The sequence below is a fragment of the Streptomyces canus genome (assembly GCF_030815415.1).
Taxonomy (GTDB): Bacteria; Actinomycetota; Actinomycetes; order Streptomycetales; family Streptomycetaceae; genus Streptomyces; species Streptomyces canus_F.
Window position 1 is genome coordinate 3,760,560 of record NZ_JAUSWW010000001.1, and the last position, 55,879, is coordinate 3,816,438.

Annotated in this window: 55 protein-coding genes (2 of these 55 only partly in view); 20 read left to right on the forward strand and 35 right to left on the reverse strand. The window is 69.4% G+C overall.

What is annotated here, in order from left to right; all coding sequences use genetic code 11:
- Positions 1–749, forward strand: the 3' portion of a protein-coding gene (locus QF037_RS17180) for a magnesium and cobalt transport protein CorA (protein WP_307026200.1). The gene continues 370 nt to the left of window position 1, outside the view; the window shows 749 of its 1,119 coding nt (coding positions 371–1,119); its start codon lies off the left edge, out of view; its stop codon occupies positions 747–749.
- 37 nt (positions 750–786) lie between these two features.
- Positions 787–1,299 carry a hypothetical protein gene (locus QF037_RS17185; protein WP_307026202.1) on the forward strand — a complete coding sequence of 171 codons (513 nt, stop codon included), beginning with the start codon at positions 787–789 and terminating at the stop codon, positions 1,297–1,299.
- On the opposite strand, the gene QF037_RS17190 is transcribed toward QF037_RS17185, so the two are convergent.
- Entirely contained in the window at positions 1,300–2,055 is a 756-nt protein-coding gene (locus QF037_RS17190) for a hypothetical protein (RefSeq protein ID WP_307026204.1), read from the reverse strand.
- A gap of 175 nt (positions 2,056–2,230) precedes the next feature.
- Here QF037_RS17190 and QF037_RS17195 point away from each other — a divergent pair, with 175 nt between their 5' ends.
- The 3 genes from QF037_RS17195 to QF037_RS17205 are packed head-to-tail and all read left to right on the forward strand — an operon-like array spanning position 2,231 to position 5,265.
- Positions 2,231–3,514: a magnesium transporter MgtE N-terminal domain-containing protein gene (locus QF037_RS17195; protein WP_307026206.1), complete on the forward strand. Its 1,284-nt coding sequence runs from the start codon at positions 2,231–2,233 to the stop codon at positions 3,512–3,514.
- The gene (locus QF037_RS17200) at positions 3,504–4,088 is read left to right on the forward strand and encodes a DUF1003 domain-containing protein (RefSeq protein ID WP_307026208.1); all 585 of its coding nucleotides are present in this window, start codon (positions 3,504–3,506) and stop codon (positions 4,086–4,088) included. Before QF037_RS17195 ends, QF037_RS17200 begins: the two co-directional genes overlap by 11 nt.
- A 43-nt stretch (positions 4,089–4,131) precedes the next feature.
- The gene (locus tag QF037_RS17205) at positions 4,132–5,265 is read left to right on the forward strand and encodes an Mrp/NBP35 family ATP-binding protein (protein ID WP_307026211.1); all 1,134 of its coding nucleotides are present in this window, start codon (positions 4,132–4,134) and stop codon (positions 5,263–5,265) included.
- Positions 5,266–5,324: 59 nt separating this feature from the next.
- Here the strand turns inward: QF037_RS17205 and QF037_RS17210 are convergent, their stop codons facing one another.
- From QF037_RS17210 to sigE, 5 genes are all read right to left on the reverse strand, one after another.
- The gene (locus tag QF037_RS17210) at positions 5,325–5,981 is read right to left on the reverse strand and encodes a hypothetical protein (protein ID WP_307026213.1); all 657 of its coding nucleotides are present in this window, start codon (positions 5,979–5,981) and stop codon (positions 5,325–5,327) included.
- Between the two features lie 261 nt (positions 5,982–6,242).
- Positions 6,243–6,683, reverse strand: a complete 441-nt coding sequence (locus QF037_RS17215; protein WP_307026215.1) for a sec-independent translocase — start codon at positions 6,681–6,683, stop codon at positions 6,243–6,245.
- Positions 6,684–6,853: 170 nt separating this feature from the next.
- On the reverse strand, positions 6,854–8,689 hold the full coding sequence (locus QF037_RS17220; RefSeq protein WP_307026217.1) for a trypsin-like peptidase domain-containing protein: 1,836 nt from the start codon (positions 8,687–8,689) through the stop codon (positions 6,854–6,856).
- A gap of 155 nt (positions 8,690–8,844) precedes the next feature.
- The gene (locus QF037_RS17225) at positions 8,845–9,780 is read right to left on the reverse strand and encodes an anti-sigma factor family protein (protein WP_307026218.1); all 936 of its coding nucleotides are present in this window, start codon (positions 9,778–9,780) and stop codon (positions 8,845–8,847) included.
- A complete protein-coding gene (gene sigE / locus QF037_RS17230; protein WP_046260588.1) occupies positions 9,777–10,472 on the reverse strand; it encodes an RNA polymerase sigma factor SigE in 696 nt (231 codons plus the stop codon). Before sigE ends, QF037_RS17225 begins: the two co-directional genes overlap by 4 nt.
- A 301-nt stretch (positions 10,473–10,773) precedes the next feature.
- On the opposite strand from sigE, the gene QF037_RS17235 reads away from it, so the two are divergent.
- The gene (locus QF037_RS17235) at positions 10,774–11,406 is read left to right on the forward strand and encodes an O-methyltransferase (RefSeq protein WP_307037206.1); all 633 of its coding nucleotides are present in this window, start codon (positions 10,774–10,776) and stop codon (positions 11,404–11,406) included.
- An 87-nt stretch (positions 11,407–11,493) separates the two neighbouring features.
- Here the strand turns inward: QF037_RS17235 and QF037_RS17240 are convergent, their stop codons facing one another.
- Positions 11,494–11,661, reverse strand: coding sequence for a DUF3117 domain-containing protein (locus tag QF037_RS17240; protein WP_003966491.1), 168 nt, complete (start codon positions 11,659–11,661; stop codon positions 11,494–11,496).
- A 362-nt stretch (positions 11,662–12,023) separates the two neighbouring features.
- Here QF037_RS17240 and QF037_RS17245 point away from each other — a divergent pair, with 362 nt between their 5' ends.
- Positions 12,024–12,815: an enoyl-CoA hydratase/isomerase family protein gene (locus QF037_RS17245; RefSeq protein WP_307026220.1), complete on the forward strand. Its 792-nt coding sequence runs from the start codon at positions 12,024–12,026 to the stop codon at positions 12,813–12,815.
- 3 nt (positions 12,816–12,818) lie between these two features.
- Here the strand turns inward: QF037_RS17245 and QF037_RS17250 are convergent, their stop codons facing one another.
- Complete coding sequence (locus tag QF037_RS17250) at positions 12,819–13,400, reverse strand: DNA-3-methyladenine glycosylase I (protein ID WP_307026221.1); 582 nt, start codon at positions 13,398–13,400, stop codon at positions 12,819–12,821.
- Entirely contained in the window at positions 13,397–13,765 is a 369-nt protein-coding gene (locus QF037_RS17255) for a DivIVA domain-containing protein (RefSeq protein WP_307037208.1), read from the reverse strand. The genes QF037_RS17250 and QF037_RS17255 overlap by 4 nt, the downstream gene beginning before the upstream one ends.
- Positions 13,766–13,913: 148 nt before the next feature.
- Here QF037_RS17255 and folP point away from each other — a divergent pair, with 148 nt between their 5' ends.
- A complete protein-coding gene (gene folP, locus QF037_RS17260; protein WP_307037210.1) occupies positions 13,914–14,774 on the forward strand; it encodes a dihydropteroate synthase in 861 nt (286 codons plus the stop codon).
- 136 nt (positions 14,775–14,910) lie between these two features.
- On the opposite strand, the gene QF037_RS17265 is transcribed toward folP, so the two are convergent.
- Together QF037_RS17265 and dapE are read right to left on the reverse strand one after the other, a co-directional pair.
- Positions 14,911–15,669: an LOG family protein gene (locus tag QF037_RS17265; RefSeq protein WP_307026223.1), complete on the reverse strand. Its 759-nt coding sequence runs from the start codon at positions 15,667–15,669 to the stop codon at positions 14,911–14,913.
- A gap of 98 nt (positions 15,670–15,767) precedes the next feature.
- Entirely contained in the window at positions 15,768–16,847 is a 1,080-nt protein-coding gene (gene dapE, locus QF037_RS17270) for a succinyl-diaminopimelate desuccinylase (RefSeq protein ID WP_307026225.1), read from the reverse strand.
- An 84-nt stretch (positions 16,848–16,931) separates the two neighbouring features.
- On the opposite strand from dapE, the gene QF037_RS17275 reads away from it, so the two are divergent.
- Positions 16,932–17,894, forward strand: a complete 963-nt coding sequence (locus QF037_RS17275; protein WP_307026226.1) for a heavy metal transporter — start codon at positions 16,932–16,934, stop codon at positions 17,892–17,894.
- Positions 17,895–18,202: 308 nt separating this feature from the next.
- The gene (locus QF037_RS17280; protein WP_307026228.1) at positions 18,203–18,649 is read left to right on the forward strand and encodes an ATP-binding protein; all 447 of its coding nucleotides are present in this window, start codon (positions 18,203–18,205) and stop codon (positions 18,647–18,649) included.
- 67 nt (positions 18,650–18,716) lie between these two features.
- Here QF037_RS17280 and QF037_RS17285 read toward each other — a convergent pair whose 3' ends face one another.
- Both QF037_RS17285 and fdxA read right to left on the reverse strand, forming a co-directional pair.
- Positions 18,717–19,811 carry a bifunctional succinyldiaminopimelate transaminase/glutamate-prephenate aminotransferase gene (locus QF037_RS17285; RefSeq protein ID WP_307026230.1) on the reverse strand — a complete coding sequence of 365 codons (1,095 nt, stop codon included), beginning with the start codon at positions 19,809–19,811 and terminating at the stop codon, positions 18,717–18,719.
- A gap of 116 nt (positions 19,812–19,927) precedes the next feature.
- The gene (gene fdxA / locus QF037_RS17290; protein ID WP_006346810.1) at positions 19,928–20,248 is read right to left on the reverse strand and encodes a ferredoxin; all 321 of its coding nucleotides are present in this window, start codon (positions 20,246–20,248) and stop codon (positions 19,928–19,930) included.
- 140 nt (positions 20,249–20,388) lie between these two features.
- On the opposite strand from fdxA, the gene QF037_RS17295 reads away from it, so the two are divergent.
- Both QF037_RS17295 and QF037_RS17300 read left to right on the forward strand, forming a co-directional pair.
- Positions 20,389–21,417 (forward strand): GNAT family N-acetyltransferase, encoded by a 1,029-nt coding sequence (locus tag QF037_RS17295; protein ID WP_307026234.1) that lies wholly within the window; start codon positions 20,389–20,391, stop codon positions 21,415–21,417.
- Between the two features lie 17 nt (positions 21,418–21,434).
- Entirely contained in the window at positions 21,435–22,286 is an 852-nt protein-coding gene (locus QF037_RS17300; protein WP_307026236.1) for a transglutaminase-like domain-containing protein, read from the forward strand.
- A gap of 90 nt (positions 22,287–22,376) precedes the next feature.
- Here QF037_RS17300 and QF037_RS17305 read toward each other — a convergent pair whose 3' ends face one another.
- The 8 genes from QF037_RS17305 to QF037_RS17340 form a co-directional block, all read right to left on the reverse strand.
- Positions 22,377–22,991, reverse strand: coding sequence for a response regulator transcription factor (locus QF037_RS17305; RefSeq protein WP_307026238.1), 615 nt, complete (start codon positions 22,989–22,991; stop codon positions 22,377–22,379).
- Positions 22,988–24,178 (reverse strand): sensor histidine kinase, encoded by a 1,191-nt coding sequence (locus tag QF037_RS17310; protein ID WP_307037213.1) that lies wholly within the window; start codon positions 24,176–24,178, stop codon positions 22,988–22,990. The genes QF037_RS17305 and QF037_RS17310 overlap by 4 nt, the downstream gene beginning before the upstream one ends.
- A gap of 5 nt (positions 24,179–24,183) precedes the next feature.
- Positions 24,184–24,924, reverse strand: coding sequence for an ABC transporter permease (locus QF037_RS17315; protein ID WP_307026240.1), 741 nt, complete (start codon positions 24,922–24,924; stop codon positions 24,184–24,186).
- Positions 24,921–25,826, reverse strand: coding sequence for an ABC transporter ATP-binding protein (locus QF037_RS17320; protein ID WP_307026242.1), 906 nt, complete (start codon positions 25,824–25,826; stop codon positions 24,921–24,923). The genes QF037_RS17315 and QF037_RS17320 overlap by 4 nt, the downstream gene beginning before the upstream one ends.
- Positions 25,827–25,964: 138 nt before the next feature.
- Positions 25,965–28,529 carry a hypothetical protein gene (locus tag QF037_RS17325; RefSeq protein WP_444972115.1) on the reverse strand — a complete coding sequence of 855 codons (2,565 nt, stop codon included), beginning with the start codon at positions 28,527–28,529 and terminating at the stop codon, positions 25,965–25,967.
- A gap of 160 nt (positions 28,530–28,689) precedes the next feature.
- The gene (locus QF037_RS17330; RefSeq protein ID WP_307026246.1) at positions 28,690–29,100 is read right to left on the reverse strand and encodes a DUF6113 family protein; all 411 of its coding nucleotides are present in this window, start codon (positions 29,098–29,100) and stop codon (positions 28,690–28,692) included.
- Complete coding sequence (gene mshB / locus QF037_RS17335; RefSeq protein WP_307026248.1) at positions 29,097–29,957, reverse strand: N-acetyl-1-D-myo-inositol-2-amino-2-deoxy-alpha-D-glucopyranoside deacetylase; 861 nt, start codon at positions 29,955–29,957, stop codon at positions 29,097–29,099. The genes QF037_RS17330 and mshB overlap by 4 nt, the downstream gene beginning before the upstream one ends.
- A 63-nt stretch (positions 29,958–30,020) precedes the next feature.
- Positions 30,021–30,683, reverse strand: coding sequence for a hypothetical protein (locus QF037_RS17340; RefSeq protein WP_307026250.1), 663 nt, complete (start codon positions 30,681–30,683; stop codon positions 30,021–30,023).
- A gap of 337 nt (positions 30,684–31,020) precedes the next feature.
- Between QF037_RS17340 and QF037_RS17345 the strand changes: the two genes are divergently transcribed.
- On the forward strand, positions 31,021–31,488 hold the full coding sequence (locus tag QF037_RS17345; protein WP_307026252.1) for a hypothetical protein: 468 nt from the start codon (positions 31,021–31,023) through the stop codon (positions 31,486–31,488).
- A 49-nt stretch (positions 31,489–31,537) separates the two neighbouring features.
- Here QF037_RS17345 and QF037_RS17350 read toward each other — a convergent pair whose 3' ends face one another.
- From QF037_RS17350 to QF037_RS17370, 5 genes are all read right to left on the reverse strand, one after another.
- Entirely contained in the window at positions 31,538–32,923 is a 1,386-nt protein-coding gene (locus QF037_RS17350; RefSeq protein ID WP_307026255.1) for a NucA/NucB deoxyribonuclease domain-containing protein, read from the reverse strand.
- Positions 32,924–33,131: 208 nt separating this feature from the next.
- Positions 33,132–33,389 (reverse strand): hypothetical protein, encoded by a 258-nt coding sequence (locus tag QF037_RS17355; RefSeq protein ID WP_307026256.1) that lies wholly within the window; start codon positions 33,387–33,389, stop codon positions 33,132–33,134.
- Positions 33,386–33,733 carry a hypothetical protein gene (locus tag QF037_RS17360; RefSeq protein ID WP_307026258.1) on the reverse strand — a complete coding sequence of 116 codons (348 nt, stop codon included), beginning with the start codon at positions 33,731–33,733 and terminating at the stop codon, positions 33,386–33,388. Before QF037_RS17360 ends, QF037_RS17355 begins: the two co-directional genes overlap by 4 nt.
- 67 nt (positions 33,734–33,800) lie before the next feature.
- Complete coding sequence (locus QF037_RS17365) at positions 33,801–34,772, reverse strand: type I restriction endonuclease (protein WP_307026260.1); 972 nt, start codon at positions 34,770–34,772, stop codon at positions 33,801–33,803.
- Positions 34,773–35,150: 378 nt separating this feature from the next.
- Positions 35,151–35,345, reverse strand: coding sequence for a hypothetical protein (locus QF037_RS17370; protein WP_266888429.1), 195 nt, complete (start codon positions 35,343–35,345; stop codon positions 35,151–35,153).
- A gap of 176 nt (positions 35,346–35,521) precedes the next feature.
- Here QF037_RS17370 and QF037_RS17375 point away from each other — a divergent pair, with 176 nt between their 5' ends.
- The gene (locus tag QF037_RS17375) at positions 35,522–37,678 is read left to right on the forward strand and encodes a S9 family peptidase (RefSeq protein WP_307026264.1); all 2,157 of its coding nucleotides are present in this window, start codon (positions 35,522–35,524) and stop codon (positions 37,676–37,678) included.
- Positions 37,679–37,806: 128 nt separating this feature from the next.
- Here QF037_RS17375 and QF037_RS17380 read toward each other — a convergent pair whose 3' ends face one another.
- The 5 genes from QF037_RS17380 to QF037_RS17400 all read right to left on the reverse strand — a co-directional run bounded on the left by QF037_RS17380 (position 37,807) and on the right by QF037_RS17400 (position 43,900).
- Positions 37,807–38,859, reverse strand: coding sequence for an ABC transporter ATP-binding protein (locus QF037_RS17380; RefSeq protein WP_307026266.1), 1,053 nt, complete (start codon positions 38,857–38,859; stop codon positions 37,807–37,809).
- Entirely contained in the window at positions 38,852–39,826 is a 975-nt protein-coding gene (locus tag QF037_RS17385; RefSeq protein ID WP_307026268.1) for an ABC transporter ATP-binding protein, read from the reverse strand. The genes QF037_RS17380 and QF037_RS17385 overlap by 8 nt, the downstream gene beginning before the upstream one ends.
- Before the next feature lie 533 nt (positions 39,827–40,359).
- The gene (locus QF037_RS17390) at positions 40,360–41,337 is read right to left on the reverse strand and encodes an ABC transporter permease (protein ID WP_266888437.1); all 978 of its coding nucleotides are present in this window, start codon (positions 41,335–41,337) and stop codon (positions 40,360–40,362) included.
- The gene (locus tag QF037_RS17395; RefSeq protein WP_307026271.1) at positions 41,330–42,253 is read right to left on the reverse strand and encodes an ABC transporter permease; all 924 of its coding nucleotides are present in this window, start codon (positions 42,251–42,253) and stop codon (positions 41,330–41,332) included. The genes QF037_RS17390 and QF037_RS17395 overlap by 8 nt, the downstream gene beginning before the upstream one ends.
- A gap of 6 nt (positions 42,254–42,259) precedes the next feature.
- Positions 42,260–43,900: a peptide ABC transporter substrate-binding protein gene (locus tag QF037_RS17400; RefSeq protein ID WP_307026272.1), complete on the reverse strand. Its 1,641-nt coding sequence runs from the start codon at positions 43,898–43,900 to the stop codon at positions 42,260–42,262.
- 448 nt (positions 43,901–44,348) lie between these two features.
- Here QF037_RS17400 and QF037_RS17405 point away from each other — a divergent pair, with 448 nt between their 5' ends.
- The 6 genes from QF037_RS17405 (at position 44,349) to QF037_RS17430 (ending at position 51,320) form a co-directional block, all read left to right on the forward strand.
- A complete protein-coding gene (locus QF037_RS17405; protein WP_307026274.1) occupies positions 44,349–45,377 on the forward strand; it encodes an ABC transporter permease in 1,029 nt (342 codons plus the stop codon).
- Between the two features lie 80 nt (positions 45,378–45,457).
- Positions 45,458–47,236, forward strand: coding sequence for an ABC transporter substrate-binding protein (locus tag QF037_RS17410; RefSeq protein ID WP_307026276.1), 1,779 nt, complete (start codon positions 45,458–45,460; stop codon positions 47,234–47,236).
- Positions 47,237–47,318: 82 nt separating this feature from the next.
- Positions 47,319–48,299, forward strand: coding sequence for an ABC transporter permease (locus tag QF037_RS17415; protein ID WP_307026277.1), 981 nt, complete (start codon positions 47,319–47,321; stop codon positions 48,297–48,299).
- Between the two features lie 9 nt (positions 48,300–48,308).
- Entirely contained in the window at positions 48,309–49,334 is a 1,026-nt protein-coding gene (locus QF037_RS17420; RefSeq protein WP_307026279.1) for an ABC transporter ATP-binding protein, read from the forward strand.
- Between the two features lie 23 nt (positions 49,335–49,357).
- Positions 49,358–50,404, forward strand: coding sequence for an ABC transporter ATP-binding protein (locus QF037_RS17425; protein ID WP_307026281.1), 1,047 nt, complete (start codon positions 49,358–49,360; stop codon positions 50,402–50,404).
- Positions 50,405–50,579: 175 nt separating this feature from the next.
- Positions 50,580–51,320, forward strand: a complete 741-nt coding sequence (locus QF037_RS17430) for a class I SAM-dependent methyltransferase (protein WP_307026283.1) — start codon at positions 50,580–50,582, stop codon at positions 51,318–51,320.
- Positions 51,321–51,393: 73 nt separating this feature from the next.
- Here QF037_RS17430 and QF037_RS17435 read toward each other — a convergent pair whose 3' ends face one another.
- From QF037_RS17435 to QF037_RS17450, 4 genes are all read right to left on the reverse strand, one after another.
- Positions 51,394–52,515: an ABC transporter ATP-binding protein gene (locus QF037_RS17435; protein ID WP_307026285.1), complete on the reverse strand. Its 1,122-nt coding sequence runs from the start codon at positions 52,513–52,515 to the stop codon at positions 51,394–51,396.
- Positions 52,516–52,526: 11 nt separating this feature from the next.
- Positions 52,527–53,588: an ABC transporter ATP-binding protein gene (locus QF037_RS17440; RefSeq protein WP_307026288.1), complete on the reverse strand. Its 1,062-nt coding sequence runs from the start codon at positions 53,586–53,588 to the stop codon at positions 52,527–52,529.
- A 10-nt stretch (positions 53,589–53,598) separates the two neighbouring features.
- The gene (locus tag QF037_RS17445) at positions 53,599–54,579 is read right to left on the reverse strand and encodes an ABC transporter permease (protein ID WP_307026290.1); all 981 of its coding nucleotides are present in this window, start codon (positions 54,577–54,579) and stop codon (positions 53,599–53,601) included.
- An 87-nt stretch (positions 54,580–54,666) separates the two neighbouring features.
- Positions 54,667–55,879 carry the 3' portion of an ABC transporter substrate-binding protein gene (locus QF037_RS17450; protein WP_307026292.1) on the reverse strand. Its footprint extends 596 nt past the window's final position, so 1,213 of the gene's 1,809 nt are visible here — the last part of the coding sequence; its start codon lies off the right edge, out of view; it ends in the stop codon at positions 54,667–54,669.

The following is a 55,879-nucleotide window of genomic DNA, read 5'->3' on the forward strand; positions in this document are numbered from 1 at the left end:
TCCACTACGTCGAGCACGACGAGCTCACCGCCAACAGCGAGATCGTCGAGACCGGCGAGGTCATGTGCTTCACCGGACGGGACTTCTTCATCACCGTCCGGCACGGCGGACAGGGTTCGCTGCGGGCGCTGCGCCACCGTCTCCAGGACGACCCCGAGCTGCTCGCCAAGGGCCCTTCGGCGGTGCTGCACGCGATCGCCGACCATGTCGTCGACGGGTACATCGCGGTCGCCGACGCGGTGCAGGACGACATCGACGAGGTCGAGACGGAGGTGTTCTCGCCGGGGCGCAAGGGCTCGCCGCGCGGCACGGACGCCGGCCGGATCTACCAACTCAAGCGTGAGGTCCTGGAGTTCAAGCGGGCCGTCTCGCCGCTCCTGCGCCCCATGCAGCTGCTGAGCGAGCGGCCGATGCGGCTCATCGACCCCGACATCCACAAGTACTTCCGGGACGTCGCCGACCACCTCGCCCGGGTCCAGGAGCAGGTCATCGGCTTCGACGAGCTGCTCAACTCGATCCTCCAGGCCAACCTCGCCCAGGCGTCCGTCGCGCAGAACGAGGACATGCGGAAGATCACCTCGTGGGCGGCCATCATCGCCGTACCGACGATGGTGTGCGGTGTGTACGGCATGAACTTCGAGCACATGCCCGAGCTGCACTGGCGGTACGGCTATCCCGTGATCATGATGATCACCGGTGTCATCTGCCTCGGCATCCATCGCACGTTGAAGCGCAACGGCTGGCTGTGACCCGGTCCCGGTGAGCCCGCCTGGATAGGCTGGGCGCATGACAAGTGAGCTGCTCGACCAGGCCCTCGTCGAGGAGGCCACGAAGAAGTCCGGCCTTGTCTGGGTCAGGGGTCCCGAGGGTCCGGCCCGGGCGCTCTGGCACGTGTGGCACGAGGGTGCGGCGTGTCTGGTCGGCGACGGGCCGGGCGAGCAGCCGCTGCCGGGGCTCACCGACGGGACCGAGGCCGAGGTGACCGTCCGCAGCAAGGACAAGGGCGGGCGGCTGGTGGCCTGGACGGCGAAGGTCATCGAGCTGTCCGCCGGGTCCGAGGCCTGGGACGCGGCTGTCGCCGAACTCAAGGGCAAGCGGCTCAACGCGCCCGACGGCGAGGCGATGACGGGGCGCTGGGCGCGCGAGTGCCGGGTGCTGCGACTCGAGCCGACGGGGTCGACGCTGCCGTTGCCGGACGGGGATCTGGCCGAGGCGCCGGTTCCCACGACGGCCACGACCCGGCAGCCGATCCCCGCCGGGCTTCCCAAGCTGCTGCTGAAGCGGCGCAAGCGGAAGTAGTCAGGACGTCGGCAGCTGCTTGCCGTAGTCCACCGTCTCGTCCTTCTCAGGCTCCTTCAGGCTGAAGGGCTTGCCCCAGCCCGAGAAGGTCAGCGTGCCCGCGCCGCCCGCGCGCTCCAGGCGGAGCGGATACGGCTCGCCCTCCAGGGAGACGTCCAGCTTGCCGCCGGCGCCGTCGCCGCCGGTGATGCGGATGGTGCGGGTGCCGGACTGTTCGTGGTGGCCGTCGGTGGACAGTTCCCCGTGCAGGGTCAGCAGGCCCGCCAGGAGGACGTCCTTGTCGGTGAAGCCGCTGAACTTCTTGTACGAGGGGTCTCCCTGCGGCACCTTCACGAACTTGTCGTCGAGTTTGTCGGCGGCGGCCGTGTCCGTGCCGGAGTCGCCCTTGCCGTCCTGCTGACCCCAGAAGCCCGCGTCGGCCTTGAGATAGAGCTGCTCGCCGATCCGCAGCAGCCCGAAGGTCGCGCCCTCGGAGGTGACCGAGCCCGAACCGCCGTCGGACTTGAGACGCATGTCGAGTTTGTAAGTGCGCCCGCTGGTGACCACGTTCCCTGAGAGACGCACCGTGTCGGCGGACTCGGCGGCCGCCTTGGTCTTCGTCTGGATCTGGGCGGCCGGCAGCTTGCCGACCCCGTTGGTGCCCGCGTCGGGGTCGTCACCACCGCACCCGGTCAGGCCCGTTCCCGTCACGACCAGGGCGCACATCGCGCCGAGCAGTCCGGTCCGGCGGGTGCGGCCCTGGGGAATCGCAGTCACAGGTGGGGCTGCCTTTCTGACGAGGGTCCATCGGAGGCGTACCGCAGGGTACCGGGGCCCCGCGGGCCCGACGGAGCCAGTCCGTCCGGACCGCCCCACCAGGGCGTACCGCATCGGGACGGGCTAGCCTGAAGCCCGTCGCAGCGGGCAATCGGCGTGAAAAGGAGGCGCAGGCATGGCAGGGGGTGTCCCCAGGATCTTCGTCTCGCACCTCGCCGGAGTCGCCGTCTTCGATCCGAACGGCGACCAGGTGGGCCGGGTGCGCGACCTGGTCGTCATGCTGCGCGTCGGACGGAGACCACCGAGAGTGCTCGGCCTCGTCGTCGAACTGTCGACCCGGCGCCGCATCTTCCTGCCCATGACCCGCGTGACCAGCATCGAGTCCGGCCAGGTCATCACCACCGGGGTGCTCAACGTCCGCCGCTTCGAGCAGCGGCCCACCGAGCGCCTGGTCTTCGGCGAACTCCTGGACCGGCGCGTGACGCTCGTCGAGGCCAAGGAGGAGGTCACCGTCCTCGACGTGTCCGTGCAGCAATTGCCGGCCCGCCGGGACTGGGAGATCGACCGCGTCTTCGTCCGCAAGGGCGGCAAGGGCGGTGCCTTCCGCCGCAAGGGCGAGACGCTGACCGTCGAGTGGTCCGCCGTCACCGGCTTCTCCCTGGAGGAGCACGGACAGGGCGCCGAGAGCCTCCTCGCCACCTTCGAGCAGCTCCGCCCCGCCGACCTGGCGAACGTCCTGCACCATCTCTCCCCCAAGCGCCGCGCGGAGGTCGCCGCGGCCCTCGACGACGACCGGCTGGCCGACGTACTCGAAGAGCTCCCCGAGGACGACCAGATCGAGATCCTCGGCAAGCTCAAGGAGGAGCGGGCCGCGGACGTCCTGGAGGCCATGGACCCGGACGACGCGGCCGACCTGCTCTCCGAGCTCCCCGAGGAGGACCAGGAGCGGCTGCTGAGCCTGATGGAGCCCGCCGACGCGGCCGACATGCGGCGCCTGATGTCGTACGAGGAGCACACGGCCGGCGGTCTGATGACGACCGAGCCGATCGTCCTGCGGCCGGACGCCACCGTCGCCGACGCCCTCGCCCGGGTCCGCAACGCCGACCTGTCGCCCGCCCTCGCCGCCCAGGTGTACGTCTGCCGCCCGCCCGACGAGACGCCGACGGGCAAGTACCTCGGCACGGTCCACTTCCAGCGCCTGCTGCGGGACCCGCCGTACACCCTGGTCAGCGCGATCATCGACGACGACCTCCAGCCCCTGGACCCGGACGCCGCGCTGCCGGTCGTCGCCGGGTTCTTCGCGACGTACGACATGGTGGCGGCGCCCGTCGTGGACGACTCCGGGTCGCTGCTGGGCGCGGTGACCGTGGACGACGTACTGGACCACATGCTGCCGGAGGACTGGCGTGAGACCGAGTTCCACCTCGACGAGGACGAGGTGACTCCGCATGGCTCCTGAGCGTGAGACGGGCCGCGAGCGCACCCCCGCGGGCGCCACCGCCGCCACGCGCCCGCGTGCCCGCCTGGACCAGCCCCGGCCGCCCCGGCGGCGCCTGCTGCCCGAGTGGGACCCGGAGGCCTTCGGACGGCTCTCGGAGCGCATCGCGCGGTTCCTCGGCACCGGGCGGTTCATCGTCTGGATGACGATCGTCATCATCGTGTGGGTGCTGTGGAACATCTTCGCGCCGGGCGACCTGAAGTTCGACCACTATCCCTTCATCTTCCTGACCCTGATGCTGTCCCTCCAGGCCTCCTACGCGGCCCCGCTGATCCTGCTCGCGCAGAACCGGCAGGACGACCGCGACCGGGTCAACCTCGAACAGGACCGTAAGTCGAACGAGCGGTCGATCGCGGACACCGAGTACCTGACCCGCGAGATCGCCGCCCTGCGGATCGGCCTCGGCGAGGTCGCCACCCGGGACTGGATCCGCTCCGAGCTGCAGGACCTGGTGAAGGAAATGGAGGAGCGACGGGACGGCCACGTCGTATTCCCGGCAGAACGGTCTGCGGGACGTGACGTAGAAGACCGCTGACGGGCATCCCGGGGGCACGCCACCGAGCCGTACCATCGTCCTTATGGCTAGCGAAGACGCGGTGCGCGAGGCACTGGCGACGGTGAACGACCCCGAGATCAACCGACCCATCACCGAACTGGGAATGGTCAAGTCGGTGGACATCGGCGCGGACGGAGCGGTCGCGGTCGCCGTCTACCTGACCGTGTCCGGCTGCCCCATGCGCGAGACGATCACCCAGCGTGTGACCGACGCGGTCGCGGCGGTCGAGGGCGTCACCGGTGTGGACGTCACGCTCGACGTCATGAGCGACGAACAGCGCAAGGAGCTGGCGACGGCCCTGCGCGGAGGCCAGACCGAGCGCGAGGTCCCCTTCGCCAAGCCGGGCTCGCTCACGCGCGTGTACGCGGTCGCCTCCGGCAAGGGCGGCGTCGGCAAGTCCTCGGTGACGGTGAACCTGGCGGCGGCGCTGGCCGCGGACGGTCTGAAGGTGGGCGTCGTGGACGCCGACATCTACGGCCACTCCGTGCCCCGCATGCTGGGCGCCGACGGGCGTCCGACCCAGGTCGAGAACATGATCATGCCGCCGTCGGCACACGGCGTGAAGGTCATCTCCATCGGCATGTTCACCCCGGGCAACGCCCCGGTGGTGTGGCGCGGCCCGATGCTGCACAGGGCTCTTCAGCAGTTCCTCGCGGACGTGTACTGGGGTGACCTCGACGTCCTCCTCCTCGACCTTCCGCCGGGCACGGGCGACATCGCGATCTCCGTGGCCCAGCTGGTCCCGAACGCCGAGATCCTGGTCGTCACGACCCCGCAGCAGGCCGCCGCCGAGGTGGCCGAGCGGGCGGGTGCCATCGCCGTCCAGACCCACCAGAAGATCGTCGGCGTGGTCGAGAACATGTCCGGCATGCCCTGCCCGCACTGCGACGAGATGGTCGACATCTTCGGCACGGGCGGCGGCCAGATGGTCGCCGACGGCCTCACGAAGACGACGGGCGCGACGGTCCCGGTCCTCGGCTCCATCCCGATCGACGTCCGCCTGCGCGAGGGCGGCGACGACGGCAAGCCGGTCGTCCTGAGCGACCCGGACTCCCCGGCGGGCGCGGCCCTGCGGGCGATCGCGGGGAAGCTGGGCGGACGCCAGCGCGGCCTCGCGGGACTGTCCCTGGGGATCACCCCGCGGAACAAGTTCTAGATCCTCCTACGACGAGGGGCGCCGGCTCACGGAGTCGGCGCCCCTCGTCGTAGGACGGGCTATGCGTCGTAGGCCGAGATGTCCTTGATCATGGCGAAGCCGAGCCCGTACGCGCTCATGCCTCTCCCGTACGCCCCCACATGCACGCCCTCCGGCGTGGACCCGGCGAGCACCCAGCCGAACTCGGACTCGCGGTAGTGGAAGGACGTCGGCACCCCGTCCACGGGGAGCGACAGGGTCGACCAGTCCGAACCGTCGAGGTCGTCGGCCAGGGCCCACGCCGTCTCCGTCTGCTGGTCCAGCCAGTCGTCGCGCAGCGAGTGGTCCATCGAGCCGGGCCAGGTGAAGGACAGCAGCCCGACCCCCGCGAGCCACGCCGCCGAGGAGACGGACGTCGCCTCGAGAAGCCCCGTGCCGTCGGCGCTCCTGCGGGACGGATTCGCCGCGACGGTCACCACCACCGCGAACTTCTCCTTGTCCTCCGACGCCTCGTTCCGTACGGAGGGCTCGTCACCGTGCCCGATCGAACCGTGTTCGACGGCACCGTCCGCCGCCGTCCCGACCTGCATCAGCCAGCGCGGACCCGTGAAGGCCTCGTCGAGGCCGTACCACGGGAAGGGCGCCAGCAGGTAGCCGTCGACCGTGCGCCGGGCGGAGGGGACCTGCTGTCCGCCCTCCGCCGGGGCCTGTGCGACCGCCTGACTCGTCGTCTCCATGTGCCCGGACGCCTCCTCGTTCCTCGTCGGTCCGGAACGGCCCACCCCCCTTCGGGCGACTCGTCCGGTCCGCACAACAACTCGGCAGCATAGCCACCCCACCGGGACCAGCAGGGAAAGCGCCCGGCGCGCGGGGCGTCCGGGCGTCGGGATCAGGCCGCACGGAGGCCCGGCGAGATATGAAACGCGTCACGTACGACTCAGCCGCACGTCACTGACGTGCGGCTGAGGAGCATGGGTACGACTGCGGGTGTACGACGTTCAGGTGGCGTCCGCGTCGAAGACCGGGCGGTCGTCCTTGCCGTCGTCATCGGGCTTCTTGGTCATGTCGATCCGGCCGCCTGACGACGACCCGGAGGAGGACGAGGACGACTCCGACTCACGGCCGTGGACCGCGTCGGTGACCTCGGCCATCTCCTTCTTGATGTCGAAGCCGTTGCGGATCTCCTTGAGCCCCAGCTCGTCGTTGTCCATCTGCTTGCGGATGAACGTCTTGGGGTTCAGGTCCTCGAACTCGAAGTCCTTGAACTCGGGACCGAGTTCCGAGCGGATGTCCTGCTTGGCGCTCTCCGAGAACTCCCGGATCTTCCGGACGGTCCGCATGACGTCCTGGATGACCTTCGGGAGCTTGTCCGGACCGAAGACGAGCACGGCGAGGACAACGAGCGTCACCAGCTCGAGCGGTCCTATGTCATTGAACACCTGAAGCTCCTTGCGATGTCCGGGCCGGGTCCACGGTACCCGGCGATCCGGTACGACCGGTACTGTCCCGAGGCCTCCGAGTGCGCGGGCATGAGCGGTTTTGAGGGTTGTTTGCCTTGTGGGGCCGGGTTTGCGGGCGCGCCTGTGAGGTTTCTGTCAATCGGGGGCGCTCAATCGCCGTCCGAGGATCCGAGCACCAGGGCGATGGTCAGCTCCTCGCCGCCGCGTTCCACGGTGAGCTCCAGCCGGTCGCCCGGGCGGTGGGCGCGGGTCTTGACGATCAGCTCCTCGCCGGAGTGGATGCGCTGGCCGTCGACCGCGGTGATGACGTCGCCCGACTTGATGCCGGCCTTGTCCCCGGCGCCACCGGCGATGACCGCGGGCCCGCCGTCGTTGCCCTTCGTACCGACGCGGGCGCCGTCGCCCGAGTAGTCCATGTCGAGGGTGACGCCGATGACCGGGTGGGTCGCCTTGCCGGTGTTGATCAGCTCTTCGGCGACCCGCTTGCCCTGGTTGATGGGGATGGCGAAGCCGAGGCCGATGGAGCCGGACTGGGCGCCGCCGGAGTCGGAGCCGTCGTCGGCGGAGCGGATCGCGGAGTTGATGCCGATGACCCGGGCCTTGGAGTCGAGGAGGGGGCCGCCGGAGTTGCCGGGGTTGATGGGCGCGTCGGTCTGCAGGGCGTCGACGTACGACACGTCGCTGCCGTCGCCGCTCTCGCCGCCGGCCGTGATGGGGCGCTCCTTGGCGCTGATGATCCCGGAGGTGACGGTGCCCTCCAGGTCGAAGGGGGCGCCGATGGCGACGACCGGGTCGCCGACCTGGACGCTGTCGGAGTTGCCCAGGTTCATGGGCCGGAGTCCGCTGACGCCGGTGACCTTCACGACGGCGAGGTCGTAGCCGCTGTCCCGTCCGACGACGGTGGCCTTGGCGGTGTCGCCGCTGTGGAAGGTGACGGATATGTCCCCGTCGGCTCCGGCGGGCTCGACGACGTGGTTGTTGGTGAGGATGTGGCCCCGGTCGTCGAGCACGAACCCGGTGCCGGTGCCCTGCTCCTCCGCGCCGCTCACATGGAGGGTCACCACGCTGGGCAGCGCCCGTGCGGCGATCCCCGCCACGCTGTCCGGCGCCCGCCCTGCGGGCTCGGCGTCGGCCTGCGGCAGCTCCACGTCCCCCACACCGCCATTGCTCTCCAGGTAGGCCCCTACGGCCCCGCCGACGCCTCCGGACACGAGCGCGAGCAGCGCGGCACCGACGACGAGGACCTTCCTGGCCCGCTTTCGGCGCCCGTCCGTGGGGACGGCCGCGCCGTTCTGCTGGAGGGAGGTGGGGAGGGGGACGGGGGCCCAGGGGTCGTAGTTTCGCCAGGGGTTGGCGGGGGGTGGGGTGGACGGGGTCTCGGCGTAGGGCGCCGGAGGGGGTGCGTCCGCGAAGGAGGGAGCGCCCGGGGCCGGCGCGGGGGTGCCGTGCGCCTGTGGGGGCGTCGGTATCGCCGTGCCGTGGGACGGGGTGCCGGCCGGGTGCTGCACCGGCGGGGCCGGGGCCCAGGGGCCGGGCTCGCCGTACGGCGGGGTGCTGTACGGGTCGGGGTCGTGCAGGGGCTTGGGAGAGGGGTCTGCCGTGCCCTCCTCCACCGCCGGGGCGGTGCGCGTGACGGGCAGGCTCAGCTCGAAGTCACCGTCACCCTGGGTCCCCGCGGGGACCCGGTCCTCGGGCGGGGTCCCGGGCTCGCGTCCGGGCTCAGGCTCGGACGAACCGTCCTCGCGCACGGCATCCCGCGGCGACCTCAGCGCGAAGTCGCCGCCGGCATCGGCCGCGTCGGCCGGCTGCTGAGGCTGCTTCAGCTCGTAGTCACCGTCGGCGGTGGGACCCGGCACCGGAGGTGCCCCCTCGGTCCCCGCGCTGTACTCGCCCGGCGCGGCCGGAGCCCCCTCCGCCTGGCCCGCAGGGCCCTGCGGACGCGGTCGGCTCCACCACTTCGCCTTCGTGGGCTTCCCCTCGTTCATGCTCTCCCCACACCGGGGCCTGGCCGGCACGTCGGCCCCGCTCACCTGCGCCTGTCAGGCACGCTGCCGCCATCACGGCCTGATCTGCCGGACAGGCGCGGGCACGGCTCTCCCTGGATTCAACCAGGTTCGGGTGCCGGCGCGCAGAGGCCGGGTCAGTGGGCGGTGCCGGAGGGGGAGGAGGTCGCGTGGGGGACGGGTGCGGCGAGCAGGCCCCGCGGGGTGAGGTCCGCGGACGTGGACCAGGAGGTCAGGGTCAGCGGCGGGGTCGCGCTGAGCGGACGTATCAACGGGGACATGGCGGCCGCGCCGGCCACCACGGGTGCGGTCAGCGTGGCCTCGTGCGCCTGGGTGCCGGGAACCAGCGGCGCGGACACCTCGGTCGGGGCGACCGGGGCGTCGATCCGGGACTGGTCCTGGGCGAACAGCGGACCCACCGCACGACGGCGCTGGCTGTCGGGTGTCGCGGCGCCCGTCCCGCCCTGCGTGCGGGCCGGGGTGACATTACTGCCGCCCGAGCCGCCACGGGCGTCCGTGTCGGTCGGCGCGACCGTGGCGACACCGCCCAGCGCGATCGCGGCCAGCGACACCGCCCCGCCCACGACGAACGCGAACCGCATACCGCGCGACGCCGATCTCTCGGCCTCGTGCCGGCTGACGTCATGGATGCGGAAACCGCCGCTGGAGGGGTTGAGCGCGGAAGCGTGCGGCGTCGCGGGGACGTAGTCGAACGCGAAACGCTCGCCCCGCTTCACGCCGAAGACTCCGGCGCTGCCGGGTCTTCCGGAGAAGCCGTCGGCGAATCCTCCCCCGAACGGCGAGCCGCCGTCCGAGTCACCTCCGCCGGGCAGCCCCTGGAGGCGGGCCAGGAAGCTCTCGGAGGGAGGCGGCGGCGCTGCCTCCGCGAAGACGTTCTTCAGTCGGCGCTGGGCGTCGGCCTCGGCCTTGCACCTGGCGCAGGTGGCCAGGTGAGCGAGGACGCGCTCGCGCGTCTCATGACCGAGCTCGCCATCGACCAGCGCGGCGAGTCGGTCTCCCAGGTGCTGCTCAGCAAACCGCCCTTCGGCGGGATTGGGCCGTGATCCACTCACGCGGTCGCGCCCCCTCCCCCCAGAGCGGCGACGCGGGGCACGAAGGAGCGACGCTCGGCCCGCGCCTCCGGCGAACGGTGCGCGAGTGCCTTGCGCAGCTGGGAACGGCCGCGGTGGATCCGCGAGCGGACCGTGCCGAGCTTGACACCCAGGGTCGCGGCGATCTCCTCGTACGACAGTCCTTCGATGTCGCACAGGACGACCGCGGCGCGGAACTCGGGCGCGAGGGTGTCGAGAGCCTGCTGGACGTCCGCGTCGAAGTGCGCGTCGTTGAAGACCTGCTGCGGCGACGGCTCACGGCTGGGCAGGCGCTCCGCCGCGTCCTCGCCGAGGGCGTCGAAGCGGATGCGCTGCTTGCGCCGGACCATGTCCAGGAACAGGTTGGTGGTGATGCGGTGGAGCCAGCCCTCGAAGGTGCCGGGCGTATACGTCGACAAGGAGCGGAAGACGCGGACGAAGACCTCCTGAGTGAGGTCCTCGGCGTCGTGCTGGTTGCCCGTCAGGCGGTAGGCGAGCCGGTAGACCCGGCCGCTGTGCGTGCTGACGATCTCCTCCCACGTCGGAGGAGTCCAGGCCTGCCCGTCCGCGTCGGTGGAGAAGGTCGCGGTGGCGTAGTCGCCGTGGCTGTGGTCAGCAGCGGTGTCGTTCACGGATTTCGGCCTACCCGCCGATCCGAGGAAGCGCCGCAGCACTCCTCCCCGATCCAAAGGCGCGGCCGCACCTCCCCTGTCGGCTCTGGTGGTGTCCAGTGGAGCCCCTACCATAGCCACCTCGCCCGTTAGCTCCGGATAAGCGGTTTTACGAGAATTTGATCTGGGCTGATACCGCTCGTGCGGCTGCGTCACCGCCCGCTCGGGCCCGTGCTCGGCATCGTGATCCAACTGTGTCCCCCCGGGTGCGTCTCCACCCCTCTAAACGCCCGGTCCCATCTGCGGGTTCCCGGGCCCAACGGATACAGTCACGCCCAGGCAACCACGGGGACAGGAGAGGGTCATTACCGCCAACCGGCAGACGAGCTGGGCGTTCGCCGACGCCTACGTCGCCGAGGACGAAGTGCTGCGCTGGGCCCGTGACCGGGCCCGTGAAGCGGGCCTGCGCTCGGTGTCGCCCGGCGCGGGCGCAGCCCTGCGGTTGCTGGCGGCCTCCGTCGACGCGAAGGCGGTCGCCGAGATCGGCACCGGTACCGGTGTCTCCGGTATCCATCTGCTGCACGGCATGCGGCCGGACGGGGTGCTCACCACGGTCGACCCCGAGCCTGAGCACCAGCAGTTCGCCCGGCAGGCCTTCCGCGCCTCCGGGTTCGCCAGCAACCGGGCCCGCTTCATCCCGGGCCGCGCCCTGGACGTCCTGCCCCGCCTCACCGACGCCGGCTACGACCTCGTCTTCTGCGACGGTGACCGGCTGGAGGTCATGGACTACCTCGCTGAATCGTTGCGCCTGCTGCGGCCGGGGGGCCTGGTCATCTTCGAGGGTGTCTTCGCGCACGGCCGGACGGTGGACTCGGGTCCGCAGCCCACCGAGGTCCTGCGGCTGCGCGAACTGCTGCGCGCGGTGCGGGAGAGCCAGGAGCTGGTGCCGTCGCTGCTGCCGGTGGGCGACGGGCTGCTCTGCGCGGTCAAGCGCTGACCCTCCCACCATTCTGACCTGGGCAAACACCTGCCCCGACACCGATGACGATGCCGGGGCAGCTGAAGGGGTATGGTCGCTTCCGCGTCAGCCGACGACCTTCTTGAGGGCGTCACCGAGCGCGTCGGCCTCATCCGGGGTCAGCTCGACGACGAGCCGACCGCCGCCTTCGAGCGGAACGCGCATGACAATGCCCCGCCCCTCCTTTGTCACCTCGAGCGGGCCATCGCCCGTCCGCGGCTTCATGGCCGCCATGCTCGTTCCCCTTCCTGAAACCAGCTCATCGTCAAAGCCGACGGCCCTGGGAGGGCACGCGTGTCGTGCGTGGGCACGCGACACCGGCATCGAACACATTGCTTCCAGGCCATTATCCCGCATCTCAGGACCCGATGACCAACATCAGTCGGCATCGCTTGGGCAACGCGCGCGAGCAAAACCACTCAATTCGGCGATGTGACTGCGATACTGCGCGGCCGCACACGTATCCGGCGGCCTCTTTCGGTCGCACATTCTTTGACGCAGGTCACACGTCCGTTCCGGTCGTTCGGCGGTGATCTCCGCCATGCTGTCCTTCGAAACCCGCAAGTAACCCGCTGGGACGCAGGAGGGGACAGACCATGGCCGACACCGTGCTCTACGAGGTGAGCGACGGGCTCGCGACGATCACGATCAACCGTCCCGAGGCGATGAACGCGCTCGACATCGCGACGAAGGTCGAGCTGCGGGAGGCGGTGGAATCCGCGGCCGGTGATGGAGCCGTACGGGCGGTGCTGCTGACCTCGACCGGGGAGCGGGCGTTCTGTGTGGGACAGGACCTCAAGGAACACATCGGGCTGCTGGCCGAGGGCTCGACGAAGGTCATGAGCACGGTCGCGGAGCACTACAACCCGATCGTGCGGGCGCTGACGCAGATGCCGAAGCCCGTGGTGGCCGGGGTGAACGGCGTCGCGGCCGGGGCCGGGTTCGGACTGGCACTGGCGGCGGACTACCGAGTGGTGGCGGACACGGCGGGGTTCAACACGTCGTTCGCGGGGGTCGCGCTGACGGCGGACTCCGGGGTCTCGTGGACCCTCCCGCGCGTGGTCGGGCCGGGCCGCGCCGCCGATCTGCTGCTCTTCCCCCGGACGATCAAGGCTCAGGAGGCGTACGAGCTGGGTATCGCGAACCGTCTCGTACCGTCCACCGAGCTGCCGGGCGCGGCCGAGAAGGTCGCGCGGGCGCTGGCCGAGGGGCCGACGGTGGCCTACGCGGCGATCAAGGAAGCTGTCGCGTACGGGTTCTCGCACTCCCTGGCCGAGACGCTGGACAAGGAGGACGAGCTGCAGACGCGGGCGGGGTCCTCAAAGGACCATGCGATCGCCGTGCAGGCCTTCGTGAACAAGGAGACGCCCAAGTACCTGGGTCGCTGAGCGTCAGCTCTGCCTGGCCACGCACGTGGCCAGATGATCGTCCACCAGGCCGCACGCCTGCATCAGCGCGTACGCCGTGGTCGGGCCGACGAAGCGAAGGCCCCTCTTCTTCAGGGCCTTCGAGAGGGCCGTCGACTCGGGAGTGATCGCCGGGACGTCCCCCAGCGCCTTGGGGGCCGGTCCCGGTGTCTTCGGGGCGTGGGACCAGATGAGGTCATCGAGTTCACCCGGAGCCCAGTCGGCCAGCACGCGCGCGTTGGCGAGTGTCGCCTCGATCTTGGCTCTGTTGCGGATGATGCCCTCGTCGGTGAGGAGGCGGTCCCGGTCGGCGTCCGTGAACAGGGCGACCTTGGCGATCTCGAAGCCCGCGAAGGCCGCCCGGAAGCCTTCCCGGCGGCGCAGGATCGTGATCCAGGAGAGGCCGGACTGGAAGGCCTCCAGGCTCAGGCGCTCGTACAGGGCGTCGTCGCCGTGGACCGGGCGGCCCCACTCCTCGTCGTGGTACGCGACGTAGTCCTCGGTGGACAGCGCCCAGGGGCAGCGCAGAGCCCCGTCCGGGCCGGCGAGGGCGGCGCCGTCGGTCACTGCTGCTCCTCCGGACCCTCGGCGGGCTTCTCCATGGACACATGCGAGACGGGCGCGCCGCGCGTGACGGCCTGGGCGCCGGCCAGGGCGGACTCCAGGTCGGCGATACGGGCGTCGCGTTCGGCGAGTTCCGCGCCGAGGCGGCTGAGGGCGTCGTCCACGTCGCCCATGCGGTAGCCGCGGGCGGCGAGCGGGAAGCGGAGGGCCTCGACATCGGCGCGGTTGACCGGGCGCTCCAGCGGGAGGGGATCCTGGAGCCGCTCCGGGGCGGCCTCGGGCAAGGGGCCTGTCTCGCCGCCGCCCACCACGGCGAGCGTCACCGCGGCGACCACGACGGCGAGCGCGACGACGAGGAACAAGAACATAACCATCGCTGGGGGTCTCCACGCTCGGTGAATGTGCTCGGAGTCGAATGTGTCAGAGTCCGATCGTGCCATGCGAGTCTGACAGTTAGGGTCGCAGGCGGCCGAGGAAGTGGCCGTACCCAGGCCGTACTACGAGAGGTCACAGCGGATGCTCAGGCTGGGCAGGCGGGAATTCGGGCAGCACGAGCCGGTGATCATGGCGATCGTGAACCGGACGCCGGACTCCTTCTACGACCAGGGCGCGACCTTCCGTGACGAACCGGCCCTCGCGCGCGTGGAGCAGGCGGTGGCCGAGGGTGCCGCGATCATCGACATCGGCGGGGTCAAGGCCGGGCCGGGTGAGGAAGTCTCCGCCGAGGAGGAGGCGCGTCGGACGGTCGGGTTCGTGGCGGAGGTGCGGCGGCGGTTCCCGGATGTCGTGATCAGCGTGGACACCTGGCGGGCGTCGGTCGGTGCGGCCGTGTGCGAGGCGGGGGCGGATCTGCTGAACGACGCGTGGGGTGGGGTCGATCCGGGGCTCGCGGAGGTCGCCGCGCGGTACGGGGTGGGGCTGGTGTGTACGCACGCGGGGGAATCGGAGCCTCGTACGCGGCCGCATCGGGTTTCCTACGACGACGTCATGGCCGACATCCTGCGGGTGACGCTGGAGCTGGCCGAGCGGGCGGTGTCGCTGGGGGTGCCCCGGGAGTCGGTGCTGATCGATCCGGGGCACGACTTCGGGAAGAACACGCGGCACAGTCTCGAGGCGACGCGGCGGTTGGGGGAGATGGTGTCCAGCGGGTGGCCCGTGCTGGTGTCGCTGTCCAACAAGGACTTCGTCGGGGAGACGTTGGACAAGCCGGTGAAGGAGCGGGTGGTGGGGACGTTGGCGACCACCGCGGTGTCGGCGTGGCTGGGGGCGCAGGTGTACCGCGTGCATGAGGTCGCGGAGACCCGGCAGGTGCTGGACATGGTGGCGTCCATCGCGGGCCACCGACCTCCGGCGGTCGCCCGGCGGGGGCTGGCGTAGGACGTTTTCGCCCCCGCCGCCCTTACCCGTCCCATCCCTGGGGGCTGCGCCCCCAGACCCCCGCTGTCGAACGGGCCTCGTCCTCAAACGCCGGACGGGCTGAGAAACCCAGCCCGTCCGACGTCCGCGGAGGCTTCTAGCGGCCCGCCTCCTTCGAGACCAGGGCCACCGCCTCGTCCACGTCGTCCGTCACGTGGAAGAGGAGCAGGTCCTTTTCCGATGCCTTGCCCTGGGCTACCAGGGTTTTGGTGATCCAGTCGACGAGGCCGCCCCAGTACTCGCTGCCGAAGAGGACGATCGGGAAGCGCGTGACCTTCTGGGTCTGGACGAGGGTCAGGGCCTCGAACAGCTCGTCCAGCGTGCCGAGACCGCCGGGCAGAACCACGAAGCCCTGCGCGTACTTCACGAACATCATCTTGCGGACGAAGAAGTACCGGAAGTTGAGGCCGATGTCGACGTAGGGGTTGAGCCCCTGCTCGAAGGGGAGCTCGATGCCGAGGCCGACGGAGATGCCCTTCGCCTCGCATGCACCCTTGTTGGCCGCCTCCATGGCTCCGGGACCGCCACCGGTGATGACGGCGAATCCGGCCTCCACCAGGCCCCGCCCGAGCTGGACGCCCGCCTCGTACTCCGGTGAGTCCGCCGCCGTCCGCGCCGACCCGAACACGCTGATCGCGGGCGGGAGTTCGGCAAGCGTGCCGAAGCCCTCGATGAACTCCGACTGGATGCGCAGGACCCGCCAGGGATCGGTGTGGACCCAGTCGGACGGGCCGCCCGCGTCCAGGAGGCGCTGGTCGGTCGTGCTCGCCGTCACCTGGCCCCGCCTTCGGAGGACCGGTCCCAGGCGCTGCTCCGACGGTGGCTGCTTCTTCCCCTCGGGGTTGCCGGTAGCCATGTGCGCTCCCTCCACTTGCGGGTGTTTCCACCTCAGCGTAGATCTACGCGGGTTACAGAGGGGGGACATGCGGATGTCCGACCGGCACGAGGCTCACTTCACGCCGTCAGCCAGGACTTCAGCCGCTCCTCCGCCTCGGGGATCAGCGACACCTTGACCCGCTCGTCCACCTTGTGGGCCAGAAGGGGGTTGCCGGGGCTGTAGTTCACCGCGGGCACGCCGAGCGCGCTGAAGCGGGCCACGTCCGTCCAGCCGAACTTGGGGTGGACCTCGCCGCCGACGGCTTCCACGAAGGCCGCGGCCGAAGGGTGGTTCAGGCCGGGGCGCGCACCGCCCGTGTGGTCGTCCACCACGAACTCGTCCACCCCGCAGTCGGCGAAGTACTCACGGACGAACGCCTCCGCCTCCTCCTCGCTGCGGTCGGGCGCGTAGCGGAAGTTGACGGTGACCGTGCAGGCGTCGGGGATGACGTTGGTGGCCACCCCGCCCTCGATACGGACCGCGTTGAGGCCCTCGTGGTACTCCAGACCGTCCACCATCGGCTTGCGCGGTTCGTACACCGCCAGCTTCGCCAGCACCGGCGCCGCGGCGTGGATCGCGTTCGAGCCCATCCACGCGCGCGCGGAGTGCGCCCGCTCCCCCTTGAACTTCAGCAGCACCCGGAGCGTGCCCTGGCAGCCGCCCTCGACCTGGCCGTTCGTCGGCTCCAGCAGCACGGCGAAGTCGCCGGCCAGCCAGTCCGGGTGGGCCTCGGAGACGTGCTTGAGGCCGTTGAACTCGGCGGCGATCTCCTCGTTGTCGTAGAAGACGAAGGTGAGGTCGCGGTTGGGTGCCGGGACCGTCGCCGCGATACGCAGCTGGACCGCCACCCCGGACTTCATGTCGCAGGTGCCGCAGCCCCACAGGTAGCCGTCCTCGTCGAGGCGCGAGGGCACGTTGTCCGCGATCGGGACCGTGTCGATGTGCCCGGCGAGGATCACCCGCTCCGCGCGGCCCAGGTTCGTACGGGCCACGACGTTGTTGCCGTACCGGTCGACCGTCAGGTGCGGCAGCGCGCGCAGCGCGGTCTCGATCGCGTCCGCGAGCGGCTTCTCGGTGCCGCTGACGGAGGGGAAGTCGACGAGCCGCGCGGTGAGCTGCGCGGCGTCCTGCGTGAGGTCAAGCGGGGTATCGGCCATGGCGTCGACCCTAACGCGCCGGGCTCCGCCCGCTCTGTCCACACCCGGCTCGGACACCACAGGGGCCTCCGCTACCTTGTACGGATGCCAGCGCAGTCCCGCCCTCAACAGCGTCGTCGTGGCCGCCTTTTCCGCGGTCTGGCGGCCTTCGTGATCTTGTGTGCCGTCGCCGGATATCTGGTGGTCCAGTACATCACCGCGGGCACGGACGCCCCGGGCTGCAAGGTCGTCTCGGGCAGGGACGACGGGGTGGCCTACGAGTTCACGCCGGAGCAGGCGGTGAACGCGGCGACGATCACGGCCGTCGGCACCGGGCGCGGGCTGCCCGAGCGGGCGGTGGCGATCGCGCTGGCGACCGCGCTCCAGGAGTCGGGCCTGCGCAACATCACCCATGGCGACCGGGACTCCCTCGGCCTGTTCCAGCAGCGGCCCTCGCAGGGCTGGGGCACGGAGAAGCAGATCATGGACCCGACGTACGCGGCCGGGGAGTTCTACAAGCATCTGGTCAAGGTCGACGGCTACACGAAGCTGCCGCTCACCGAGGCCGCCCAGCGCGTGCAGCGCAGTGGTTACCCGGAGGCGTACGCCAAGCACGAGCCGGACGCGACGGTGCTCGCCGCCGCCCTCACCGGGTCCTCGGCGGCCGCGCTGACCTGCGACGGCCGCTCGGGGGCGACCTTCGCCGCGGGTCCGGAGGGGGTGCGCGAGGCGCTTGTACGGGACTTCGGCGGGGACGCGCTGGACACCACCGCCAAGGAGGTGGGGGCCGCCGAGGCGACGCCCGCCCCGGAGGCCACGGTGTCCGGACGGACCGTGACCGTGCCCGTTACCGGTGCCGCCAAGGGCCGCGGCAGCCAGGAGCGCGGCTGGCAGCTCGCGCACTGGGCGGTGGCCAACGCCTCCGCGCTGCACATCCAGCGCGTCACGTACGCCGGGCGGGAGTGGACCGCCGGGAACACCCAGAGCGAGTGGCGGGCGATGTCGTCGGAGGAAACCGACGGGGCGGAGAAGGGCGCGGGGTCCGTGCGGATCCTGACTGCTCAGTAGTACGGACGATCACCCGCAGGGGTTACGCACGGCCGCCACGGACGGCGGTGTGCGCAGGTTTTCGCGCAGTCACCCTCGTATTCGCGAAACCCTTGAGGACAAAGGGCTGTAAGGATTCGGCACACTTTCCGACCGGACACCTTTTGACTGTTTTATCCGCAGCCGATAATGCGACGCATTGCCAACTCTTTACGTTGGGCCGCCGCAACCTTCGCGGGCTTCGAGCGGTAGTCACTGCGTCCGAGCCCGGTGATCAACTGCCGGACACGGTCGAACACTTCCCCGTTCTCTCCCGTCAAAGGAGCATCATGTCCCTCCCCCTGACCCGCAGGATCGCCCGTGCCGCGCTGCTCGTTGCTGCGGGAGCGGCAGCCGGGGTCGGTGCGGCCGGCTCCGCCAGTGCGGCCCCCGCCGAACTGCCCACCTCGAACCTCGGCGGACTGACCGCCCTGGACGGGGCGAGCGTCGGCAACACCGTCGACGGCGCGGCGCAGAACGCCACCGGGATCGCCGGCAAGACCGGTGGCAACGCGGTCAAGAAGGCGCTTCCGACCGCGGGCAAGACCAGTGGCAAGGTCGCGAAGAAGGCGGCGCCGGCCGCACAGCAGACGGCGGGCGACGCGGCGGGCTCCGCCGGGGACATCCTGGGTGACACGGCGTCCACCGCGACGAAGGGCGGTCTGCCGACGGACTCCCTGACCAAGGGTGGCCAGCCGACCGAGTCCCTTCCGGTGAAGAGTCTCCCGCTCGGCTGACGGCCGACTGATACGGCGATGGGGTCCAGGGGTGTCTCCCTGGACCCCATCGCCGTATGCGTGACGCTTACGCGAGCCGCTCCACGGCCGCCCGCACCCGCTCGTCCGTCGCCGTGAGGGCCACGCGGACGAACTTCTCGCCCGCCTCGCCGTAGAAGTCACCCGGGGCCACGAGGATGCCCAGGTCGGCCAGGTGGGCGACCGTGGTCCAGCAGGACTCGCCCCGGGTGGCCCAGAGGTAGAGGCTGGCCTCGCTGTGCTCGATGCGGAAGCCGTGGCCCTCCAGGGCCCCGCGCAGGGCCTTGCGACGGGCCGCGTAGCGCTCGCGCTGGACGCGGACGTGTTCGTCGTCGCCGAGGGCCGCCACCACCGCCGCCTGGGTGGGCGCCGCCGTCATCATGCCGCCGTGCTTGCGGATCTCCAGGAGGGGGCCGAGGACCGCCGGGTCGCCGGCCAGGAACGCGGCGCGGTAACCCGCGAGGTTCGAGCGCTTCGACAGGGAGTGGACCGCGACGATGCCGTCGTACGAGCCACCGTTGACGTCCGGGTGCAGGACCGAGACCGGGTCGGCGTCCCAGCCGAGCTCCAGGTAGCACTCGTCGGAGAAGACGAGCACCCCGTGCTCGCGGGCCCAGGCCACGATCCGGGTGAGCTCTTCCTTGCCCAGCACCTTGCCCGTCGGGTTCGACGGGGAGTTGAGCCACAGGAGCTTCAGGCCCTCGGGGTCCAGCTCGGTGGGGTCGTCGTAGACCTCGTACTCGGCGCGGGCCAGACGGGCGCCGACCTCGTACGTCGGGTAGGCCAGGCGCGGGTAGGCGACACGGTCGCCGGGGCCGAGGCCCAGCTGGGTGGGGAGCCAGGCGACCAGTTCCTTGGAACCGACGATCGGCAGGACGTGCTTGTGCGTCACCTCGCGGGCGCCCAGGCGACGCTCCACCCAGCCCGTGATCGCGTCACGCAGCGCCGCTGTGCCCCAGACCGTCGGATAGCCCGGCGAGTCCGCCGCGTCGACGAGCGCCTTCTGGATCAGGTCGGGAACCGGGTCGACCGGGGTGCCGACGGACAGGTCGACGATGCCGCCGGGGTGCGCGAGAGCCGTCTTCTTGTACGGCTCGAGCTTGTCCCAGGGGAAGGTGGGGAGACGGTCGGAGACAGCGGACACGGTGTCTGGCTCACTTTCTGGTACAGCACTCGTACGGCAAACGCCTCGGTCCCGTACAGCGATCAGAGGTGATCGAGCCGTACGGGACCGAGGCGGCGCGCGGGTGCGGGCCGCCCTTACTGGTTCTGCGGCGGCAGTCCGGCCACGAACGGGTGGTCGCGCTCGATCAGGCCCAGCTTGCTGGCACCGCCCGGGGAGCCGAGCTCGTCGAAGAACTCGACGTTCGCCTTGTAGTAGTCCTTCCACTCCTCCGGAGTGTCGTCCTCGTAGAAGATCGCCTCGACCGGGCAGACCGGCTCACAGGCACCACAGTCGACGCATTCGTCCGGGTGGATGTACAAGGACCGGGAGCCCTCGTAGATGCAGTCGACCGGGCACTCTTCGATGCACGCCTTGTCCTTCACGTCGACACAAGGCTGCGCGATGACGTAGGTCACGCTGTCGTTCCTCCTCGATAGGGCGCTGGCGGGCCTCCTCAGGCCCTGCCGCCTGGCGCGCGGGAGCGCGGCGTCGTCGATGCCCACCCCTAGTATCTCCGTTCTTGGGCATGATCCGAACAGGAGGGGTGAACAGACCTGTGGAAATCTCTGCGACGGGGCGCCTTGAGGTCCGTATCACCGCTGCTGACGTGGGCAAACGGGTCTCCGTACGCCGCTTGAACGATCCTTGGGTTCCGGGTGAGAAGTTCACCGACACGGTGGGTGTTCTCGCATCATGGGACAACGGTGTGCTGCTGATCACACGGAAGGGTGGCGAGACCGTCCACATCGCGGAATCCTCGCTGGTCGCGGGCAAGGTGGTGCCGAGCGCGCCGGCCCGCCGCCGCGGACCCTCCGCCACCTACCAGGAACTCGCGCATGTCTCCACGCGCGCGTGGCGGCCGGTGGAGAGCGAGCGGCTCGGCGAGTGGGAGCTGCGGGCCGCGTCGGGCTTCACCCGGCGGGCCAACTCGGTGCTCCCGATCGGCGACCCGGGGATACCGCTGGACGGGGCGCTGGAGGCCGTACGGCGCTGGTACGGCGAGCGCGGGCTGCCCGCGTACATCCAGACCGCGACCGGCGCCGAGGGCACGCAGGAGCTGCTGTGCGCGGAGCTGGAGCGGCGGGGGTGGGAGCGCGAGGTGACCGCCGAGCTGTGGATCGGCGCGCTGGCCCCGATCGCCGACCGGGCCGGGGCGGACGAGGTTCTGCTGGCCCGCGACGCGGACGAGGCATGGCTCGCCCGGTACCAGCGCAAGGGCGTGAGCGAGGTGGCGCTGAAGGTGCTCGGGAGCGGCCCTTCGGTGTGGTTCGCGACCGTGCCGGGCTCCTCCGACGGGGCGGCTCCGGCCGCCATTGGGCGGTGTGTCGTCGACGGACGGTGGGCCTCCTTCTCCGCCGTCGAGGTGGATCCCGGACAGCGGCGGCGGGGGCTCGCCACCACGGTGATGGCCGCGCTGGCCCGGCGGGCGCTCGACGAGGGCGCGTCCGCCGCATGGCTCCAGGTCGAGTCGGACAACACGGGTGCGCGGGCGCTGTACGCCGGGATGGGCTTCGCGGCGCATCACGCGTACCACCACTACCGGGAACCGGCGGTTCCCGACGGCGGCCGGTACGGATCATCGTGACCGGGCACGAGCCAGCTATGCGCCCCCTCTACCCCCCGCCCCCGGAACGCTCCGCCGAACTGCGCCGCCGGTTCGCCGAAGAGGTGCGGTCCGAGCGGCCCGATCTGTCGTCGCTGTGCCTGCTGGTGGGCGCGGAGGCGGACGGGACGCTGGACGAGACGGGCATGGACGCGGCGCAGATCGAACTGGACCGGCTGGCGGGGCAGCTGCCCTTCCGGCCCGGCGGGCCGCGGTCCTGGGCGGTGTCCCTGCGGGAGCTGCTCGGGGAGCGGCTCGGTTTCCGTGGCGCCCCTGGCGACTACCAGCGGCTGGAGTCCTCGCTGCTGCACTCGGTGCTGCAGCGGCGGCGGGGGCTGCCCATCCTGCTGTCCGTGGTGTGGATGGAGGTGGCCCGGCGGGCCGGGGCTCATGTGTACGGAGTCGCGCTGCCGGGGCATTTCGTCGTCGGGTTCGGGGCGGAGGAGGAGCAGGTGCTCGCCGATCCGTTCGACGGGGGGCGGGTGTTGAGCGGATCCGACGCGGAGTTGCTGGTGGCGGGGGCGACGGGGGCGCCGTTGCAACCGTCCATGCTGGTGCCGGCGGATCCGTTGGATGTGGTGCTGCGGATTCTCAACAACGTGCGGGCGTGGGCCGCGGCTCGGCCGGAGCGGTCGGATGTGGCGTTGTGGGCGGTGGAGTTGGGGCTGCTGTTGCCTTCGCATCCGGCTCGGTTGCGGTATGAGCGGGCGCAGTTGTTGGTGCAGCGGGGGGATTTTCTGGGCGGGGCCATGGAGTTGGATGCGTACGCGGATGTCGTGGAGGCCGTGGATGAGTCCGCTTCTGCTCGTGTTCGGCAACAGGCTCATGCCGCGCGAGCGATGTTGAACTAGCGGTTCAGCGGCGGCTGCGGGTGATTCGTGGCTGGTCGCGCCCACGCGGCGGAGCCGCACATTGATACAGCCCCGCGCCCCTGGGGTGGGTTACAGCCAGCCTTTCTCTCTTGCCAGCCGGGCTGCTTCCGCCCTATTCCTCACCGCCAGCTTCTGAATCGCCGTCGAGAGGTAGTTGCGGACCGTTCCCTGGGACAGGTGGAGCTTGGTCGCCAACTCGGCGTTCGTGGAACCGTCCTCCGCCGCCCTCAGGATCTCGCGCTCGCGGTCGGTCAGCGGGTTCGCGCCGTCCGCCAGAGCCGCTGCCGCCAGTGTCGGGTCGATGACCCGCTCCCCCGCCAGGACCTTCCGTACCGCTTCCGCGAGTTGGGCCGCGGGGGCGTCCTTGACCAGGAAGGCGTCCGCGCCGGCCTCCATCGCGCTGCGGAGGTAGCCGGGGCGGCCGAAGGTGGTGAGGACGACCAGCTTGACCGCCGGGAGTTCCTTGTGGACCTGGGCCGCCGCCTCGATGCCCGTGGCGCCCGGCATCTCGATGTCCAGGAGGGCCACGTCGACGTCGTGGGCGCGGACCGCGGCCAGCACCTCGTCGCCGCGGGCCACCTGGGCGACGACCTCGATGTCGTCCTCCAGACCGAGGAGGGCGGCGAGTGCCTCGCGGACCATCGACTGGTCCTCGGCGAGGAGGACCTTGATCGTAGGGCTCATGCGCCGGATCCTACGGGCGCCGACGTGGTGGCGGGGACTCGGGCGGCCAGGCGGAATCCGTGCTTGGTACGGCCCGCCTCCAGGGTGCCGCCCGCCTTCTCCAGGCGTTCGGTCAGGCCCGTCAGACCGTTGCCGGGGCCCTTGCCCGAGCCTCCCGAGCCGTTGTCCTCGACGGAGAGTTCCAGCACCGGCCCGTCGAGGGTCTGGCGTCGCAGGAGCTCGATCGTGCAGCGGGTCGCGCCGCTGTGCCGTACGACGTTGGTGACCGCCTCGCGCAGCGCCCAGGCGAGGGCGGTCTCGCTCTCCTCGGGGACGCCGTCGAGGCCGGGTTCGGCGGGCACCTCCGCGGTGACGTCGGCCGCGTTCAGGGCGACCTGTGCGCCGGCGAGTTCGTCGGACAGCCGGGCGCGCCGGTAGCCGGAGACGGCGGCGCGGACGTCGACCAGGGCCTGGCGGCTGACCTGTTCGATGTCGGCGACCTGCTGGGCCGCCTTGCCGGGGTGGTCGGGGAGCATCCGGCCCGCGAGCTCGCTCTTGAGGGTGATCAGCGAGAGCGAGTGGCCGAGGAGATCGTGCAGATCCCTGGCCAGGCGCAACCGCTCCTCGTTCGCCGCCAGTTGGGCCACCGTCGCGCGGGCCTTGCGCAACTCCACGGTCGTCCGCACCAGTTGCTTCACGCCCATCATCGCGAAGCCCAGGAGCAGCACCACCAGGATCAGGCTCCAGTCGTCCGAGCCGACATGCAGGCCGACCAGAGCCATCGCAAGGGTGTTCACCCCGACCGCCCAGTACGCCATCCGCTGCGGCAGAGTGGCGCCGCACGTGACGGAGACGTACACGAACAGACCGATCCAGGCGCTGCCGAGGCTGAGGCACAGGACCACCGCGAGCAGGCCGAGCAGGACGACCAGGGCGCCGACCGCCGGTCCGGAGAACGGCCGGCCCATGTTCCGGAAGACCAGGGTCAGATAGACGCCGGTGAAGGAGGCCAGGGCCACCCAGCCGGCCGCGGTCGCGGCCGTCGAGTGGTCGCCGGAGTTCAGGTCCTGCACCGGTGAGCCGAGGAAGATCAGCCAGGGCAGTATCCAGACGAGCTTGCGCACCGCGTCCGTCCGGTTGCGGGGCGTCCGGCCCACCAGGATCGAGTTCTCCGCCCGGAGGTCCGCGGGCAGCCCGTCGTCGGTCATCGTCCTCACGCCTTCAGCGTGTCCTTCCGGTACAGCCAGGCCGCGCCGCCGGTGAACAGGGCGAAGAACACGGCGAGGACGGCGATGTCCTTGGCATGCGGGGCCTGGCTCTGCTCGATGGCCTGCCCCAGGGCAGCGTACGCGTGCGTGGGCACCCACTCGGCGATGTCCTGGAGCCAGCCCGGGAAGGTCGTCGTCGGCATCCACAGGCCGCCGAGGATGGACAGCCCGAAGTAGGTGATCATCGTGATCGGGCGGACCGCGTCCCCGCTCGCGAGGTAGCCGATGGCCACGCCGAGCGCGGCGAAGACGAGGCTGCCGGCCCAGATCGAGCCGGTGAGGGCGAGCCACTGCCAGGCGTCCAGCCGTACGTCCTTCACGACCGCGGCGACGGCGAAGACCACGACGATGGACGGCAGACTGACGACCGCGGCACTCGCGGTCTTCGCGAGGACATAGCCCCGGCCCGGCAGCGGGGTCAGCCGCAACTGCCGCACCCAGCCTGTCTCGCGCTCCTTGGCGATGCGCTCGCTGTTGCCCATCAGGACAGCGGTGAGGGCGCCGAAGGAGGCCATCGAGACCATCATGTAGGTCGGCAGGGTCAGGCCCGTCCCGTCGACCTTCGACGTGCTGTCGGCGCTGCCGCCGATGAGCAGGAACAGGATCGAGGGGTAGATCACCGAGAAGAACAGGAACTTGCGGTTGCGCAGGGCGCGGGCCAGTTCCAGCCTGATCAGACTGTTCATGAGGTACGGGCCTCCTCGGCCTCGGTGATGGCGACGAACGCCTGCTCCAGGCCGAGCCCGGCGACCTCGATGTTGCGGGGGTAGACGCCGAGGCCGTAGAGGGCGTGGACGGTGGCGTCGGCGTCGGTGGACTGGATGCGGACGGTGGCGCCCGAGACGGTGAGGGTGGTCAGGAAGGGGAGGGCGCGCAGGGCGGTCTCGTCGACCGGGGCCTCCAGGTCGAAGGAGATGCGCCGGACGCCCGCCTTCGCCTTGATCTCGGCCGCGGTGCCGTCCGCGAGGAGCCGGCCGCGGTGCAGGACCAGTACGCGGTCGGCGATCGCGTCGGCCTCCTCCAGGTAGTGGGTGGCGAACAGGACGGTCCGCCCCTGGTCGGCCTGTTCGCGCATGGTGGCCCAGAAGCCCTGGCGGGTGGTGACGTCCATGCCGGTGGTGGGCTCGTCGAGGACGATCAGGTCGCTGTCGCCGGCGGTCGCGAGGGCGAAGCGGACGCGCTGGGCCTGGCCGCCGGAGAGCTTGTCGACCTTGCGGTCGGCGAGCTGGGTGATCCCGGCGCGGGCCAGGACGTCGGAGGGGCGGTAGGGCCTCGGGTGCAGATCACAGGCGAGCCGCACCAGCTCGGCGACCGTCACCTCGTCCATCAGCCCGCCGCTCTGCAGCATCGCGCCGACCCGCCCGGCGACGATCGCCTCACGCGGCCCGCCACCGAAGAGCCGCACGCTGCCGCTGTCGGGGTTCCTGAGTCCGAGCAGCAGATCGAGCGTGGTCGACTTACCGGCACCGTTGGGCCCCAGCAGGGCCACGGTCTCCCCCGGATACAGAGCCAGGCTCAGCCCGTCCACGGCCCGGACCTCGCCGTACGCCTTGTGCACCTGGTCGAATTCGACCGCTGTCGTTGTCATGTGATCCAGAGTGGCGCTCCGGACCCCTCGCCCGTCAGTGTCGGCGGTCCTGACTGCCGGATGACAGATGTCATACGACGTCTACGACGAGGGGGCACCCGGCGCGTGCCGGGTGCCCCCTCGTCGGTGCGAGGACCGCTAGCTGGGGTTGGTGTCGATCGCCCCGGTGCGCTCCGCCGTCGTCTTGCCGAGCAGCACCTTGCGCAGTACGGAGACGACGTCCTGCGGCAGGACGTCACGCTCACCGGTCGCGGTCTTGACCTTCACGCCGTCGAAGACGGAGCCGTACGCCTCCTTCAGCGCCTCCAGGTCGTACGTCTCGACGAGCTTGCCGTCGACAGCCTTGACCCCGAGGATCTTCGGCAGGGACAGCGCGCCGAACTGGATCGGCGTGGAACCGCCCGTGATGGTGACGACCTCGGACATCGCGGGCTTCGCGAACTCCTTCATCATGCGGTCGACCTCGGCGTTGGTGATCGACGGCTGCTGAGTGGTCGTCGCGACCGTCACCGCGCCACCGCTGCCGGTCTCCACCTGGGTGCGGTACGCCTCCTCCACCGCGGTGGTCGACTTGGCCACGTCGATGCCCTTGCCCGCCTTGCCGTACACGGCGACGGCCTTGCCGGCGGAGGTGAACTTGATCGTGCCCTCGGTCACCGAGCCGGAGCTGCCGCCCGCGTCCTTCAGGGCTGCGGTCAGCTTCTCCTCGTCCACCGGCATGTTCGGCTCGACGACCCGGTGGTTGCCGAAGAGGGAGCCGATGACGGACATCGGGTTGTAGTCGCTCTGCGCCGCCACGGCGACCGTGGCCGTCTCGTCGAACTGGAGGCCCGCCTGGTCCGGCTTGAGCTCGACGGTCTTGCCGCCGACCGACAGCTTCAGCGGCTTGTTCACCCGGTCGCCGAACTCCGCGTCGAGCTTCTTGACGGCATCGTCGCGGGTGCCGCCGCCGATGTCGACGCCGAGCACAGTCGTGCCCTTGGGTACGTCGGAGTGGTTCATCAGCAGCCCGGCGCCGTAGGCACCGGCCGCGATGACGAACACACCGCTGCCGATCAGGACCAGCTTGTTGCGGCCCTTCTTCTTGGCCTTCTTCGACGAGGCGGGCACGCTCTGCGCCACCGGCTCGGGGAGCTTCGGCACCGTGTGCTGCATCGGTCCGTCGGACGGGGCGCCCTGCCCGAACGGGGCGTTCTGGGTGCCGGGCGGCACGACCGGGATACCGCTGGTGACGGTGTGCCCGGAGACGTTGTCCGGCGGGGCGCCGGGGGTGCCGTAGCCGGGGGTGCCGGGTTCGGGGGCCGGCTTCTGCGGGGTGAGGATCGCGGTGTCGTCGCTCAGACCGCCGCCGGGGCCACGACCCGGCCCGCCGGGGCCGCCGTGGAGACCGGCACCGGGGAGGGTGCCCGCGCCCGGCCCCGCGAGGCCGGTCATTCCGCCGGAGGCGCCGGGAGCACCGGGGCCGCCGAAGCCGCCCGGGGCACCGGGACCGCCGGGACGCTGCTGACCGCCGGGGCCGCCAGGGGCACCGGGGATGCCGGGCATGCCGGGACCAGCCGGTCCGCCGGACACGCCAGGTCCACCAGGTCCACCAGGTCCACCAGGTCGACGGTGACCGCCAGGGCCGCCCGGAGCGCCGGGGCCGCCGTACGCGCCCGGGCCACCAGGACCGCCGGGCCCGCCAGGCCCGCCGTTGACCGGCGGTACGACCGGGCCGTCACCGGTGACCGGGCCGCCCGTCGGGCCCGCGGGGCCCTGGGGGCCGCCACGGCCGTTCGGGCCGGCGAAGTCGTTCGGGCCGTTGAAGTCGTTGGAGGCGTCGAAGCGGTGCGAGCCGGTGGAGCTGTTGAAGTCATTCAGGCCGTCGAGGCTGTGCGAGCCCGTCGAGCTGTTGAAGTCGTCGTAGCCGTTCGCACCGCCCGGGCCGCCCTGGGCGCCGTAACCGCCCTGCCCGCCTTGCCCGTTCTGGCCGCTCTGCGCACCATCGCCGTTCTCCGCGAAGTACGGCAGATCGTCGCGCCGCGGCTCGCCACCCGGACGCGAGCCGTTGCCCAGCGCCTCGGTCACGTCGAAGGAGCCGGTGCCGCCGCCGTGCCCGGGTGCCACGGGGCCGCCGGTCGCACCGGGGAGTCCCGCACCGTTCGTACCGCCGCCGGGACGGGAACCTCCCGGCACGCTCATGGCGCCGACCACACCACCGGGGCGTCCGGCGGCGGGGCCGGGCCGCGCAGCGCCGGGAGCGGCACCGGAACCGGGGGGCGCCGCACCCGAACCAGCGGGCGCACCCTCCCCGTTGGTCGCACCGCCGCCCTGACCGCCCTTGGGCGGGCCGGACTTGCGCGGCGCGAACCAGTTGCTCGCCTTCTCCTCAGCGGGCGGCGCGGGGTCGGCCGGAGGCGCGACGGTGCCCGTGGGGGCGCCCGGTGCCGGCGCCTCGGCCGCGGCGGGCGCGGTGGGCTCGGCATCCGCGACCGGTGTACGCACGACGACCGGCGGGATGGGCCGCGACCCGGGGATGTTGATCCGGATCCGGGTCGTCAGCGTGGTCTCGGTCTTGCGCTCCTCGGACTGCGTGCCCGAACGGACCGCGTCCGTACCGTCGTCGGAAACCATGGGGGTCCCGTAAGGCGGCGTGCCCGAAGGGTAGGCGGCTCCGCCGCGCCCGTTGGGCCCGGAGGACGGACTGTCAGTTTCACGACTCAAGGCAGGTTCTCCCGGTTGGCTCCACCGGCCGTGTCGACCTCAACTGCGCGGGCGGCTCGGCGGCGCGCACCACCATACTGGCCACTTCTGGCGCGTATCCCACGACCGCTGGGGAAACCCACACGGGACTCGCACGTCCCAGTCGCGGCGAAGTGGTACGTCACTTGCCAAGTCGGACGGCATCGCCGCCCGGTTGCCGCCTCTGCCCAAGCGTGGCGCAGATCACAGCTGTGGCCATGCCGCCGAGCAGAAAAAGATACGAGCCGGTGCCCGCGCCGAAGAGGAAATCCCCTTCCGGCCGGCTCGCGGTGAGCAGGATGACGGCGAGCATCCAGCCGGCGGCGGGTGCGACGGCCCCGCCCCGGCTGCCGACGGCACGCGCGCCGCCCAGACAGAGTCCGGCCTCACCGGCGAGCGCGAGCAGCAGCCCGCCCGGGAACCAGCCGGCCTGCACCAGCGACCCGGCGGCGCCGATGACCGCGCCGAGCACGAAGAGACCGGCGAACACCAGCGCCCGCCCGGCGGGGGGCGCCTTCAGGGGCTGGGCGAGCAGGGATCCGGGCTCGTTCATGAGGTCGCCTCCGTACCGGCGAAAAGATCGGTCTCGCGCGCTCCGAGTGCCCTTTCGCCCCGTACCAACTCGTAGTACTCGGTGGTGAAAACGGGCTGCGCGAGGTCGTTGGACAGCACGAAGTACGGCTCGGCGACGGTGACCTGGGTGGCGTGCGCGGCCATCGCGGCGGCCTTGGCGGCGGCGTACGCGGTGCCGTCGATCTCGGTGGTGATCCGCTCGTCGGCCACGACACCGGGGACGTCGTCGAGGACGCCCGGCTTGTCGAAGGGGAGCCCCGGCAGCACCTCGGCCAGCCGCTCGAAGGCCTGCTCGCCGAGCGAGCGGGGTACGCGGTTCCAGTAGATCTTGGGAATCGTCCAGCCCGCTTCGGCGGCCAGGTCGGCGGCGCGCATGGCGACGCGGTGGGCCTGGATGTGGTCGGGGTGGCCGTAGCCGCCGTTCTCGTCGTAGGTGACGAGCACCTGGGGGCGTACCTCCAGGATCACCTCGACCAGCCGGGCGGCGGCCTCGTCGACGTCCGCCCGCCAGAAGCAGGCGGGGTCGTCGTTGTCGGCGAGGCCCATCATCCCGGAGTCCAGGTAGCGGCCGGGGCCGCCGAGCAGACGGAAGTCCTGGACGCCGAGTTCACGCATCGCGGCGGAGAGCTCGCCCAGCCGGTACTCGCCGAGGGCGGGGCCGGTGAGGTGCTGGAGCTCGGCCGGGATGACCTCGCCGCGCTCGCCGAGCGTGCAGGTGACCAGGGTCACGAGGGCACCCTCGGCGGCATAGCGGGCCATCGTCGCGCCGTTGTTGATCGACTCGTCGTCCGGGTGCGCGTGCACCAGCAGCAGACGCCGGGCGGGTGGTTCCGTCATGGACCCCACCCTACGAGGCCTCCGCCCTCCTCCCCTGCCCACCCGCCACCTACCGCCCCGGCATCACCTCTGGTCGTCGAGCACGTGGGCGATGGCGAGCGCGATGCGTTCGATCCAGTCGATGGCGTCGTTCACGCTCGCCTCGTCGATGGGGCGGCGTTGCTCCAGATCACCGTCGATCAGGTCGGCGTCATGTGCGATCTTGTTGCGCCGCTGCGTGATCTCCAGATAGCGGCTGCGAAGTTTCTTTTCGTTCAGCGAAGTGCGCCCCTGGAAGAACGACTGATTGATCCATCCAGCGGCCTCATACCAGACCTTCATTTCCGTGACGAGCTTGAGCACCTCGGAGATCTTTCCGGGGTGCTGGAGCGACTGGGCCGCGAGTTTGTCACGCAGGTGCTCCACGACAGCGTCGGACACCGTGACGTCGCCGCGCTTCACTGCCTCGACCGTGTGCAGAGGCAACTCATAAACCCGCAGCTGGTACGGCATGTCGGAGCTGTCCTTGGCCGCCAACTCGGCGACCCTGCGCAGCACTTCCTCGTGCGGCCAGTGGTCGATGGCGGCGACCGCTTGCACCCAGGCCGCCCGATAGAAGTCGTCGATGTCGATCGTGGGCGACTTGAACGGGGTAAGCATCTTGCCCGCTTCCACCATGCGTCGCGCGTACGACAGATTCGTCATGAACGCCTCGAACTGACGCGTCTGCGGTCTGGGAACGGCCATGGGTAACCCCGTACGACTCTCCGTCATGATCTCCAAGAGCACGATCCCCGAGTCACACGGGGATGAGTCAGGCTGGGCAGGACCAGGTTGGAACAACGTGGCCGATTCCGAGTCTTCCTTTTCCGGATCACGCCCCGTCGACTCGGCCGGGTCATGGCGGTCAGGTGGGGGATAGCCGGGTGCTGGAGATGGCTGCCACCTGCCTGATCCCAACCCGCGTCCGGCAACGGCACGCCCAGATCCGAGCCGTACGGTCCGAGAGCCGTCGTTCAACCGCGCATACCGGCCTACGATCACCGGAGATGACCAGTCATGCCTGACATTGAAGGGGGCTCGGATGGCTGAGCTCGTCCGGCGGCAACACCTCGATGCGGACGTGGGCTATCACGCCCTCGGGTTCCAGGAGTCCGACGACGGCGACTTGCCGGTCCCGTTCCCGGACGACTTCGAGCAGGGCGTGTTCCTCAACTCCTTCCCGGGACGTCTCGACATTTACAGCGCAGGCCACACCCACACGGCTTCGGTCGATGCAGAAGTGTGGGACGGGCAACCACCCCCACAAGACCCCGCGGGCTGGGACGAACAAGGTGAGGCCGACTTCGAGTCGACCAGCGGCGAGGTGGCGGTGTGGTCCATGAGTCTGGGACGCGCCGATGACGTCATCACGCTCGCGGACTCGGGCGGCTCATGGCGGGTGCGCGTGAGTTGCACCGGCCGTGCTGAAGCAGCCGCCCTGTCGGAGGGTGAGGGCATCGGCGGGGGCGTGGAAAAATACCTCGTACAGTTCTGGCCCGCCAAGCCCTGAGCGCGAGGGCGGGAGAGGCCCATCCAAGCCTCCCCCGCCCCTGCCCTTATCAGGAGACGATCTTCACGATGAAGCCGTCGTCCATCCCGTCGATGATGCGGTTCTTGGCATAGAAGCTGGTCAGGATGTTGCCACCCGCACCGTTGTCGGTCTTGGCGATCGGCTTCACGGAGAAGTTGAACTTCTTCACGTCGTCGTCGTAGTCATGCTCGGCCGCCCCTTCATAGGTGGTGGCGAAGGGGTACTCGTCACACTCTCGGTCGCCGCCCCAGGAGTAGTTGGCACCCCAGTACCGCTTGCACTGCTTGACCGCCGCCTTGCGGTTGGCGTCCCGACGGTCCTTGCTCACCGTACGGTGCAGCGGATCCTTCACCGTCTGGCCCGGGACCTTCTTCGCCGACATGTACGGCTTGGTGTCTTCCGGCTTCGTGAACGCCGTCTTGACGTGCTGTGCAGCCGCACGTTCCTCCGCACCCGGCTTCGCGCTGTACGTCATCGTCGGTACGTAGCTGAAAGTCGCCGCACCTTTCCTGTCCGGGTTACCGCCACCGGTGGAGTTGGCCAGATAGCTCGCGGCATCCCACCGCGGGGCGAGCATGAACAGCTTGCCTCCCAGGGCACCGCTGAGTGTCCAGCCCGTCGGCGGCGTGTAGCTGATGGCCGGCTCGTACACCGCGAAGATCAGGTCCGTGGAGCCACTGCTGCCCTGCCCGGGCTTCGCGTTCACCGTCTGACTGAACGTGCGCAGTGCCTTCAACTCGGTGAAGGTCTTCGTCCCGGGCGTGTTCCCGCCCCGCGTGTAGCGCACTCCGGACGGCCAGCTCTGCGGGATGTTCCCCTTCGTCGTGATCGGCATGGTCGCGGCGCCGGTCGACCCGGTCGTGACGAAGTCGGTGAAGTAATACTGGAAGTTGATGGTGCGGCTGTTCTTTGCGATCGTCCCGACCACACGAACGTTGAACATGCTCTCGCCGACCGGCTGGTTGTTGCGCACCCAGGTCTGCAGGAACGAGGCTCCGTTGCACACCGCGAAGCGGGACTTGACGAAGAACTTCTTGTCGCTTCCCAGGCCCTTCTTGCACTCCTCGAACGTCATCTTCCGCGAAGGCTCGGGAGCCGTGACCATCGGCCCGACCGCCGACCGCGCACTTGCGGCCTCCACCAGCGGCACCGAACCGGACGCCTTACGCGACAGCGGAGCATACGACGCGGCAGGTCCCACCGTCTCCTGCGCCAACTCCGTCCCAGGCTCCGCCTGCCGCGCGAGCTGGCGAAGCCGGTCCATACCTCGCCCGCTCTGCAAATCCTCCAAGGTGGGCTTCTTCGCGCCTACCGGCAGCACATACGACTCGACGCGCAGGTCAACGGAGCTGCCCGCGCTCGCCAAGGACGGTGCCGCCGCAGACAAGACGGCGACCGCCGTCCCGGTGGTCAACGCCCGTCTACCTATTCGACGCAGCCATGCCTTGTCCATCGTGGAACCCCCGAACTCACGTGGCGCCAGACCTCACGTCTGAGCACCTGGTCGAGGGCAATAGTTATCGAACTGGCGAGCGAAAACATGGATGACACACGGAAGTTGGCGTGCTCATAACGACGCATTGGCCGAGATCAGGACGCCGCCGACCGATAACAACGTCCTGTCAGAAGCCCAGATACGTGATCTGTACGATGTAGACCCGCTCGCTGCGTACGACGACCTGGTACCGGAACATGCCCCCGGAGACGAGGAACTGGCGTCCCTGAGGGTCGAGGCCCTCGTGGGCCCGGCCGTGGACATGAAGGGCTTCAGCTGCCCTGACCAGTTCGTCAGCCGCACGTTCGATGGTGGCCAGGAAGTCTGACGGTAGGGAGCGGACGGCCTCTTCAGCTCCGAAGGCGTACTCCCACTTCCAGCTCACTCGCGAACTGCCTTCATCGCCTCGTCGAGAACGGCACTCAGCTCGCGAAGGGCTTCCCGTGCGATGGCTGGATCCTCATGCTCCAGGTTGCCCTTCGCCTGGGCATATCGAGCGGACAGGTCCGGGCGACGGGCAATCTCGATCTCCTGAGCCCAGGCCAGCACCCAGCTCTGGACAGGGCTCAGAGACTGCCACTCGACCGCCTTGGCGAAGGCGTCGTCCTTCATGGCCTGCATCTCGTCCAGGCGACCTGGCGCGACGATGGCGAGAGCGGCGCGCAGGGCATCGGGAGTCGGCTCGGGACGGGGGATCAGCTCGCGTCCGTGGTCGGCCTGAGTGCTCATGGTGTCCTCCAGTGCGTGCCCCGGCCAGAGTAGCCGGGCTGAGGGACGGGGGCCTCGCACAGCGGGCTCAGGCGACGGTGGCAGCGGAAGTGCGTGTGCCCGGTTCCTCGTCGGCCCGCTTCATCCACGCCGCTACGGTCTCGGGACGGTGGAAGGCGAAGACCTCGCGGGAGCGCGCGTCGGGATCGACACGGTTCAGGAAGTACGTCTCCGCGCCCGTGCTGACGTAACGGAACGCGAAGGGTTCCTCCCGGCGCCACACGGCCATCGCGTGTTCCTTGAGCACACCGGCCGCGTATCGCTCGTTCTGGGCGAGGGCACTGGCGAGTGGTGTTCCCTCACGCTTGGCCTCGACGACCCCGACGATCTTCCCGTCGACGTACAGGACGTAATCGGCCCGGCCGGTGGCCAAGGTGAACTCCTCGATGGCCACGCCCCGGCCCGCGAGCGGGTTGGCCTCCGCCTTGCTCTGGATCAGCCAGCCCGCCTTGAGCAGCATCGCGTCGATCTTCTTGCGCGCCTGGACCTCGTTGAGAGGGGCTGGGCGCTGGGCGCGTTCGACGACGGCGTCCCGGGCCGCGGAGGCGACCTTGCGCGGTTGGAGGCGCTCACGGTCGTACTGCTGCTGGTGGGCCGCCCGCAGGTCGGCGACCTGCGCCCTCAGGTCCTCGATCTCCGCGGCGTACGCCGACTTCTGCTGCCGCGCGCTCTCGATCAGGGCCTCGGCTTCGACACGGGCCCGACGCTCGGCCTCCAGTCGATTGCTGGTCTCGGACAGCTTGACGCGTGACTCGGCCAGTGATCGGCGATGGCCCTCCAACGCCGCCTGGAGCTCCGCGATCTCCTCTGGGTCGACGGACTGTGTATCGGCTGGGAGCGTCGGCGGGACGAAGGCCGACACGGTCCGCGTCCCGCCCGTGGCACGGTCGAAGAGATCACCCAACTGCCAACACAGCTTCAGCGCTTCGAGCGCCTTCGTCGTGTCGAAGAGATGGTTGTGCGCGGCATCGTTGCGGCCTCGGCGCAGCTTGCGCCTCACGGCTCCAGCCGACGAGCACTCCCGCACGTGTGAGCGCGTTGAGGCGGTCGAACTGGGTCGTGCCCGTGGCCCGCGTGCCCGTGCGGGCGACGGGCACCTCCGCCAGCACCTCGCCGAACTGGCCTGCGCTGACGTAAGCCGCGTTCGGATTGGTGAGGACGGTGGGTTCCGCCTGCGAGCCATAGATGGCAAGGAGAGGCTGATACCCGCACAACCGGCCGAAATTGGGCGAAGCCTTCGCCAGTTCCCGGAGCCGGTCGTCCCCACTGCGTCTGTCCACGCGCCCCAGCCTCAGCCCTCGCTCGTCCTGGATCCGTCATCAAAGCCTACGGAGCCAGAGACACGCGAGGGAGGACAACAGGCCGGGCGGGCGCGGCGTCAGAACTTGATGCTGCCGATCATCCCCGCGATGTTCGTCGTCAGCTCGCTGATCGTCGGCGCCATGGTCGACGAGGCCAGGTAGAAGCCGAGCAGCATGCAGACCACCGCATGTCCGGCCTTCAGCCCTGACTTCTTGACCAGCAGGAAGACGATGATCGCCAGCAGCACCACCGCCGAAATCGAAAGTGCCACGGCGGCTCACCTCCAAAGATCCCAGAAGCGCGGGGGTCGGACCAGGGGGGCAGATAAATCCATACAGGCGCCAGCAGGTTCATACCCACTATGCGCGTTTGATCATAACTATCCGTGCGCGCGCATCCGTCGGCGCACTGCCGCACAAGGGGGCGCATGGCCAATATGGTCGGAGCATGACGACGACGTCCGACTCCTTCCCCCGCCGACATGCCCGGACCCAGCGGTTCACGCTCGGCGCGCCACGCGCGTTCGCGGTGGCTCCCGACGGTTCCCGTGTCGTGTTCCTGCGCTCGTCCTCCGGTACGGACCGGGCGAGTTCGCTGTGGGTGCTCGACCCCGCGGACGGCGGGGAGCGCGTGGCGGCCGACCCGCGCGCCCTGCTGGGCGGGGCCTCGGAGGACCTCTCGCCGCAGGAGCGGGCGCGGCGCGAGCGGAGCCGTGAGGGCGGGGCCGGGATCGTCGGCTACGCCACCGACACGGCGGTCGAGTTGGCCTCTTTCGCCTTGTCAGGACGGCTCTTCGCGGCGGAGCTGCGGGCCGGCACGGCACGTGAACTTCCCGTCCCCGGGCCGGTGATCGACCCACGCCCCTCCCCCGACGGCCGGTTCGTCGCCTACGTCGCACAGGGCGCCCTGCGCGTCACGGGTGCCGAGGGCGAGGGGGACCGGGCGCTGGCCGAGCCGGAGTCGGAACACGTCACCTACGGGCTCGCGGAGTTCATCGCGGCCGAGGAGATGGGGCGGTCGCGGGGGTTCTGGTGGTCGCCGGAGTCGGACCTGCTGCTGGTCGCGCGCGCGGACGACACTCCCGTACGGCGCTGGTGGATCTCCGACCCGGCCCGTCCCGAACGTGATCCACAGCACGTCGCGTACCCGGCGGCGGGTACCGCGAACGCGGAGGTCCGGCTCTTCGTGATCGGCCTCGACGGGGCGCGCACGGAGGTGTCCTGGGACCGGAAGCGCTACCCGTATCTGGCGCATGTGCACTGGTCAGCGGCGGGCGCCCCACTGTTGCTGGTGCAGGCCCGGGACCAGCGCAGCCAGCTGTTCCTGGCCGTGGACCCGGGGTCGGGGGCGACGCGGATGGTGCACGCCGACGAAGATCCAACTTGGCTTGATCTTTTCCCGGGAGTGCCCTGCTGGAGCCCTTCCGGGCGGCTCGTCCGGATCGCGGACGAGGGCGGCGCCCGGGTCCTCGCGGTGGGCGACCGCCCGCTGACGGGGCCGCAGTTGCACGTCCGTGCGGTGCTGGACGTCTCCGACGACGACGTGCTGATCTCGGCGTCGGCCGGGGAGCGGGCGGCCGCGCCGGAGACCGGCGAGGTGCATGTGTACCGGGTGAACGAGCTCGGCATGGAGCGCGTCTCGCAGGAGCCGGGCGTGCACTCGGCGGTGCGCGCCGGGGGCGTGACGGTGCTGGTGTCGGCGACGCCGGGGCGGGCCGGGTCGCGGGCGCAGGTGCTCAGGGACGGCGACCGAAGGGAGACGGGGGTCCCCCCGGCCGGAGGCTGGGGGAGGACGTCGACTGTCACGTCGTATGCCGAAGATCCCGGTATGTCCCCGCGCATGATCCTCACCGAGGGGGGCGCACGGCGGATCCCATGCGCCGTGCTGCTGCCTCACGATCACGACGGTGCGACCCCGTTGCCGGTTTTGATGGATCCCTACGGTGGTCCGCACGGTCCCCGCGTCCTGGCCGCCCACAACGCGCACCTCACCTCGCAGTGGTTCGCCGACCAGGGTTTCGCGGTGGTCGTCGCGGACGGCCGGGGTACGCCCGGTCGCTCGCCGGCCTGGGAGAAGGCGATCCACCACGACCTCACGGTGTCCCTGGACGACCAGGTCGAGGCGCTGGAGTCACTGGCGAAGTCGTATCCGCTCGACCTCTCCCGGGTGGCGATCCGGGGCTGGTCCTACGGCGGCTGGCTGGCAGCGCTCGCGGTGCTGCGCCGCCCCGATGTCTTCCACGCCGGGATCGCGGGGGCGCCGGTGACGGACTGGCGGCTGTACGACACGCACTACACGGAGCGGTACCTGGGCGATCCGACGGCGTCACCCGAGTCGTACACCAGGAGCTCCCTGCTGACCGACGAGGGCCTCTCCTCCCCCGCCGAGCCGCACCGGCCCCTGATGATCGTGCACGGCCTGGCGGACGACAACGTCGTCGCGGCCCACACCCTGCGCCTGTCCTCGGCCCTGCTCTCAGCCGGCCGCCCGCACGAGGTCCTGCCCCTGTCCGGGGTGACCCACATGACCCCGCAGGAACAGGTCGCGGAGAACCTGCTCCTGCTCCAGGTCGACTTCCTGAAGCGGTCGTTGGGGCTGTCGTAACCGCACAAATACCCACGAACTGCGTTAACACACAGGCAACTTGGCCGACCCGATCCCGATATACGGACGGGCCAGGCTAAAGAACGTACGGCCGTGCGGGTGCCGTAAACGGACCGGGGTGCGCCATGTCACCCCGGTCCGTTGCTGTGTGGCTCCTCCGGCGGCACGACCTGCTTCTCCTCCGCGAAATGGCAGGCCGAGTCGTGGGCCGCCGGGCCCGGGAGGAGGCGGAACTCGCTCGGGACCGCCAGGGCCGGTACCTCCAGGGCGCAGCGGTCGCGGGCCTTCCAGCAGCGGGTGCGGAAGCGGCAGCCGGAGGGGATGTTGGTCGGGGAGGGGACGTCTCCGGACAGGATGATCCGTTCTCGGCGTTCCCGGGCCTCGGGGTCGGGGACCGGGACCGCGGAGAGCAGGGCCTGGGTGTAGGGGTGCGTGGGGTGGTCGTAGATCTCCGCGTCCCTGCCGATCTCCACGATGCGGCCGAGGTACATGACGCCCACGCGGTCCGAGATGTGGCGGACGATCGACAGGTCGTGGGCGATGAAGACGTACGAGAGGTCGAACTCGTTCTGCAGCCGGTCCATCAGGTTGATGACCTGGGCCTGGACGGAGACGTCGAGCGCCGAGACCGGCTCGTCCGCGACGATCACCTCCGGGCGGAGCGCCAACCCGCGGGCGATGCCGATGCGTTGGCGCTGGCCGCCGGAGAACTGGTGGGGGTAGCGGTTGATGTACTCCGGGTTCAGGCCGACCACGTCCAGGAGGTCCTGGACCTTCTTCCTGCGGTCGCCCTTGGGCGCCACCTCCGGGTGGATCTCGTACGGCTCCCCGATGATGTCGCCGACCGTCATCCGGGGGTTGAGGGAGGTGTACGGGTCCTGGAACACCATCTGGATGTTGCGGCGCACCGCCTTGAGGGCCTTACCGGAGAGCCGGGTGAGGTCCTCGCCCTTGTACTTGATCGTGCCGGCGGTCGGCCGTTCCAGGTTGACCAGCATCTTGGCGACGGTGGACTTGCCGCAGCCCGACTCGCCCACGATGCCCAGGGTTTCGCCGCGCTCGAGGGAGAAGTCGACGCCGTCTACGGCCTTCACCGCGCCGACCTGCTTCTTGAAGAGGATGCCCGTGGTGAGCGGATAGTGCTTGACCAGCCCGCTGACCTCCAGAATCGGCTCAGCCATTCAGGCACTCCCTCCAGAAGTGGCAGGCACTCGTGCGGTCTTCGGAGACGTCGTACAGCGGGGGTACGTCGGTCCGGCACACGTCCTGGGCCATGGGACAGCGGGGGTTGAAGGCGCAGCCCGGCGGGATGTTCATGAGGTTGGGGGGCAGTCCCTTGATGGCGTAGAGCTCCTGGCCCTTCTGGTCCAGGCGCGGGATGGAGTCGAGGAGACCCCTGGTGTACGGGTGGGCCGGCGCCTTGTAGATGTCGTGGACGGGGGCCGACTCGACGATCCGGCCCGCGTACATCACCGCGATCCGGTCGGCGACGTCCGCGACCACGCCGAGGTCGTGGGTGATGAGGATGAGCCCCATGTTGAGCTCGCGCTGCAACTCCGCGAGCAGGTCCATCACCTGGGCCTGGACCGTCACGTCCAGCGCGGTCGTCGGTTCGTCGGCGATGATCAGGGCGGGCTCCAGGGCCATCGCCATCGCGATCATGATGCGCTGGCGCATACCGCCGGAGAACTGGTGCGGGTACTGCTTGACCCGCTCCCTCGCCCCCGGGATGCGGACGCGGTCCATCAGCTCGATCGACCTGGCCCGCGCGTCCTTCCTCGACATGCCCCGGTGGACGACGAACATCTCACCGAGCTGGTCGCCGACGCTCAGCACCGGGTTCAGCGAGGACAGCGCGTCCTGGAAGATCATCGCCATCTCGGCGCCGCGGACCTTCCGCCGCTCCTCCTCCTTCAGCTTCAGCAGGTCCTTGCCCTGGAAGAGGATCTCGCCGCCGGTGATCCGCCCGGGCGGCATGTCGAGGATCCCCATCACCGCCTGCGCCGTCACCGACTTGCCGGACCCCGACTCACCGAGCACGGCGAGCGTCTCGCCCGCGTCCACCGAGTAGTCGACCCCGTTGACGGCCTTGGCGACCCCGTCCTGCGTCCGGAACTCCACCTGCAGATCACGCACTTCGAGCAGCATGGCGCCGACTCACCTCGTCTTCGGGTCGAGGGCGTCGCGCACCAGGTCCTCGCGGACGGCGAACGCCGATTCGGTGACCGTCCCGGCCGTGGAACAGCACGACCCGGCACGGGCCAGCCGCCCACCGCCCCATCGGGCCGAGGGCGTTCGCGGACCGCGTCGCCGGGCGGAATGGACTCGGACGCCGTGACCGCCCCGGGTCCGGAGCCGCGGAAGGCCGCACGACACGGCCGCCCTCCCCGCACCCGGCATTACTCGCACCATGACGCCGTCACCTCAGCTTCGGGTCGAGGGCGTCGCGCACCAGGTCCTCGCGGACGGCGAACGCCGATTCGGTGACCGCCCCGGCCGTGGAACAGCACGACCCGGCACGGGCCAGCCGCCCACCACCCCATCGGGCCGAGGGCGTTCGCGGACCGCGTCGCCGGGCGGAATGGACTCGGACGCCGTGACCGCCCCGGGTCCGGAGCCGCGGAAGGCCGCACGACACGGCCGCCCTCCCCGCACCCGGCATTACTCGCACCATGACGCCGTCACCTCAGCTTCGGGTCGAGGGCGTCGCGGACCGCGTCGCCGAGCATGATGAACGCGAGGACGGTGAGGGCGAGGGCGCCGGCCGGCCAGAGGAGCATGTGGGGGGCCTGGCGGATGTAGGCGGAGGCCGAGGAGATGTCGATGCCCCAGCTGACGGTCGGGGGCTTCAGGCCCACACCGAGGTAGGACAGGGTCGCCTCCAGCGAGATGAAGGTGCCGAGCGCGATGGTCGCCACGACGATGACCGGGGCCACCGCGTTGGGCGCGATGTGGCGCAGCAGCTGGCGGGAGCTGGAGGCGCCCAGAGCCTTCGCGGCCTGGACGTAGTCGTTCTGTTTCGCCGTGATGACCGAGCCCCGGGCGATCCGGGAGATCTGTGGCCAGCCGAGCAGCACCATGAAGCCGATGACCGGCCAGACCGTGTTGCTGGTCACCACGGACAGCAGGACCAGGCCGCCGAGGACCACCGGGATCGCGAAGAAGACGTCGGTGATGCGGGACAGGATCGAGTCCGAGAACCCGGCGAAGAAGCCGGCCAGCCCCCCCAGGACCGAGCCGAGGATCGCGACCCCCAGCGTGGCGCAGACGCCGACCGTGACGGACGTACGGGCGCCGTACACCGTGCGGGTGTAGACGTCGCAGCCCTGACCGTCGAAGCCGAAGGGGTGTCCGGGCTGTGAGCCCTCCTGCGCCTTGGCCAGGTCGCACTTGAGGGGGTTGCCGGAGGCGATCAGGGACGGCCAGATGGAGATGACGACCAGGAAGAGGATCACCAGGCCCGAGATGATGAAGACGGGGTTGCGGCGCAGGTCGCGCCAGGCGTCGGACCAGAGCGAGCGGGGTTTGTCCGCCGGGCCCGTTCCCTGGGGCCCGTCGGGTGTCTCCTCCAGGGTCTCCCCTTCCGCCGTCGCGAGGTCCATCGTGCCGCCCATACCGGTCGGGGCGATCGCTCCGTCGTCGTACGGCTGCTCAGGCATAGCGGATCCTCGGGTCGAGTACGGCGTAGAGGAGGTCGACCAGCAGGTTGGCGATCAGGAACACCAGGACGAGCACCGTCACGAACCCGACGACGGTCTGGGTGTTCTGCCGGAGGATGCCCTGGTAGAGCTGGTAGCCGACGCCGTGGATGTTGAAGATGCGCTCGGTGACGATCGCCCCGCCCATCAGGGCGCCGATGTCGGTGCCGATGAAGGTGACGACGGGGATCAGCGAGTTGCGCAGCAGGTGGCGGATGACGACCCTCCTGCGTGGCAGCCCCTTGGCCACCGCCGTACGGACGTAGTCGGACCGTTTGTTCTCCGCGATGGAGGTACGGGTCAGCCGGGTCACATAGGCGAGGGAGACGGACGCGAGGACGAGGCCCGGCACGATCAGCTCGCCGAACGTGGCGTCCGTCGACACCGACGGTTTGATCCAGCCCCACTCGACGCCGAGCAGGAGCTGGAGCAGCAGACCGGTGACGAAGGTCGGGACGGAGATCACGACGAGCGTGAGCATCAGGACCGAGGTGTCGACGGGCCGGCCCCGGCGCAGGCCCGTGACGACACCCAGCGTGATGCCGATGACGATCTCGAAGAAGATGGCGACGATCGTCAGCCGGATCGTCACGGGGAACGCCGTCGCCATCAGCTCGGTGACCTCCTGCCCGTTGAACGCGGTGCCGAAGTCGCCGGTGAAGACGTTCCCCATGTAGGTCAGGTACTGCTGCCAGACCGGTTTATCCAGGCCGAACTCCTTCTCCAGCTGGGCGGCCGTGGCGGGGTCGCACTGCCGGTCACCGCACAGGCCCGCGATGGGGTCGCCCATCACGTTCACCATGAGGAAGATCAGGAGGGTGGCGCCGATGAACACCGGGATCATCTGGAGCAGACGCCGGACGACGTAGCGTCCCATGGCGGGTCAGCTGACCTTGATCTCGTTGTAGACGGGGACGCTGAACGGGTTGAGCTTCACGTTGGACAGCCGCTCCGAGTAGCCCGCGCTGCCGTTCTGGTACCAGAGCGGGATGGCGGCCATGTTGTCCCGGACGACCTCCTCGGCCTTCTGGAACGTCTCGATCGCCTTGCCGGTGTCGGTCTCGGCGTTGGCCTCGTCGACGAGCTTGTCGAAGTCCTCGTTGGACCACTTGCCGTCGTTGGAGGAGGCGTTGGTGTAGTAGAGCGGCTGCAGGAAGTTCTGGATGAGCGGGTAGTCCATCTGCCAGCCGGCGCGGAACGGGCCCGACATCTTCTTGTCGGTGATCTGGGTACGGAAGTCGGCGAAGGTGCCGATCGGGTTGCCGACGCAGGCCTGGTCGTTGTCGAGCGCGTTGTTGATGGAGTTGCAGACCGCGTCGACCCACAGCTTGTGGGAGCCGGTGTCCGCGTTGTACGTGATCTTGAACTTCCCGCCGGGCAGCCCGCCGCCCTCCTCGATGAGCTTCTTGGCCGCATCTGGGTCGTAGTCGCAGGCGTCACCGCACAGGCCGTCCTGGAAGCCGCCCGCCTCGCCGAGCACCGGGGAGGTCCAGTCGGTGGCGGGAGTGCGGGTCTTCTGGAAGATCGTCTCGGTGATCTGCTTGCGGTCGATCGCGCGGGACAGGCCGGTGCGGACCTTGTCCATCCCGCTCTTGTTCCAGTCCTTGTCGTAGTACGGGAACGCGAGGGTCTGGATGATGCCGGCCGGGGTGTTGATGTACCGGTCGCCGAGGTCGCTGGAGACGTTCTTGAGCTGGGCGGCCGGGACGTCGTCGACCAGGTCGAGGTTGCCGGCCATGAGGTCGGTGTAGGCGGTGTTGTTGTCGGTGTAGACCTTGAGGGTCACGCCGCCGTTCTGCGCCTTGTCGTCGCCGGGGTAGCCGTCCCACTTCTTCAGGGCCATCTGGGAGCCCTTGGTGTACGAGTCGATCGTGTACGGGCCGTTGCCGACGGGCTTCTTGACCCAGGCCGCGTGGTCGGTGAAGAACGCCTGCGGGAGCGGGGCGTAGGCCGGGTAGCCGAGGGTGTCGGGGAAGGTCGAGAACTTCTGGCTGAGCTTGACGGTGAAGGTGTTGGTGCCGGTGACCTTCAGTCCGGAGAGCGTCTGGGCGGACTGCTTGCCGCCGTCCTCGGGGTGCGCCTTGTCGTAGCCGTCGATGTAGCTGAAGAAGTACGCGTTCTTCTGGTTGTTCTTGAGGCTGGCGCCGTAGTTCCAGGCGTCCACGAACGACTTGGCCGTGACCTTCTCGCCGTTGCTGAAGGTCCAGCCGTCCTTGACGGTGACGGTGAAGTTCTGGGAGTCGCTCGACTCGATCTTCTCGGCGAGCATGTCCTCGGCCTTGCCGGTCTCCGGATCGTACTTCTTCAGGGACCGGAAGATCATGTCGAGGACCTTGCCGCCCTGGACCTCGTTGGTGTTGGCGGGCTCCAGAGGGTTCTGCGGGTCGCCCCAGGAGGAGCTCAGCACCGCGCCGCCGTCGCCACTGCCGCCGCCGCTGTCACTGTCCCCGCCCCCGCAGGCCGTGGCGGCGAGGACGACCGCCACCGCGCATGCGGCCCATTTGGCGTGCGTGGCTCCGCGCATGGAGTTCCTCCTGTGTGACTGCACTGTTCCGTTACCGGCCAATATCGGCATAAAACAGGCAGGCCGCACATGCACTCACCCCATTAGGGGAACGCCCGGGAAGGTCCGACCTTCGCCACAATGGATCTTCCATGGAGGGTGCAATGGATCTTCACGATCCGATGCCGAACCGTTGGATTGCGACCCTCCTATGTACGGATTTCGACACTCTGACGTCCGTATATCGAACTCATTGCCCGATTGGGGTAGTTGGCCCGATGTAAGACACAGGCCGATCACGGCACGCTACACGCGTAGCTACAGATCAGTCAATGGAAGGTAAAGAAAGTAAAGAGCCGACCAAGTCGACCGAGAATTTATTGACCTTGAATGAATTGCGTTGAAAAAGTCCGGCGTAGCCCGTAGGGACCGCCCTGCGGAGTCCTTGATCCACAGGGCACGGAGCATCATGACCCCCCCAACCCCTTCCCCGGTCACTTCACTCGAGGTGACCGACGAAGACAGCGTGGCACCGGTGAAGTCCTCGGCTCTCAAGGGCAACGAGAGCCGCTCGCCGGGACGGCTCGCCTGGAGCCGTTTCAAACGGGACCGCGCAGGCGTCATCTCCGGGTACGTGGTCCTCTTCTTCTTCGTCGTGTCGATCGGCGCTCCGCTGATCGCCAAGCTCTACGGCAAGAACCCGTACACGACGTACGGCATCAACACTCCGGGGCTGCTCAACGAGTTCGGTTTCCCGGTCAAGGCCAACGGCGGCATCAGCGGTGACTTCTGGTTCGGCATCGAGCCCCAGCTCGGCCGTGACGTGCTGACCTTCCTGCTGTACGGCATGCGCAACTCACTGCTCATCGCCACCGCGGCCACGCTCCTGACGACCCTGCTCGGTGTCGTCATCGGCATCACCGCCGGCTACCTGGGCGGCCGCACCGACTACTTCGTCGGCCGGGTCATCGACATCCTGCTGGCCTTCCCGCAGACGCTGTTCTTCATCGCCTTCTGGCCGGTCGTGCTGGCGATCTTCGTGTCGCCGGAGGAGAACACCCCGATCTGGCTCACGGTCACCAGCCTCATCACCGTGATGACCGCCTTCGGCTGGGCCTCCATCGCCCGTCTGCTGCGCGGCGAGGTCCTCGCCCTGCGCGAGCGGGAGTTCGTGGAGGCCGCCAAGGTCACCGGAGCCTCACCGGCCCGGATCATCTTCAAGGAACTGCTGCCCAATCTGTGGACGCCGATCCTGATCCAGTCGACGCTCCTGCTGCCCGCCTATGTGACGGCGGAGGCGGGGCTCGCCTTCCTCGGCGTGGGACTCACCGACCCCACGCCCGACTGGGGCGTCATGCTCCAGTTCGGCGCCAAGTACTACCAGGACGACATCACCTTCATGCTCTTCCCTGGTCTCTCCATGGTGATCTTCGTCGTCGCCTTCAACCTGCTCGGCGACTCGGTCCGCGACGCGCTGGACCCCAAGACGAAGCGCTGAGCCACCCCACTCCGCCGAGCGACGGGGCCCGGCCGGAGTACCCCAAGCACCATCCCTATCCACAAGAAATCGGGTCAGCCATGTCTCTTTCCCGCAGAAACTTCGTCATAGCCACAAGCGTCGCGGCCGCGGGCTCGACTCTGCTGTCCGCGTGCAGCAGCGGCGACGCGGGCGGCAGCGGCGGCAGCGCGACCGAGGGTGCCAAGACGTACTCCAAGGTCACCATCGGCACCGCGGCGGACTCGACCGGCCCCGCGCCGGAGATCGCCGGGGCGAAGAAGGGCGGGACGATCTACGGGCTGGCCCCGGACGACTTCTCGCACCTGGACCCGGGTCGCATCTACTACGCGTACAACTCGACCGCCGCGCTGCTCCTGCACCGCTGCCTGACCGGCTACAAGGTCGCCGCGGACGGCTCGCAGAAGCTCGTCGGCGACCTGGCCACGGACACCGGCACGATGTCCAACGCGGGCAAGACCTGGACCTTCACGCTGAAGGAGGGTCTGAAGTGGGAGGACGGCAGCGAGCTGACCGTCGAGGATGTGCGCCACGGCATCGAGCGGCTGTGGGCCCCGTACATCATCGAGTCCGCCAGCTACGTCCAGATCGCGCTGACCGGCAAGGGCGGCAAGTGGCGTGACGCCTACGAGGGCCCCTACAAGGGCAAGCACCTCTCGCAGATCGTGACGGACAAGGCCAAGCGGACCATCACGTTCAACCTGGCCGAGGCCCGCCCCGACTTCAACTTCACGATGGCGATGCACTCGTACGCCGCGGTGTCCCCGAAGCTGGACACCAAGGAGAAGTACGACAAGAACCCGGCCTCCTGCGGTCCGTACAAGATCAAGAACCACACGACCGACAAGTCGATGACGCTGGTCCGCAACAAGAACTGGGACCCGGCGACCGACGCCATCCGCAACAACTACCCGGACGGCTTCGAGTTCACCTTCGGCATCGAGATCCTGGACTCCACGGACCGTCTCATCGCCTCCCAGGGCAACGACGCCTTCGCGGTCTCCATCTACAAGGGTGTGCCCGCCGAGCGCATCCAGAAGGTCCTCACCGACCCGGAGCTGAAGAAGCGCACCTTCAACGGCCTGCTCACCGGCACGTACTACTACGCGATCAACACCAAGCGCGTCACCGACCTGAAGGTCCGTCAGGCCCTCAACATGGCCTGGCCGCTGCAGCAGATCCGCCAGATCTACGGCGGCCCGTCCGCTGGCGACTTCGCGACCACGGTCCTCAGCCCCGACATCCTGGGCCGCGAGAAGTTCGACGTCTACGGCAAGCTGAAGAAGCCGCAGGGCGACCCGGCCGCCGCGAAGAAGCTGCTGAAGGAAGCCGGCAAGGAGGGCGTGAAGATCGTCTACGCCTTCCCGCAGGACCCGACCTACAACAAGACCAAGGTCGTCATCGAGAACGCGCTGAAGGAGGCCGGCTTCACCCCGGTCATCAAGCCGCTCGACTCCACCTCGTACTACGACCAGGTCCAGAAGCTCGACAACAGCTACGACGTGATGTGGTTCGGCTGGTCCCCGGACTGGCCGACCGCCTACACGATGATCCAGCCGCTGTTCGACAGTGCCAGCGTCGGTGACGGTCTCTACAACGTCTCGCAGACGAAGATCTCCTGGATCGACGAGACCATCCAGAAGAACATGGTCCTCACCGACCAGAAGAAGGCCGGTGAGGCCTGGGCCGCGCTCGACAAGCGGATCATGGAAGAAGTCGCGCCGATCATCCCCGAGATGTACATGCGCCGTTACTACGTCTACGGCAACAAGGTCGGCGGAGCGATGTTCGACCCGAACTTCTCCGCGACCCTGCTCTACAAGACGTACGTGAAGGCCTGACGACCGGCCCTCGTGGCGGGGCGGCCCTCGGCCGCCCCGCCTCCTTCCCCCCTTCGGCATCCGTCAGGAAATCCCAACTGCCATGCTCCGCTTCCTTGTCCGACGAATTCTCGGCGCCGCGGTGATCCTGCTGATCATCAGCGCGATCGTGTTCGTCCTGTTCTACGCCGCCCCGCGCGACCCCGCCCGCATCGCCTGCGGCAAGGCCTGCACCCCTGAGACTCTGGAGCTGGTGCGGAAGAACCTGGGGATCGCCGATCCACTGCCTGTGCAGTACTGGGACTGGCTCAAGGGCATCTTCGTGGGCCGCGACTACACGTCGTTCGGCAACTGCAACGCGCCCTGCCTCGGCTACTCGTTCCAGAACCGCGAGCCGGTCCTCGGCACCATCATGGACCGCTTCCCGACCACCCTGTCGCTGTCGCTGGGCAGCTCGGTCATCTACCTGACCTTCGGCATCGGCGCGGGCATGCTGGCCGCCGTGAAGCAGGGCAAGGCCCTGGACAAGATCGCGAGCTCCGCCTCGCTGGTCGCGTCCTCGATGCAGATCTACGTCGTCGGCGTCCTCGCCACCTATCTGCTGGTCGACCAGTGGCAGGTGCTGGACCGGGCCAGCTACACGCCCTTCACCGACGACCCGGCGGCCTGGGCCAAGGGTCTGCTGGTGCCCTGGATCGTGCTGTCCCTGATCTGGACGGCCAACTACACCCGTATGACGCGCTCCCAGATGGTGGAGTCGCTCAGCGAGGACTACGTCCGCACGGCCCGCGCCAAGGGCATGTCCCGCCGCACGGTCTTCTTCCGCTTCGCCTGGCGCGGTGCGATGGGGCCGATCGTCACCATCTTCGGCCTCGACCTCGGTGTGCTGCTCGGCGGTGCGATCATCACCGAGTCGACGTTCAGCCTCCAGGGCCTCGGCATGCTCTCGGTCAAGGCGGTCAGCACCAACGACCTGCCGATGCTGCTCGGCGTCGTCCTGGTCGCCGCCGGCGCGATCGTCGTCTTCAACATCGTCGTCGATGCCCTGTACGCCCTCATCGACCCGCGCGTGCGCCTCGCTTAAGGAGAGACCATGAGCACCCCCTTCCTCTCCGTCCGCGACCTCAAAGTCCACTTCTCCACCGAGGACGGTGTCGTCAAAGCCGTCGACGGGCTCTCCTTCGACGTGGAGAAGGGCCAGACCCTCGGCATCGTCGGTGAGTCGGGCTCCGGCAAGTCCGTCACCAACATGGCGGTCCTGGGCCTGCACGACCCGCGCAACACCAGGCTCGACGGCGAGATCCTGCTCGACGGCAAGGAGCTGATCACCGCCTCCGAGCGCGAGCTGGAGAAGCTGCGCGGCAACAAGATGTCCATGATCTTCCAGGACGCGCTCGCCTCCCTGTCGCCGTACCACACCATCGGCGCGCAGATCGGCGAGACGTACCGCAAGCACACCGGCGCCTCCCGCAAGGAGGCCCGGGCGCGGTCGATCGAGATGCTGCGCCGGGTCGGCATCCCGCAGCCGGACATGCGGGTGGACGACTACCCGCACCAGTTCTCCGGCGGTATGCGCCAGCGCGCGATGATCGCGATGGCCCTGGTCTGCGACCCGGAGCTGCTGATCGCCGACGAACCGACCACGGCTCTCGACGTGACGGTCCAGGCCCAGATCATGGACCTCCTCAAGGATCTCCAGCAGGAGTTCGGCACGGCCATCATCTTCATCACGCACGACCTCGGTGTCATCGCCGACATCGCGGACGACGTGCTGGTGATGTACGGCGGGCGCTGTGTGGAGCGGGGCACCAAGGAGGAGGTGCTGCGCACCCCCGACCACCCCTACACGCTGGGGCTGCTGGGTTCGATGCCGAGCCTGACCGGGCCGGTCGACGTGCCGCTCTCCCCGATCCCGGGCTCGCCGCCCTCGCTGCTCAACCCGCCGTCGGGCTGCCGCTTCCACCCCCGGTGCGCCTTCGCGGAGAAGGTCGCCGGCGGGCTCTGCTCCAGTGAGCGGCCGGGTCTGAAGGTCCTCGACGGGCGGGGCTCGGCGTGCCACCTGACGGCGGACCAGAAGCACGAGCTCTTCACCGAGCACGTCGCGGCCCGGACCCACTGACGTACAAGACGGGATTCACCACCATGAGCAACACCACCCCCCTCCTGGACGTCGCGGGTCTGACCAAGCACTTCCCGGTCAAGGGCGGCTTTCCGATCCGCCGCACGGTCGGTGCTGTGCAGGCCGTCGACGGCCTGGACTTCCAGGTGGCCGAGGGCGAGGCCCTCGGCCTGGTCGGCGAGTCGGGCTGTGGCAAGTCGACCACGGGCCGGCTGATCACGCGGCTCATGGAGCCGACGGCCGGCACGATCGCGTACCGGGGCAAGGACATCACGCACGCGTCCCGCAGGGAGCTGGCGCCGATCCGCTCCGAGATCCAGATGATCTTCCAGGACCCCTACGCGTCGCTGAACCCGCGCCAGACGGTCGGCAAGATCATCTCCGGCCCCATGGAGATCAACGACATCATCCCGGAGGGCGGCCGCGAGAAGCGGGTCCGTGAGCTCCTGGAGATCGTCGGTCTCAACCCCGAGCACTACAACCGCTTCCCGCACGAATTCTCCGGCGGACAGCGCCAGCGCATCGGTGTGGCACGGGCGTTGGCCCTGGAACCGAAGCTGATCGTCGCCGACGAACCGGTGTCGGCCCTCGACGTCTCGATCCAGGCCCAGGTCGTGAACCTGCTGCAGAAGGTGCAGCAGGAGCTGGGCATCGCGTTCGTCTTCATCGCCCACGACCTCGCGGTCGTACGCCACTTCTCGCAGCGCGTGGCGGTCATGTACCTCGGCAAGATCGTCGAGATCGCGAACCGCGACGACCTGTACGGCAACCCCCGCCACCCCTACACGCGGGCTCTGCTGTCCGCCGTGCCGGAGGCAACGGTGGACGATACACCGACCCGCGAGCGCATCCGTCTCACCGGCGATGTACCGTCTCCTCTGAACCCGCCCTCGGGCTGCCGCTTCCGGACCCGCTGCTGGAAGGCGACGGAGAAGTGCGCGACCGAGGCACCCCCGCTGGTCCAGGTCGAGGGCAACAAGCCCGGCCACCTGACCGCGTGTCACTACCCCGAGACGGAGGGAACCGTTCCGGCCCCTCGTCTCTCCAAGGACCCCGAGGCAGCGGTCTGACAACACCCCTTTTCCGTCAGCCGCCGCCCTTAGCGGAACGGACTTTCTCGGCCCATTGACCCGAGCCCATGAACGTCCGCTCCAGGGGAACGAAGGCCCGTACCTCCCCAGGTACGGGCCTTCGTCATACGGGGATCCCGTCATATGGCTCCGGCACCTGTGACAGACTGCCGCGATGGTCGATCGCTCGTTCGCGGATCTCTCGCTCGCCGCGCTGTACGACTCCCTCAACCCGTGGGGTCCGGGCGACGACTTCTACCTCGGTCGCGTGATGTCCGCACCCACCGTGCTGGACGTCGGCTGCGGCACCGGACGCCTGCTCGCCGCGGCCCGCCGGACCGGACACCCGGGGCAGCTCACCGGGCTCGACCCCGCCGCCGCGATGCTGGTCCAGGCACGGCGCCGGGAGCCCGGCGTGGAGTGGGTGCTCGGAGATCTGCGCTCACGTGCCTGGTACGGGGAGTTCGACCTCGTCACGATGACCGGCCACGCCTTCCAGACCCTCGTCGGCGACGAGGAACTGCGCGCCGGCCTGCGTGCCGTCCGGACCGCCCTCGCGGACGACGGACGCTTCGTCTTCGAGACCCGGAACCCGGCCGCCCGCGCCTGGGAGTCCTGGACACCGGACCGGGTGCACGAGGCCGCCGACGCGGACGGCACCGTCGCGTGGATGTGGCACGAGGTGATACGTCCCGTGGTCGGGGACCGCGTGACGTTCACCTCCACCTTCGAGGGCGTCCGCTGGGACCGCCCCCAGGTCACCACCAGCACACTGCGCTTCCTCGACCAGCCCGCCCTGGAGAGCTTCCTGGCCGAGGCCGGGCTGGTTGTGGAGGAACAGTACGGCGACTGGGCAAGGGGCCCGGTAACGCAGGCAAGCCAAGAGCTGATCACGGTGGCGCGAAGCGCCACCTGATCAGGGGCGCGGGGAACTGCGCGACCAGCCACCACGCACCCCCAGCCGACACACAACAGCCCCCACCACCCCCTCAGTCGCCCAGCTCCTCCTCCAGCGCAGCCAACGCGGGATCCAGCACGATGTCCTCCTCGCGCCCCTCGATCGTCGGATCCTCCGGAAAGTGGCACGCCGTCAGATGCCCCTCCCGGTTACCGGAGATCTGGACCAGCGGCGGCTCCTCGGCCGCGCACTTGTCCTGCGCCTTCCAGCACCGCGTACGGAACCGGCACCCGGACGGCGGCGAGATCGGCGACGGCACATCACCGGCAAGGCGGATCCGCTCACGGTCGGGCGCCCCCTCGTCCGACAGGTTCACCTCGGGCACCGCGGACAGCAGCGCGTGGGTGTAGGGGTGGCGAGGCCGGGTGTAGATGGAGTTGCGGTCGCCGACCTCGATGATCTTGCCGAGGTACATGACCGCGACGCGATGCGAGAAGTGCCGTACGACGGCGAGGTCGTGGGCGATGAACAGGAACGCGATGCCCAGCTCCTGCTGGACCTGCTTCAGCAGGTTCACCACCTGCGCCTGGATGGAGACGTCCAGCGCCGACACCGGCTCGTCGGCGACGATCAGCTTCGGCTCCAGGGCCAACGCCCGTGCCACACCGATGCGCTGGCGCTGTCCGCCGGAGAATTCGTGCGGGAAGCGGTTGTAGTGCTCGGGGTTGAGACCGACGATCTCCAGGAGCTCACGGACGCGCTTCTCGCGGCCGCCCTCCGGCTCGATCTCATTGATCTCCATGGGGCCGGAGATGATCTTGCCGACCGTCTGCCTCGGGTTCAGCGAGGAGTACGGATCCTGGAAGATCATCTGGATCTCGGAGCGGATCGGCGCCAGCTCCCTGCGGGACGCGTGCGTGATGTCCTTGCCCCGGTACGAGATCGTGCCGGCCGTCGGCTCCATGAGCCGGGTGATCAGCCGGCCCGTGGTCGACTTGCCGCAGCCCGACTCGCCGACCAGGCCGAAGCTCTCGCCGACGTTCACGGTCAGGTCGATGCCGTCGACGGCCTGCACGGCACCGACCGTGCGGCGGATCGGGAAGCCGCCCTTGACCGGGAAGTGCTTGGTGAGCCCCTCCACGACCAGCAACGGATCTCCGGCCGAGCCGGTGGTGGCCCCTCGCGGGGCGGGGAGGACGAGGTCCTCTTTCATGACGGGTCCTCCTAGCCCAGGCTGGGCTTGATCTCTTCGATGAAGATGGTCCGCTTCTGATCCGCCGTGAGATGACAGGCGGAGGCGCGGTCCGGGGCCAGCAGGGGACGTTCGTCGACGCAGCGGGTGCCGCCGACCCGGTCCTGGAAGGTGCAGCGTGGGTGGAAGCGGCAGCCCGAGGGCGGGTTGAGCAGTGAGGGCGGGGCGCCCGGGATGGGTGCGAGCGGGGCGTCGAGGTCGGAGTCGATGCGCGGCATCGAGTTCAACAGGCCCCAGGTGTAGGGGTGTTGCGGCGAACGCAGCACCTCGTTCGTCGTGCCGCGCTCGATGGCACCGCCCGCGTACATCACCATGATGTCGTCGGCCATGTCGGCGATGACACCGAGGTCGTGCGTGATGAAGACGATCGCCGAACCGAACTCCTGCTGGAGGTCCTTCAGAAGGTCCAGGATCTGCGCCTGGACCGTCACGTCCAGCGCGGTCGTCGGCTCGTCGGCGATCAGCAGGTCCGGGTCGCACACCAGCGCCATCGCGATCATCGCGCGCTGCCGCATACCGCCGGAGAACTGGTGCGGGTAGTCCTTCGCCCGCTCCTTGGGGTTGGGGATGCCGACCTTGCCGAGCATCTCCACGGCACGCGCCCAGGCCACCTTCTTGGAGGCACCGGTGTGCTTCATGAAGGGCTCGGCGATCTGCCGGCCCACCGTGTAGTACGGCGACAGCGCCGTCAGCGGGTCCTGGAAGATCATGGCGACCTTGTTGCCGCGCAGCTTCTCCAGCTCGGACTCGCGGGCGGTGGTCAACTCCTGCCCCTCCAGCAGGATCTCGCCCTCGACGGTGGTGAACTTCGGGTTGTGCAGGCCCAGGATGGTCAGGTTGGTCACGGACTTGCCGGAGCCCGACTCACCGACGATGCCCAGCGTCCTGCCGCGCTCCAGGTCGAAGGAGAGCCCGTCGACGGCCCGGACGATGCCGTCCTCGGTCCTGAAGCTGACGTGCAGGTCCCGCACCGAGAGGAAGGCGCCCGCGTCGGACGGGACGGGCGCCCCGGCCTCCTTGGTCAGAGTGGTCACGACAGAACTCCTAGGACAGCCGCACGCGCGGGTCGATGATGGCGTAGCAGGCGTCGACGACGATGTTGCACAGCAGGATCACGGCGGCCGCGAACAGCATCACCCCGAGCAGCAGCGGCAGATCGCTGAACTGCACCGAGTCCACCGCGAGCCGGCCGAGTCCGGGCAGTCCGAAGGTGTACTCGGTGATGATCGCGCCGCCGAGCAGCGAGCTGAGGTCGATGCCGAGGATGGTGATGATGGGGATGAGGGAACCGCGCCAGGCGTACCGGAAGAAGACGTAGCGGCCGCTCATGCCTTTGGCCTTGGCCGTGCGGACGTGTTCCTCCTGGAGCTGCTCGATCATCGCGGAGCGCGCCATACGGGTGTACTGCGCGGCGAAGATGGTCGACAGGACGACCCAGGGGATCATCAGTCCGGTGAACCAGGCGGCCGGATTGTCGGTGAGGGGGGTGTACTTGGGCTCATCGAAGGCGTGCGTCTGGTACACGAGGATGGCGAGCGCGAGCGGGCCCAGGAAGTAGATCTGCATCGAGCTGAGCGCCATGGAGCCCGCGGTGAACGTCTTGTCGATGAGGGTGCCGCGCTTCCAGGCGGCGAGCAGGCCGGTGCCGAGGCCGACGAACAGGAACACGATCGTGGCGCCGAACGCGAGGGAGAGTGTGAGCGGCAGCCGGTCCAACAGGGTTGTCCAGACTGCCTCGTGGGTGTGGTACGAGTACCCGAAGCACGGGGCGGGGCAGGGCCCTTGCGGGAAGTTGTCGCGACCGGCCACGAGTCCCGACAGGAAGATCCAGAACTGCTCCGGGATCGACTTGTCGAGTCCGAGCGTCTGGTGAATGGTCGCCAGGGCGTCGGGCGTGCACGTCTTGCCGCACATCAGCAGCGCCGGGTCGCGGGGCATGCCGAAGAAGAGCAGGAAGGCGACCACGGTCAGCAGGACCAGGATCACGAGTGAGCCGAGGATCCGGCGGAGGAGGAAGCGCAGCATCTCAGTGGCAGCTTTCGGGCTTCAGGCCTGGCGTCGCCGGTCGCGTCCCGTCACGGGAGGGGGCGCGACCGGCGCCGCTTGGACGGGTTACTTCACGTACAGCCTGCGCGGGTCGACGCCGCCGATGACGTCGTCGTACACAAGGCCGCCGATCTTGGACCCGGCGATCTGGGTCTGCTTGTAGTACGCCGTCGGGATGTTGGAGACGACGTCCTTCACGATGTACTCGTTGATCTTGTTCCAGGCCGCGGCCGCCTTGACCGGGTCGGTGAGGGCTGCGGCCGCGTCGATGTCGGCGTTCACCTTCGGGTCGTTGATGTGCGAGTAGTTGGACGCGCCGTCCTGGATCTGGCGGCCGTCATACAGCGGCGGGATCACGGTGGACGCGCTCGGCCAGTCGGCACCCCACGCGGTGTGGTAGATGTCGTAGTTGTTCTTGACCTTGCTGACCTGGTCGTAGTACGTCTCGGCCGGGATCTCCTGGCGCTGGACGTCGAAGCCGGCCTTCTCCAGGCCCGCCGCCATGGCGGTGGAGTACTGCTGGCCCTCAGGGGTGTTGATGTAGCCGAAGGTCAGCTTCAGACCGACCTTGCCGGCCTTCTCAAGGAGCTGCTTGGCCTTGGCCGGGTCGCCCGCGGGCTTGGCCTTCTTGCCGAAGGGGTCGAACTTCGGGTCGTAGCCGGTCACGGTCGGGCTGATGAGACCGCCGGCGACCTCCATCGCGTCAGTGCCGCCGAAGGCACGCACGAACGGCGTGATCGGCAGGGCGTAGGCGATGGCCTCGCGGACCTCCTTCGACTTCATCTCCGGCTGGGACAGGTTGATGTTCATCTGACCCACGTACGGCTGGTAGCCCGAGACCTGGCGGGACTTCAGCGCCGCGTCGTTCAGGACCTTGGTCAGGTTGCCCGCGTCGACCTGGTTGGTGAAGCTGATCGCGGTCGCGTTGGCGCCCGAGTCGTCGAGGATGGCCTTGGTCGAGTCCTCGAACTGCTTGTTGAACTCGAAGTTGAACGTGTCGACGTACTGGTGGCGGACCGCGTCGGTCTTCGGGTCCCAGTTGGTGTTCTTGACCAGCGTCATCGACTTGCCGGACTTGAACTCGGAGATCTTGTACGGGCCCGAGGTCATCGGGGACTTGTCGTACTTCTCCTTGGTGTCCTTGGCCTCCGACACGATGGAGTAGCCCGCCATGGCGAGCGCGTACGGCAGGTCGGGCTTGGCCGTCTCGAACTTGAAGACGATCGTTTTGTCGTCGGGCGTCTCAAGGACGCTGTCCGGCAGGTGCTTGCCCTTGTAC

Excerpts from the sequence above, each read along its gene's own strand:
- QF037_RS17185 (WP_307026202.1), top strand. The coding sequence starts at position 787 with ATGACAAGTGAGCTGCTCGACCAGGCCCTCGTCGAGGAGGCCACGAAG.
- QF037_RS17195 (WP_307026206.1), top strand. The coding sequence starts at position 2,231 with ATGGCAGGGGGTGTCCCCAGGATCTTCGTCTCGCACCTCGCCGGAGTC.
- QF037_RS17200 (WP_307026208.1), top strand. The coding sequence starts at position 3,504 with ATGGCTCCTGAGCGTGAGACGGGCCGCGAGCGCACCCCCGCGGGCGCC.
- QF037_RS17205 (WP_307026211.1), top strand. The coding sequence starts at position 4,132 with ATGGCTAGCGAAGACGCGGTGCGCGAGGCACTGGCGACGGTGAACGAC.
- QF037_RS17210 (WP_307026213.1), bottom strand. The coding sequence starts at position 5,981 with ATGGAGACGACGAGTCAGGCGGTCGCACAGGCCCCGGCGGAGGGCGGA.
- QF037_RS17220 (WP_307026217.1), bottom strand. The coding sequence starts at position 8,689 with ATGAACGAGGGGAAGCCCACGAAGGCGAAGTGGTGGAGCCGACCGCGT.
- QF037_RS17240 (WP_003966491.1), bottom strand. The coding sequence starts at position 11,661 with ATGGCGGCCATGAAGCCGCGGACGGGCGATGGCCCGCTCGAGGTGACA.
- QF037_RS17245 (WP_307026220.1), top strand. The coding sequence starts at position 12,024 with ATGGCCGACACCGTGCTCTACGAGGTGAGCGACGGGCTCGCGACGATC.
- QF037_RS17255 (WP_307037208.1), bottom strand. The coding sequence starts at position 13,765 with ATGTTCTTGTTCCTCGTCGTCGCGCTCGCCGTCGTGGTCGCCGCGGTG.
- folP (WP_307037210.1), top strand. The coding sequence starts at position 13,914 with ATGCTCAGGCTGGGCAGGCGGGAATTCGGGCAGCACGAGCCGGTGATC.
- QF037_RS17265 (WP_307026223.1), bottom strand. The coding sequence starts at position 15,669 with ATGGCTACCGGCAACCCCGAGGGGAAGAAGCAGCCACCGTCGGAGCAG.
- dapE (WP_307026225.1), bottom strand. The coding sequence starts at position 16,847 with ATGGCCGATACCCCGCTTGACCTCACGCAGGACGCCGCGCAGCTCACC.
- QF037_RS17275 (WP_307026226.1), top strand. The coding sequence starts at position 16,932 with ATGCCAGCGCAGTCCCGCCCTCAACAGCGTCGTCGTGGCCGCCTTTTC.
- QF037_RS17280 (WP_307026228.1), top strand. The coding sequence starts at position 18,203 with ATGTCCCTCCCCCTGACCCGCAGGATCGCCCGTGCCGCGCTGCTCGTT.
- QF037_RS17300 (WP_307026236.1), top strand. The coding sequence starts at position 21,435 with ATGCGCCCCCTCTACCCCCCGCCCCCGGAACGCTCCGCCGAACTGCGC.
- QF037_RS17305 (WP_307026238.1), bottom strand. The coding sequence starts at position 22,991 with ATGAGCCCTACGATCAAGGTCCTCCTCGCCGAGGACCAGTCGATGGTC.
- QF037_RS17310 (WP_307037213.1), bottom strand. The coding sequence starts at position 24,178 with ATGACCGACGACGGGCTGCCCGCGGACCTCCGGGCGGAGAACTCGATC.
- QF037_RS17315 (WP_307026240.1), bottom strand. The coding sequence starts at position 24,924 with ATGAACAGTCTGATCAGGCTGGAACTGGCCCGCGCCCTGCGCAACCGC.
- QF037_RS17320 (WP_307026242.1), bottom strand. The coding sequence starts at position 25,826 with ATGACAACGACAGCGGTCGAATTCGACCAGGTGCACAAGGCGTACGGC.
- QF037_RS17330 (WP_307026246.1), bottom strand. The coding sequence starts at position 29,100 with ATGAACGAGCCCGGATCCCTGCTCGCCCAGCCCCTGAAGGCGCCCCCC.
- mshB (WP_307026248.1), bottom strand. The coding sequence starts at position 29,957 with ATGACGGAACCACCCGCCCGGCGTCTGCTGCTGGTGCACGCGCACCCG.
- QF037_RS17340 (WP_307026250.1), bottom strand. The coding sequence starts at position 30,683 with ATGGCCGTTCCCAGACCGCAGACGCGTCAGTTCGAGGCGTTCATGACG.
- QF037_RS17345 (WP_307026252.1), top strand. The coding sequence starts at position 31,021 with ATGGCTGAGCTCGTCCGGCGGCAACACCTCGATGCGGACGTGGGCTAT.
- QF037_RS17360 (WP_307026258.1), bottom strand. The coding sequence starts at position 33,733 with ATGAGCACTCAGGCCGACCACGGACGCGAGCTGATCCCCCGTCCCGAG.
- QF037_RS17375 (WP_307026264.1), top strand. The coding sequence starts at position 35,522 with ATGACGACGACGTCCGACTCCTTCCCCCGCCGACATGCCCGGACCCAG.
- QF037_RS17380 (WP_307026266.1), bottom strand. The coding sequence starts at position 38,859 with ATGGCTGAGCCGATTCTGGAGGTCAGCGGGCTGGTCAAGCACTATCCG.
- QF037_RS17385 (WP_307026268.1), bottom strand. The coding sequence starts at position 39,826 with ATGCTGCTCGAAGTGCGTGATCTGCAGGTGGAGTTCCGGACGCAGGAC.
- QF037_RS17390 (WP_266888437.1), bottom strand. The coding sequence starts at position 41,337 with ATGCCTGAGCAGCCGTACGACGACGGAGCGATCGCCCCGACCGGTATG.
- QF037_RS17395 (WP_307026271.1), bottom strand. The coding sequence starts at position 42,253 with ATGGGACGCTACGTCGTCCGGCGTCTGCTCCAGATGATCCCGGTGTTC.
- QF037_RS17400 (WP_307026272.1), bottom strand. The coding sequence starts at position 43,900 with ATGCGCGGAGCCACGCACGCCAAATGGGCCGCATGCGCGGTGGCGGTC.
- QF037_RS17405 (WP_307026274.1), top strand. The coding sequence starts at position 44,349 with ATGACCCCCCCAACCCCTTCCCCGGTCACTTCACTCGAGGTGACCGAC.
- QF037_RS17410 (WP_307026276.1), top strand. The coding sequence starts at position 45,458 with ATGTCTCTTTCCCGCAGAAACTTCGTCATAGCCACAAGCGTCGCGGCC.
- QF037_RS17415 (WP_307026277.1), top strand. The coding sequence starts at position 47,319 with ATGCTCCGCTTCCTTGTCCGACGAATTCTCGGCGCCGCGGTGATCCTG.
- QF037_RS17420 (WP_307026279.1), top strand. The coding sequence starts at position 48,309 with ATGAGCACCCCCTTCCTCTCCGTCCGCGACCTCAAAGTCCACTTCTCC.
- QF037_RS17425 (WP_307026281.1), top strand. The coding sequence starts at position 49,358 with ATGAGCAACACCACCCCCCTCCTGGACGTCGCGGGTCTGACCAAGCAC.
- QF037_RS17430 (WP_307026283.1), top strand. The coding sequence starts at position 50,580 with ATGGTCGATCGCTCGTTCGCGGATCTCTCGCTCGCCGCGCTGTACGAC.
- QF037_RS17435 (WP_307026285.1), bottom strand. The coding sequence starts at position 52,515 with ATGAAAGAGGACCTCGTCCTCCCCGCCCCGCGAGGGGCCACCACCGGC.
- QF037_RS17445 (WP_307026290.1), bottom strand. The coding sequence starts at position 54,579 with ATGCTGCGCTTCCTCCTCCGCCGGATCCTCGGCTCACTCGTGATCCTG.